This is a genomic window from Streptomyces flaveolus, from assembly GCF_044765825.1.
Classification (GTDB): Bacteria; Actinomycetota; Actinomycetes; order Streptomycetales; family Streptomycetaceae; genus Streptomyces; species Streptomyces flaveolus.
Genome location: NZ_JBIWKU010000012.1, coordinates 206788 through 254662, shown reverse-complemented (window position 1 = coordinate 254662; position 47875 = coordinate 206788). Strand labels below are relative to the sequence as shown.

Here is a 47875-nt window from a genome sequence, read left to right as displayed (position 1 = left end):
TCCGGGGGGGGGCCCGGGGCCCGCCCCCCCCCCCGCGGGGGGGGGGGCCCCCCCCCCCCCCCCCCGCGCGCCCCCCCACCCCTCGGGTCTTTCCCCCCGGGACACGGTGAGGATCCGGACAACCACGGAGCGCCATGCCACCACCCGAGCCCCGGCGGTGAGGGCACCGTGGACCAGCGGGGAACACGGAGAGCCGCCTGTGCCTTGAACCGGTAGGGTGCCCGCTGCACACGGCGGGCGGCTCGTCGCGTGGCGAGAACTGTGAGGTCGCGGCCACCGCACCGTGACATCGATGTGACGGCCGCATGAAACGGTTTGCCGAACATGCATAGGGTGCAGAGAACTCCTCAGGAGGACGGCGCCCCGGCACGGGACGGCGGTACGACGGCGACGGGCGAAGGAGGGAGCCGGAGCGATGGGCGACCACAAAGACCAGCACCTTCGGGTGGGCGCGGCCGTACGGCGACGGCGCCGCGCCCTGGAGCTCACGCTTGCCGTCGTCTCCCAGCGCAGCGGCCTGTCCGTGCCCTTCCTGAGCCAGATCGAGAACGACCGGGCCCGCCCCAGCCAGACCTCCCTGGAGAAGGTGGCCGACGCCCTGCGCACCACCGCCGTGGAACTGCTCGCCGCCGCCGACCCCGCGTGCAGCGTGGACGTGGTCCGGGCCGAGGACCCGGACCCCGAGCTCGCGCCCAAGGTGCGGTCCCTGGTGCGCGGACACCACCAGATGCACGCCTCGGAGTTCACCGGCGACCACGACGCGGGCCGGGAACTGCAGTACCGCAACGACCAGTTGATGTTCGTCGCCGAGGGTGCCGTGGAGATCGAGGCCGAGGGGCGCGCCTACCGGCTGGGACGCGGCGACACCCTGTACCTGACCGGCGGGGTGCGGCACCGCTGGCGGGCGACCGTGCCCGACACGCGGCTGATCGTCGTCGCCGTCGCCGAGCACATCGAGGCCGTACGGGACCGGCCGCGCCGGTGAGGGTCGTCTCCCTCGTACCGTCCCTGACGGAGTCCGTCGCGCACACCGTCCCCGGCGCCCTGATCGGCGCCACCGACTGGTGCACGCACCCGGCCGGTCTCGACGCCGCCCGGATCGGCGGCACGAAGAACCCGGACGTCGAGCGGATCCTCGCCCTCGCCCCCGACCTGGTGCTCGCCAACGAGGAGGAGAACCGGGCCCCCGACCTGGACGCCCTGCGCGCGGGCGGCGTCGAGGTCCTGGTCACCGAGGTGCGCACCGTCGCGCAGGCCTTCACCGAGCTCGACCGGGTGCTGACGGCCTGCGGCGCGCCGTCCCGGCCCCGGTGGCTGGACGCGGCCCAGGAGGCCTGGTCGGCGCTGCCCGTCCCGGAGCGCCGCGCCACGGCCGTCGTACCGGTGTGGCGCCGGCCCTGGATGGTGCTGGGCCGCGACACCTTCGCCGGCGATGTGCTCGCCCGCCTCGGCGTCGACCACCTGTATGCCGGTCACGCCGAGCGCTATCCGAAGGTCCCGGTCGAGGAACTGCGCGCGGCCCGCCCGGACGTCGTGGTGCTGCCGGACGAGCCGTACCGCTTCACCGCCGACGACGGGCCGGAGGCCTTCCCCGGCCTGCCCTGCGCCCTCGTCGACGGGCGGTGCCTCACGTGGTACGGGCCGTCGCTGGCCGAGGCGCCCCGGCGGCTGGGCGCGGCGCTGCGAGCAGCGCGCCGCTGACCAGGCCGCGCGCGGTGTGCACGGCGGCGACGGCCCAGGCGGTGACGAGCAGCGCGTACAGGGCGAGGGTGAGCACGTCGTAGGCGGCGAGACCGGTGTGCCGGGCCAGCGCCTCGCAGCCGGTGACACAGGTGCCCACCGGGAAGGTGAACGACCACCACGTCATCGAGAAGCGCATGCCACGGCGCCGGGCCCGCACGACGTGCGCGGCGGCGAGGGCCAGCCACATCAGTGCGAAGCCCATCACCGGAACGCCGTACAGGACGGCGAACACGGCGAACCCCTCGGCGTACGGGCCGGGCAGGACACCGGGAGCCAGGTCCGCGAACTTGCCCACGGCGGTCGTGGACTGCCCGAGCGGGCCCAGCACCAGGAACAGCGACGGGGTGAGCGCGAGCGGCAGCGGACCGGCCGTGAGCAGCCTGCCGAAGATCACCGGGAGTGTCACCAGGGTCGCGAGCAGACTCAGCCCGAACATCGCGACGCAGGCGAGCAGCAGCGTCTCGCGGGGCTGTCCCGGCGGCAGGTGCGGGACCAGCAGCGGACCGACGGCCGCGGACACCATCGGGGCGACGAGCGGCAGCAGCCATACGGGGCTGGCCTGGCCCGGCTCCGTCCGGTGCCGTACGGCCATCAGGTACGGGACGGCGACCGCCGCCGCCAGCCCGATCGCCGTACCGGCGGTGAACAGCACCGTGTCGAGGGCGACCGCGGCCGGCTCGCCGGTCCAGTCCCGGCCGACGGTCACGGCTCCGCCGCCGACCGCCAGCAGGGCCATGGACAGGCAGCCGTAGAAGGGGGCCGCGGCCGGGTCCAGCAGATGGGCGCGGGCCTGGTCGCGGTGGTGCCGCCAGTGCAGGGACCTGGCCACGAGCAAGGCCGCCAGCAGGGCGAGGGACAGCGCCCAGACGGCGGTGCAGACGGTGCGCAGACCGGGTACGTGCCACGGGAGCCCGGCGCCCGCGGTGCCGACGACGGCGGTGCCCATGACGCACGCGTACCAGTTCGGGCCGAGATGACGGACGGCCGGGACGCGCCGTACCGGGGCGGAGGCGGGGGACAGGGGCTGGGCTGCGGTGACCATGATCCTACGGTCTCGGCGCCCGAACTCCCTGACCAGGGACCATGCCCCTATGAGGGCATAAGCTGGGGTTATGAGCAGCAGGAGGGTCAGGGGCAACGGGGAGGACGGGCACGGCGAGCCGGGGCGGCACGTGGCGGGCTCGCTGTCGCACCGGGTGCCGGATCTCGGCGCCATGGAGCTGCTGCTGGCGGTGGCGCGGCTGGGCAGCCTCGGCGGGGCCGCGCGCGAGCTGGGCATCACCCAGCCGGCCGCCAGCAGCCGCATCCGCTCGATGGAGCGGCAGTTGGGGGTGGCGCTGGTGGACCGCTCGCCGCGCGGGTCCCGGCTCACCGACGCCGGTGCGCTGGTCACGGACTGGGCGCGGCGGATCGTGGAGGCGGCGGAGGCGTTCGACGCGGGTGCGCAGGCGTTGCGGGACCGGCGGGACTCGCGGCTGCGGGTGGCGGCGAGCATGACCATCGCCGAGTACCTGCTGCCGGGCTGGCTGGTCGCGCTGCGCGGCCAGCTGCCGGACACCGCGGTGTCGCTCCTCGCCGGGAACTCGGCGGCCGTGGCGGAGCGGCTGCTCGCCGACGAGGCGGATCTGGGGTTCGTGGAGGGCGTGAGCGTCCCGGCGGGTCTGGACTCCGCCGTCATCGCCCACGACCGGCTGATCGTCGTGGCGGCACCCACGCACCCGTGGGCCCGTCGGCGCCGCCCCCTGGCCGCGGAGGAGCTGGCGGCGACCCCGCTGATCCTGCGGGAGGAGGGCTCGGGCACCCGGCAGGTCCTGGACGCGGCCCTGGGCGGCCTGGCCCGTCCCCTGATCGAGCTGTCGTCGACCACCGCGGTGAAGGCCGCCGCCGTCGGCGGCGCCGGCCCGGCGGTCCTCAGCGAACTCGCCGTCGGCGAGGAACTCACGACGCGACGCCTGGTCAGCGTGCCGGTGGCGGACGTCGCCCTGGCACGCGACCTGCGCGCCGTATGGCCCACGGGCCACCGCCCGACGGGACCGGCACGTCAGTTGCTGTCGCTGACACGGGGGTGAGTCCGCTCGGCGGCGGTGGCGCGGGGCGGGGCTCGTGGGGCGGCCCGGGCGTGGAGCCGGGCGAGCGCCGGTCGGTCGACGCGCCGGCCCGTGCCGGCCGACGCCGTCGGCGGTACGGCTGGGACGCGGGTGATCGCGAGCGGGTGCGCGCCGGACAGGGGTGTCCGCACCGGCGCCGGTGCCGCGGGGTGGTTCGCGTCGGTGCCCGGCGGCGCGTGTGTCCGGCCGGCGTGCCGGTCCGCCCGGGCCGGCCGGGGCGGGGTGGCCCGCCTGCCGGTCCGCTCAGCCGATCGTGCGGGGCCGGTTCGCTCAGTCCGACCCGCTCGCCGCGTCGACCAGGGCCCGCATCACCCGGGTGTCCTCGCCCATCTCCGGGTGCCACTGGACGCCCAGGGCCCAGCCGTCGGCGGGGGGCAGTTCGACCGCCTCCACCGTTCCGTCCGCCGCGTGGGCCGAGGCGATCAGGCCGGCTCCGAGCCGCTCCACCGCCTGGTGGTGATACGTCGGTACGAACGTCTCCTCCGCCACGACACCGGCGTACCGCGTCCCCGGCACCGGCGTGACCGGGTGACCGCCGAACACGCCCACCACCTCCGCGTGGCCCTCGATGTGCTGCACGAGCGTGCCGCCCAGGGCGACGTTCAGCAGCTGCATGCCCCGGCAGATGCCCAGCAGCGGGACGCGGGCCGCGAGGGCCGCACCGATGAGCGCGAGCTCCCACGTGTCGCGGGCGCGCGCGGGCGGGCCGGTGCGGGGGCCGGGCTCGGCGCCGTAGCGCACCGGGTCCACGTCGGGGCCGCCCGCGATGACCAGGCCGTCGAGGCGGGCGACGGTGGCGGCGGCGTGCTCCGGCGCGTCCGGCGGGAGCATGGCGGCCAGCCCGCCCGCCCGCTGCACGAGCCGCGGATACCCGGCGGGCAGCAGCGCCGCCTCCAGCTCCCACACGCCCCAGCGCGCCGCGGACTCCAGATACGTGCTGACGCCGATCAGCGGCCTGTCGCCCATCCGACCTCCCGGTAATGGACCGTCTCCGTACCTTTGCAGACCCGACCGATCCCGCGACACCCCGCGGAGCGGACCCTCACGCCAGGAACCCGCGCAGCAGCGCGGCCGTCCCCGCGCAGTGCTCCCGCATGATCTCCCGCGCCCCGTCCGCGTCCCCGTCGAGCACCGCCTCCACCAGCGCGGTGTGCTGCCGCTGGGAGTGCTCCAGGTTGCGCACCAGCAGCGGGATGCAGTCCAGCAGACCGTTCACGCTCGCCCGGACGGCCGCGTACTGCGCGGTCAGCGTCGGCGAGCCGCACAGCTCCGCGAGGGCCAGGTGCAGCATCGTGTCCAGCCGCCGGTACTCCGCCAGCGGCGCCTCGTGCGTGGCGTCCAGCGCCGCCCGCAGCCGCGCCGCGCGCCCGTCCGTCAGCCCGTGCGCCGCGCACAGCCCGGCCGCCCCCACCTCCAGCACCTCCCGGAAGCGCAGCACGTCCTCCAGGTCGACCCCGGCGATCCGGCGCCGCAACTCGTCCTCGCCGCCGGCGTCCGGGCGGGGCAGCACGAACGTGCCGCCGTACCGTCCGCGCCGGGACTCCAGCAGCCCCTGGTCCTGGAGCACCTTCAGGACCTCGCGCAGCGTCACCCGGCTGACCCCCAGCCGCTCGGCCAGATCCCGCTCGGCCGGCAGCCGCCCGCCCTCCGGCACCAGGCCCAGCCGGACCACCTGGAGGATCTGCTCCAGCGCCTCCTCGAAGCCGTTGCCGGCCCGCACCGGGCGCAGCACCGGCGTGAGCCGGTCCGGCACGCTCCCCCCGTTCCCCTCCGGCATACGGCCGCGCCCCCTTCCCAACCAATGGTTCCCAGCAATACCTTATGGGTCCCGGTCGGAAGGAGGCCCCTCCGTGGCAGACCGCACACCCCCGCTCGGGGTCGAGGAACTGCACGCCCTGGTCGCGGGCGGCGAGATCGACACCGTCGTCCTGGCCTTCCCCGACATGCAGGGACGCCTGCAGGGCAAGCGGTTCGCCGCGCGGTTCTTCCTGGACGAGGTCCTCGACCACGGCACGGAGGGCTGCAACTACCTCCTCGCCGTCGACACCGACATGAACACCGTCGACGGATACGCGATGTCCTCCTGGGACCGCGGCTACGGCGACTTCGCCCTGCACCCCGACCTGAACACCCTGCGCCGCCTGCCCTGGAACGAGGGCACGGCCCTGGTCGTCGCCGACCTCGCCTGGGACGACGGCTCCCCGGTGCTCGCCGCGCCCCGCCAGATCCTGCGCCGCCAGCTGGACCGCCTGGCCGGACACGGCTGGACCGCCCGGGCCGGCACGGAGCTGGAGTTCATCGTCTTCCGCGACACCTACGAACAGGCCTGGGACGCGAACTACCGCGCACTGACCCCGGCCAACCAGTACAACATCGACTACTCGGTGCTCGGCACCGGCCGCATCGAGCCCCTGCTGCGCCGTATCCGCAACGAGATGGCCGGCGCCGGCCTCACCGTGGAGTCCGCCAAGGGCGAGTGCAACCCCGGCCAGCACGAGATCGCCTTCCGCTACGACGAGGCCCTCGTGACGTGCGACCAGCACGCCGTCTACAAGACCGGCGCGAAGGAGATCGCCGCCCAGGAGGGCATGTCGCTCACCTTCATGGCCAAGTACAACGAGCGCGAGGGCAACTCCTGCCACATCCACCTCTCCCTCGCGGACGCCGACGGGAACAGCGTCATGCCCGGCGACCGCGACGGCGGCATGTCCGAGGTCATGCGGCACTTCCTCGCCGGACAGCTCGCGGCGCTCCGGGAGTTCTCGCTCCTCTACGCCCCCAACATCAACAGCTACAAGCGCTTCCAGCCCGGCTCCTTCGCCCCGACCGCAGTCGCCTGGGGCCACGACAACCGCACCTGCGCCCTGCGCGTCGTCGGCCACGGCCGCTCCCTGCGCTTCGAGAACCGGCTCCCCGGCGGTGACGTCAACCCGTACCTCGCGGTGGCCGGCATGGTCGCGGCCGGTCTGCACGGCGTCGAACAGCGCCTGGAGCTGCCCGAGCCCTGCCCGGGCAACGCCTACGCCGCCGACTTCGCGCACGTCCCGACCACCCTGCGCGAGGCCGCCGAGCTGTGGGAGAACAGCGCCATCGCCCACGCCGCCTTCGGCGACGAGGTCGTCGCCCACTACCGCAACATGGCGCGCGTCGAACTGGACGCCTTCGACGCCGCGGTCACGGACTGGGAGCTGCGCCGCTCCTTCGAACGCCTGTGAGGTCCCCGTTGTCCGACGAGCTCCGCGTACTGAACCCCGCCACCGAAGAGGTCCTCGCGACCGTCCCCGCCGCCTCCGCCGCCGACGTGGACGCCGCCGTCGTACGGGCCGCCCGGGCCCAGACGGCCTGGGCCGCCCTCGCGCCGGGCGACCGGGCCCGGCTGCTGCGCCGCTTCGCCGCCGCCGTGGACGGCCGTCTGGAGGAGCTGGCCCGGCTGGAGGTCCGGGAGGCCGGGCACACCGTCGGCAACGCCCGCTGGGAGGCGGGCAACGTGCGCGACCTGCTCGACTACGCCGCCGGGGGAGTGGAGCGGCTCACCGGACGGCAGATCCCGGTCGCCGGGGGGCTCGACGTGACCCTCCTCGAACCGCTCGGCGTCGTCGGCGTCATCGCGCCCTGGAACTTCCCGATGCCGATCGCCGCCTGGGGCACGGCCCCCGCGCTCGCGGCCGGCAACGCTGTCCTCCTCAAGCCCGCCGAGACGACCCCGCTGACCGCTCTGCGCCTGGCCGAACTGGCCCTGGAGGCCGGACTGCCGGAGGGCCTGTTCCAGGTGCTGCCGGGCCACGGGCCCGTCGCGGGCGACGCGCTGGTCGAGCACCCGGGCGTGGCGAAGATCGTCTTCACCGGGTCGACGGCCGTGGGCCGTCAGGTGGCGGCCAAGGGCGCGGCACTCCTCAAGCCCGTCACCCTCGAACTCGGCGGAAAGAGCCCCAACATCGTCTTCGCCGACGCCGACCTGGAGGCCGCCGCGGCCGCCGCCCCCATGTCCTTCCTCGACAACGCGGGCCAGGACTGCTGCGCCCGCACCCGCATCCTCGTCCAACGCGGCGTCCTCGACCGCTTCCTCGGCCTGCTCGCCCCCGCGATCGAGTCCGTCCGCGTGGGCGACCCGGCCGACGAGAGCACCGACATGGGCCCGCTGATCTCCCGGGCCCAGCTGGACCGCGTCCGCTCCTGCGTCCCCGACGACGCGGACGGCATCCGCGGCAAGGCACCCGAGGGCGTCCCCGGCTTCTGGTTCCCGCCCACCGTCCTCACCGGCGTCGACCCGCACGCCCGCGTGGCCGTCGAGGAGGTCTTCGGGCCCGTCGCCGTCGTCCTGCCCTTCGACGACGAGGCCGACGCGATCCGCCTGGCCAACGCCACCGACTACGGCCTCTCCGGCTCGGTCTGGACCCGGGACGTCGGCCGCGCCCTGCGCGTGTCGGGCGCCGTGCGCGCCGGGAACCTGTCCGTCAACTCCCACTCCAGCGTCCGCTACTGGACGCCGTTCGGCGGGTTCAAACAGTCCGGACTGGGCCGCGAGCTGGGCCCGGACGCGCTGACCGCCTTCACCGAGACCAAGAACGTCTTCCTCAGCAACGTCCCGTCGAGCACGGAGGGCCCCGCACAGTGAGCGAAGCGACCGAGGAGATCATCTGCCGCCGCCTGGCCGGCCGTACCGCCGTCGTCACCGGAGCCGGCAGCGGCATCGGCCTCGCCTCCGCCCGCCGGCTCGCCTCCGAGGGCGCGCACGTCGTCTGCGGGGACGTGGACGAGACCCGGGGCAAGGCGGCGGCCGAGGAGAGCGGCGGCATCTTCGTCAAGGCCGACGTCACCGACCCCGAGCAGGTCGAGGCGCTGTTCAGGGCGGCCTACGACACCTACGGCAGCGTCGACGTCGCCTTCAACAACGCGGGCATCTCCCCGCCCGACGACGACTCCATCCTGGAGACCGGCCTGGAGGCCTGGAAGCGCGTCCAGGAGGTCAACCTCACCTCCGTCTACCTGTGCTGCAAGGCCGCCATCCCCTACATGCGGCGCCAGGGCAGGGGCTCGATCATCAACACCGCGTCCTTCGTCGCCCGGATGGGCGCCGCCACCAGCCAGATCTCGTACACGGCCTCCAAGGGCGGCGTCCTCGCCATGTCCCGGGAGCTGGGCGTGCAGTTCGCCCGGGAGGGCATCCGGGTCAACGCCCTGTGCCCCGGCCCGGTCAACACCCCGCTGCTCCAGGAGCTGTTCGCCAAGGACCCGGAGCGGGCCGCGCGCCGGCTCGTGCACATCCCGGTCGGGCGCTTCGCCGAGGCAGAGGAGATCGCCGCCGCCGTCGCGTTCCTGGCCAGCGACGACTCCTCCTTCGTCAACGCCACCGACTTCCTGGTGGACGGCGGGATCTCCGGGGCGTACGTCACACCGCTGTAGATCGCCGCACGCGGCGTCCTACAGTGCCGGGATGAGCATGACGCCTCCGCCCGGCTGGTACCGCGACCCGTCGGCCCCGCACCGGGAACGCTGGTGGGACGGCACGGCCTGGACCGAACACCGGCGCGCGCCCGAGGGCTTCGGAGCGCCCGTGCCGCAGCCCGCGGAGCCACCGACCGTGCCGCCGGCCACGGGCGGCCCGGGACAGCGGCGGCCGGGGAACCGGCGCGCGAAGGCCGCGGCCCTCACCGCCGCCGCGGCGGTCCTCGTCGCGGCGATCGCCACGGGCGTCGTCCTCCTCGGCGAGGACGACACCGGCACGGGGGCCCGGACCCTGCCGACCGCGGCGACCTCCACGGCCCCCGCACCGCGGACCGCGTCGCCGACCCCCTCACCCACCCCCTCCGAGCCCTCCCCGGACGACCCCGCCGTCGTCGAGGACCAGCTCAACGGCATCACCTTCCCGCTGCCGGACGGCTGGGTGCGCCCGCAGTACGTCCCCGAGGACGACGTCATGATGACCACGGACGGCACCTACGACTGCCCCGGCGACGGCGGCGTGTGCCGGCACGGCCTCGTCATCTCCCGTACGGTCACCGCGAACGCCGAGAGCTCCCCGAAGGTCCTCGCCGAACAGGACATCGAGGACGCGGCCGACGACGCCTACGACCGCGACACGGTCGGCGGCAAGCCGTTCGGGGGCGTCGAGTCCCACGAGGTCGTCGGATCCGGGCCGGTCGCCGTCGCCGGACGCGCCGGGTACTACGTGCGCTGGCGGGTGACGACGGCCAAGGGCCCCGGCGGCTACGTGCAGTCGCTGGTGTTCCCGTCCACCGTCGGCACCGAGTCCCCGATCCTCGTCCGCTACGTCTTCGACGCCGGCGAGGACGGGCCGCCGCTCGCCGACATGGACAGGATCACCGACGGCATCAGGCCCGTCGGCGACGCGGCCACGGGCGGCGGCGTGGGCAGCAGCATCGGCCCCTCGGCCTGACCTACAGGTAGGTGCGCCCCTCGCCCCGGTACGTCGGCACCGTCGCCGTCACCGCGTCCCCCTCCACCAGGTGCAGGGTGTCGAACCGCTCGCACAGCTCACCGGCCTTGGCGTGCCGGAACCACACCTTGTCGCCGATCAGCAGGTCGTCCGCGGGAGAGCCCAGCAGCGGCGTCTGCACCTCGCCGGCGCCCTCCTGGGGGTCGTAGCGCAGCCCCTCGGGCAGATACGGCACCGGGAGCCGGTCGGCGCCGGCCGCGCCGGAGGCCGGATAGCCGCCGCCGAGCACGGTCACCACCCCGACCCCGGGGCGCCGCACCACGGGCTGGGCGAACAGGGCCGCCGGACGCCCGCTGAACGACGTGTAGTTGTCGAACAGCCGCGGCACGTACAGCCCGGACCCGGCGGCGATCTCGGTGACCGCGTCCTCCGCGGCGGTGTGCTGCACGCTGCCCGTGCCCCCACCGTTGACGAACTCCAGGTCCGGCACCACGGCCCGCACCGCCCGCACCACCGCGGCGCGCCGCTCGGCGAGTTCGCGGCGGGCCGCGGCCTGCATCAGCCGTACCGCCCGGGACCGCAGCGGCCGTCCCGCCACCGCGTCCCCGACGCCGGCGACATGACCCTCGTACGCCATGACGCCGACGACCTGGAACCCCGGTCGCCGGGCCACCGCCCGTGCCAGGTCGGCGACTTGCGCGGGGGAGTGCAGCGGCGACCGCCGCGCCCCCACGCGCACCCGCCCGCCGAGCAGTCGCAGCGAGGTGTCCAACTCCAGACAGACCCGCACCACTTCGCGGCCGCCGTCCCGGGCCGCGTCGATGAACCCCAGCTGTGCCGGGTCGTCGACCATCACGGTCACGGCGGAGGCCAGCTTGGGGTCGGCGGTCAGCTCCGCGTACCCGGCGCGGTCCGCGGACGGATAGGCGAGCAGCACGTCCTCGAACCCGGAGCGTGCCAGCCACAGGGACTCGGCCAGCGTGAAGGACATGATCCCCGCGAAACCGTCCTTCGCCAGGACGCGTTCGAGCAGGGCACGGCAGCGGACGGACTTGCTGGCGACGCGGATCGGCTTCCCGCCGGCCCGGCGGACCAGATCGTCCGCGTTGGCGTCGAAAGCCTCCAGGTCCACGATCGCCACGGGGGCGTCCAGATGGGCGGTGGCCCGGTCGTAACGGGCCCGGTCGGCGGCGCGCGCAGTCATGAACGAAGCCTGCCAGACGGGATTACCGCAGGGTAGGGGGACGTTCCGGGCCAATGCCACGGGCCCGCGGACTGGTTCCCCTCCGGGCGGGGGCACGCCGTAGAGTGACGCGCACGCACGGTGGAACGGCCCGGGCGGCAGGACCCCGGGTCCGCGCCGGGATGGCGGTCCGCCCGTGCGGGTATGCGTGCCCGGGACGGCCAGTCCGCTCCGGGCCCGGGCAGGAGAACGCCGGCCCGCGCCGGACCACCGGCCCGGGCCCGAGGAAACGGGGGGTGCATGAGCACGGAAGCGCGCCGCGCCTCCCTCCCCCCACGTCCCTCGGCCCCACCCGCCGGCGACGCGACACCGCCCGAGGCCCCCCACCCCCTCCCTCCGCCCCGCCCCGCCACACCCCCGCCCGCCGGCCCTCCCCACCACCCGAGCGCACCGGCCCCCGAGGCCGCATCACCCCGCCCCGGCACCCCGCCGACCGGGGGCTCTCTTCGCCGTCCGGGCGCGCATGCTCCCGGAGGCGCATCACCCCGTCCCAGCACCCCGCCGGCCGCGGGCTCTCTTCGCCGTCCGAGCGCGCCGGCCTCCGAGGCCGCATCACCCCGCCCCGGCACCCCGCCGACCGGGGGCCCACTTCGCCGTCCGGGCGCGCCGGCGGCCCCCGACGCCACGTCGGCGGGCCCCGAGGCCCCGCGCCGCCCGGGGACGCCACCGCGCCCGGTCACCGTGCCGTCCGGCGGCGAGCCGACGCCCCCCGGCGCCCAGGACGACGCGGGCACGCCGGCCCGGCCCGTCGCGCCGCGGCGTCCGCCGCAGGCGCCGGGCGGTGCCGACCGGCGGTCCTCCACCCGGCCGGGGCCCGCCGGCCCGCCTGGTGCCGCCTCCACGCCTCCGCCGCCGCGTGCCACCGCCCGCTTCCCGGACGCCCCGCCGACCGTCGGGCGCGACGGTGCCGCCGCCGAAGCGCCGCGAGGGCGCGACGTACCGCCGGAACGCCGTCCCGCCGCCGCCCCCGCGGAAACCCCGTCGGAGACGACCACGCGCCTGCGTCCGATCCCGGCGCAGCCCGCACCGCGCTCCGCGCCCGAACCGCACGCCCCCGACCCGGCCCTGTCGTGGAGCGCCCCTTCCGTGCCCGGTGCCGGGCCGCGGCCCCGCGTGTCGTTCGCCGAGCCCGAGGGGTACGACGAGCTCGCCCGGCCGCGCCCGCTCGGCGGACGCCTGCGGCCCCAGGCCGTCGCCGCGGCCGTCTGCCTGGTGCTCGGGGCCGGCCTCGTCACCGGCGCCGTCACCGGCAGCTGGCTCGCCGGGGACTCCGGCGACGCCGACGCGCGCAGCGCCTTCACCGCGGCCGGGGACCTGTGGCACAGCGTCCCGGTCGACCAGCTCTTCCCGCCCACCGTGCAGGGGCAGGGCGCCGGTCCCGGCGGCGCCGACCGCACCTGGACCCGCGTCGCCGTGGCCCCGGACAGGGGCTGCGCGGGCGCCTTCGACCCGCTGCTGGGCAAGGCCCTCGCCCCGGCCGGCTGCGCACGCCTGCTGCGCGCCACCTACACCGACGCCACCCAGAGCTACGTCACCACCGTCGGCCTGCTCTTCACCAAGGCCGACGCCGCCGCCATGACCTCGCTGGCGAGCCGGTTCGAGAAAGAGGGCCTGGCCCGGCGCGCCGACCTCGTGCCGCTCCCGTACGCCGCCGAGGACACCGTCGCCGCCGGCTTCGGCGCGGACGGGCGCGCCTCGTGGACCGTCTCCGTCCTCACCGACGCCCCCGTCGTCGTCTACGCCGTCTCCGGCTGGGCCGACGGCCGCACCGTCGACCGGCCCGAGCCCGCGGAGGAGGCCATGGAGTCCGGCGCCACCTCCGCCCCGGCCCAGGCCGGCCTCGGTCACGAGGCACAGGGTCTCGCCGACCGCGTCGAACGCGCCCTGCGCAAGAACGTCGGCCCCGCCACGGAGCAGCCCTCGTGAAGACCGCCAGCATCCGCCGGACCGGCGGCGCCCTGAGCGTCCTGCTCGCCGCCGCGCTCGTCCTCGTCCCGGCGCCCGCCGCGCACGCCGACGGCATCCGCGCCAGGCAGTGGGCCCTCGACGCCATGCACACCGACGAGGCGTGGCGCACCACCAAGGGCGCGGGCGTCACCGTCGCCGTCCTGGACACCGGCGTCGAGGCCGACCACCCCGACCTGGCCGGCAACGTCCTCACCGGCACCGACCTGGTCGGCTTCGGCGCGAGCGAGGGCGACCGCGCCTGGGCCCGGCACGGCACCGCCATGGCCGGGATCATCGCCGGTCACGGCCACGGCCCCGGCGACACCGAGGGCGTCATGGGCATCGCGCCCGAGGCCAGGATCCTCCCCGTCCGCGTGATCCTCGAGGACGGCGACCCCTCCCGCGCCAAGGCCCGCGAGACCCGCGGCAACGCGCTCGCCGAGGGCATCCGCTGGGCCGCCGACCACGGCGCCGACATCATCAACCTCTCCCTCGGCGACGACTCAGCCTCCGCCCACCCCGAACCCGCCGAGGACGAGGCCATCCAGTACGCCCTGAAGAAGGGCGTGATCGTCGTCGCCTCGGCCGGCAACGGCGGCGAGAAGGGCGACCACATCTCCTACCCGGCCGCCTACCCGGGCGTCATCGCCGCGACCGCCGTCGACCGCTTCGGCACCCGCGCCTCCTTCTCCACCCGCCGCTGGTACGCCACGGTCAGCGCCCCCGGCGTCGACGTGATCATCGCCGACCCGGACCACCGCTACTACGAGGGCTGGGGCACCAGCGCCGCCTCCGCCTTCGTCTCCGGCGCCGCCGCGCTGGTCAAGTCGGCCCACCCGGACCTCACTCCGGCCCAGGTCAAGAAGCTCCTGGAGGACACGGCCCGCAACGCCCCCGCCGACGGGCGCGACGACTCCCGGGGCTTCGGCTTCATCGACCCCGCCGCCGCCATCGAGGCCGCCGGACGTCTGAAGCCGCGAGGGCCGGACCCGGCGGCCTACGGCGAGAAGTACTTCGGCTCGGGACCGGACGCCCCCGCCTCCCACGACGGCACCTCGGTCTGGGCGGCTCCGCTGGCCGGCAGCGCGGGCGGCGTCCTGATCGTCGCCTCCGTGGTCCTGTGGCGCGGGCGCCGCGAACGCTACGACGACTTCTGATCCCCGGCCGCGCCGTCCCCGCCCGCCGCCCGCCCGTCGTCGGCGCCGGCGAACACCGACACCGCCGCCCGCGCCACCGCCTCGGTGAGCGAGACCCCCGCCGCCTGGGTCGCGCTGCCTCGCGAGAGCACCGCCACCAGCCGGTCGTGGCCGCCGGACGTCACCCGCCCGATGCTGTTGACCACCCACAGCCCGGTGGTGCTGCGCCGCAGCCAGCCGTTCTTCAGCGCCCACGCACCGCTCGTGCCGTCGGCCGCCGCCGACACCCCCCACCGCTGGTCGTCGGCGATCCGCCCCATCAGCTCCCGCAGATACGCCCGGGAGGCCTCGCTCAGCGCGGAGCCCTCCGCCCCGAACACCTGCCCCAGCAGCGCGATCTGGTCGGCGGCCGTCGTCCGCGTCAGCCCCCACAGCGGCCCGTCGCCGCCCTCGGTGGCGCTGAGACCGAAGCGCTCGTTGGCGGCGTCGAGCCCCTGCGCCGCCCCGATCGCCTGCCACAGCGCCGTCGCCGCGTCGTTGTCGCTGTTCTCGATCATGTCGACGGCGTACGCCTTCTCCTCGGCGGTCAGGGTCCGTCCCGCGTCCTGCGCCCGCAGCAGCAGCGCCGCCAGGATGTCGACCTTGACGATGCTCGCGGTGTCGAAGACCCCCGCGCCGTACGTGGCGCCGGCCCCGGACTCCGGGTCGAGCACCGCCACCGACACCTCCGCGCCGTCCGCCACGGGGACCGCCTCCATCGCCGCCGCGAGCAGCGCGTCCCGGTCCACGGCCGCCTCCGTCGCGCTCTCCACCGGTGCCTCCCCGTCCGCGCTCGCCGAGGCCGCCGACGATACGGCGCCCGCGCCCGGGTGCGCCCGCGCCGTCACGTACACCGTCCCGGCGGCGGTGACGCCCGCCACGGCGATCGTGGCGAGGGCGGCGGACAACAGGGCACGGCGCCGGGGCGGGCGGGCGCGACGGCGCCGCCGGGCTCTGGGGGACTCCATGCCCGCGATGCTCGGGGCGGTGGCTGTGCGCACCGTGGGACGGAGGTGAAACGCGGCTCAGAGATCCGTGAGAGGCCGGTGAGGAGCGCCGTCCACCCCCCGATAGGGTCGGGGACCGTGGCGAACAAGAACATTCCCGACTCCGGCTTCTCCGACGACGACGGCTCCGCCGACCCCCGGCTGAGCGCGGCGCTCGCCGCCTGGGCCGAGGACCGCACCGCCCTGGCACCCGTGCTGGAGGCGCTCGAGGGCGCCCGGCTGCTCGTGCCCGTCGTGGCCGTTCTCGGCGAGGTGGAGGAGGACGAGAACGGGCTGCGCCGCGAGAAGACCAGCGACATGGCCGTACCGACCCTCAAGGCCGGCGACCGCACCGCCCTGCCCGCCTTCACCTCCACCGACTCGCTCGCCCGCTGGGACCCCGAGGCCCGACCCGTCGCCGTACCCCTGCATCAGGCCCTGCAGGCCGCCGCCCACGAGAAGGCGGACACGGTCGTGCTGGACATGGCAGGACCGGTGCCGTTCGAGCTGACCGGGGCGGCCCTGCTGGCGCTGGCCGAGGGGCGCACGACGACCGATCCGCTCGCCGACCCGGCGGTCGTGGAGGCCGTACGCGGCGCCGTGGCCGCCGAGCCCGCCGTACTCCGCGCCCACCTCGGGCCGGGGCAGGCCGACGGCACCCTGGTGCTCGTGCTGGACCCCGCCGCGGCCCCGGCCGAGGCCGCCCGCGCCGTCGCCGGGCGGCTGGCCGCCGACGAGACACTGAGGGCCCGCCTGGTGCGCGGCCTCGACCTGGCACTGCTGCCGGCCGGGGCGACGCCTCCGGGCGAGCCCTTGTACGTACGCGGATAGGTCAGCCGTAGACGGCGCCGGTGTACTTCTCGCCCGGACCCTGGCCCGGCTCGTCCGGCACCAGCGACGCCTCGCGGAACGCCAGCTGGAGCGACTTCAGCCCGTCGCGCAGCGGCGCCGCGTGGAACGAGCTGATCTCGGTCGTGCTCGCGTCCAGCAGACCGGCCAGCGCGTGCACCAGCTTGCGCGCCTCGTCCAGGTCCTTGTGGGCGTCGCCCTCCTCGGTCAGTCCGAGCTTCACGGCGGCGGCGCTCATCAGGTTGACGGCGACCGTCACGATCACCTCGACCGCGGGAACCTCCGCGATGTCGCGGGCCATGGCGTCGAAGTCGGGCGTCTCAGGAGGGGTCTCACTCATGCCGCTCACGATAGGCGCAGGAGCGGCCGGCGCCCCACTCGGTCTCGGTTAGCCCTTCCCCTGCCGAGCTGCTAACCTTGTGTAACGACCGGTCGGACAAGCACGCCTCACGGCAGCGGGCCCGGCCCACAAGTGGAGGCTTTCGAACTCCCACCTGACCGTCCCCCGGGACGGCGGGTCTCCGGTCAGGCGGTCCCGTCCTCGCGGCGGCGACCGGCCCGAAATCGCGCCCCGCGGTCATCGCGGCGGTGCTCCGGTAGCAGTTCGAGGAGCCCCGCCTGTGATCGTCCGGGGCATTTTTTGTGCGCCGGCTCGGTTAGGTCTAACGAACACAGACGTTACGCGGCTGTCCGCCAGACCGTCGCGTGGTGCTACCGAGGAGGATCCATCAGCGCCGAGCCCCGCATCAACGACCGGATTCGCGTTCCCGAGGTGCGACTTGTCGGTCCCAGCGGCGAGCAGGTCGGGATTGTCCCGCTTGCCAAGGCCCTGGAGCTTGCGCAGGAGTACGACCTCGATCTCGTCGAGGTCGCGGCGAACGCCCGTCCGCCCGTGTGCAAGCTCATGGACTACGGGAAGTTCAAGTACGAGTCGGCCATGAAGGCCCGTGAGGCGCGCAAGAACCAGGCGCACACGGTCATCAAGGAGATGAAGCTCCGGCCGAAGATCGACCCGCACGACTATGACACCAAGAAGGGTCACGTCGTCCGGTTCCTCAAGCAGGGCGACAAGGTCAAGATCACGATCATGTTCCGTGGTCGCGAGCAGTCCCGGCCGGAACTCGGCTACCGACTGCTGCAGCGTCTCGCGGAGGACGTCCAGGACCTCGGCTTCGTGGAGTCGAACCCGAAGCAGGACGGCCGAAACATGATCATGGTCCTCGGTCCGCACAAGAAGAAGACCGAGGCGATGGCCGAGGCTCGCCAGGCACAGGAAGCCCGCAAGGCCGAAGCGAAGGCCAATCCCGGCCGCTCGATGAACGCCGCGGACCCCGACGCCGCCAACGCCGAGGCCCCGTCCGAGGCTCCTGCCGAGGCTTCCGCCGAGGCGTGATCCCGGGGGACGCAAGTCCCCAGGACGTAACCGATACAAGAGCGACGCTCCACCGTGCCCGGTTTTCACGACCGGGCATCGGAGCGCCACCGACGAGGAGATAACGGCGCTATGCCGAAGAACAAGTCGCACAGCGGTGCCAGCAAGCGCTTCAAGATCACCGGCTCCGGCAAGGTGCTCCGTGAGCGCGCCGGCAAGCGCCACCTGCTCGAGCACAAGTCGTCCCGCGTGACGCGTCGCCTCACCGGCAACGCCGAGATGGCCCCGGGCGACGCCGCGAAGATCAAGAAGCTTCTCGGCAAGTGACGTACGGGCGCCGCTGAGCGCCGTACGTCAGGACCGGGACCCAATCGATACCGGGCCGCGTGAGGACCACCGCGGCCCCGCTACAAGGAGTTAACAAGTGGCACGCGTCAAGCGGGCAGTCAACGCCCACAAGAAGCGCCGGGCGATCCTCGAGCAGGCCTCCGGCTACCGCGGTCAGCGTTCGCGCCTGTACCGCAAGGCCAAGGAGCAGGTCACCCACTCGCTGGTCTACAACTACAACGACCGCAAGAAGCGCAAGGGTGACTTCCGCCAGCTGTGGATCCAGCGCATCAACGCCGCTGCCCGCGCCAACGGCATCACGTACAACCGCTTCATCCAGGGTCTGAAGGCCGCCAACGTCGAGGTGGACCGCAAGATCCTCGCCGAGCTGGCCGTCAACGACGCGGGCGCGTTCGCCGCGCTGGTCGAGGTCGCCCAGAAGGCGCTGCCGAGCGACGTCAACGCGCCGAAGGCCGCGTGACGCTGCGCCGGCTTTGAGCCGATCTCGAAGGACCCGCAGGCTTCGAGCCTGCGGGTCCTTCGATTGCCGGTCGTCCGGTCGGGTGCGGGTCCGTCGTGGCTGGTCGCGCCCACGTGGCGGAGCCGCATATTGACACCGCCCCGCGCCCCTGACGGGGCGCTGCAGCCCGCGTCGATGCAATGTGAAGGTGAGAAGAGTGCGCCCCGCCGCCCCTGAGTTGATCTCCCCCCGTTCCCCCCGTGTCGCCGCCGCCCGGCGGCTGGGCAAGCGGAACTTCCGGGGGAAGGAGCGGCTGTTCCTGGCCGAGGGGCCGCAGGCCGTGCGGGAGGCCGCCGGGTACGGGGACACCCTGACCGAGGTGTTCGCCACCGTCGAGGCCGCCGAGCGGTACGCCGACATCATCGGCGCCGCACGTGACGCCGGCGCCCGGGTCCACCTCGCCGCCGACGCGGTGATCGAGGACATCTCCACCACCGTCACCCCCCAGGGCCTGGTCGGGGTGTGCCGGTTCGTGGACACCCCCTTCGACGAGATCCTCGCCGCCCGCCCCAAGCTCGTCGCCGTCCTCGCGCACGTCCGGGACCCCGGCAACGCCGGCACCGTGCTGCGCTGCGCCGACGCCGCCGGCGCCGAGGCCGTCGTCCTCACCGACGCCTCCGTCGACCTGTACAACCCGAAGGCCGTACGCGCCTCCGTCGGTTCCCTGTTCCACCTGCCGGTCGCCGTCGGCGTCCCCGTGGAGCGGGCCGTGGCCGAGCTGCGCGACGCCGGCGTGCGGGTCCTGGCCGCCGACGGCGCGGGCGAGGACGACCTGGACGCCGAGCTGGACGCCGGCACCATGGGCGGGCCCACCGCCTGGGTCTTCGGCAACGAGGCCTGGGGACTGCCGGAGGAGACCCGCGCCCTCGCCGACGCCGTCGTCCGCGTCCCGATCCACGGGAAGGCCGAGAGTCTGAACCTCGCCACCGCCGCGGCCGTATGTCTCTACGCGTCCGCGCGTGCACAGCGCGCCGCCGGAGGGTGCCGCTCCGTCACCGCCACCTAGTAGGGTGACCAGCTCGGGGACCCCAGACCAGCCAGAGAGGTGGGGCACGGGGATGAGCGTCGGCACGAGCAGCGCACCGGGGGCACACCGGACGGGGCGCCCTCCCGCGCCGCGCCGGCCCGGGGACCTCACCGACCTCGGCATCGACCCCGACGAGCTGCCCGACGGCCTCGTCGTCGCGGACGAGCACGGGCGGGTGATCTGCTTCAACGCGGCCGCGGCCCGCATCACCGCCGTCCCCGCGGCACACGCCCTCGGACAGCGCCTCGACCAGGCCCTGCCCCTGGAGGACCTCGACGGGCGGCGCTGGTGGCAGCTGACCGATCCCTACGGCGGGCTCGCCATCCGCGTCGGCCAGCCGGAGCGCAACCTGCTGCTCCCCGGCGGCCGCGAGGTCCTCGTCTCCGCCCGCTACGTCCGCACCGAGCGCACCGGCCCCGTCCACCGCGTCGTCGTCACCCTGCGCGACACCGAGGCCCGCCGCCGCACCGAGCGCAGCCACGCCGAGCTGATCGCCACCGTCGCCCACGAACTGCGCTCCCCGCTCACCTCCGTCAAGGGCTTCACGGCGACGCTGCTGGCCAAGTGGGAGCGGTTCACCGACGACCAGAAGCGGCTGATGCTGGAGACCGTCGACGCCGACGCCGACCGCGTCACCCGGCTCATCGCCGAGCTGCTGGACATCTCCCGGATCGACTCCGGACGGCTCGAGGTCCGGCGCCAGCCCGTCGACATCGGTGCCGCCGTCGGCCGCCACATCCAGGCCTACGTCGCCGCCGGACAGCCCGCCGACCGCTTCCTGCTGCGCCTCGAGCAGCCGCTGCCCGATCTGTGGGCCGACCCCGACAAGATCGACCAGGTGCTCAGCAACCTCATCGAAAATGCCGTGCGGCACGGCGAGGGAACGGTCACCATTGACATCACGCCCGCGGCGTCCCCCCGTGAGGAGGAGGACGCCGGCACGTCGGTCACGGTGAGCGACGAGGGGCCCGGCATCCCGGAGGAGTCCATGAACCGCGTCTTCACCCGCTTCTGGCGGGGCAGCAAGCGCGGTGGCACCGGCCTCGGGCTCTACATCGTCAAGGGCATCGTCGAGGCCCACGGCGGCACCATCACGGTCGGCCGCGCCCCCGGCGGCGGCGCCGAGTTCCGATTTACGTTGCCCGTGTCGGCTCCCGCGTATCTCACCTGAGACGGTCCGGGACCCCCACGGGCGCATTCGCCTTTCTCCACCCCGTTAGACTCGGCCTTTGGCACCTTTGTGTCCCGCAGACGGAGACGCCCAGAACGAGACGCTTCGTCCACGAGCCGGTGACGGGGACCACCAGCCAGCCAATCGGAAGCACGGGAAGAGATGTCGGCACCGAATAAGTCGTACGACCCTGTCGAGGTCGAGGCGTTGAAACCGGAAGAGATCGAGCGCATGCGGGACGAGGCGCTCGCCGCCTTCGCCGCCGCGGACTCCCTCGACGCGCTCCAGGAGGCCAAGGTCGCCCACACCGGCGGCACCTCCCCGCTGTCGCTGGCCAACCGCGAGATCGGCGCCCTGCCCCCGCACGCCAAGGCCGAGGCCGGCAAGCGCGTCGGCATGGCCCGCGGCGCCGTGAACAAGGCCCTCGCCGCCCGCCAGACCGAGCTGGAGGCCGAGCGCGACGCCCGCGTGCTGGTCGAGGAGGCCGTGGACGTCACGCTGCCCTACGACCGCGTGCCGGCCGGCGCCCGCCACCCGCTCACCACGCTCTCCGAGCGCATCGAGGACGTCTTCGTGGCCATGGGCTACGAGGTCGCCGAGGGCCCCGAGGCCGAGACCGAGTGGTTCAACTTCGACGCCCTGAACATCGGCCCGGACCACCCGGCCCGCGGCGAGGCCGACACGTTCTTCGTCGAGGGCCCCGAGGGCGGCACCGAGTCCGGCGTCGTGCTGCGCACCCACACCTCGCCCGTGCAGATCCGCTCGGCGCTCTCCCGCGAGCTGCCGGTCTACGTGATCTGCCCCGGCCGCGTGTACCGCACCGACGAGCTGGACGCCACGCACACCCCCGTCTTCCACCAGGTCGAGCTGCTCGCCATCGACGAGGGCCTGACCATGGCGGACCTCAAGGGCACCCTGGACCACATGGTCCAGTCGCTGTTCGGCGCGGAGATGAAGACCCGGCTGCGGCCGAACTTCTTCCCCTTCACCGAGCCGTCCGCCGAGATGGACATGCTCTGCTACGTCTGCAAGGGCGCGTCCGTCGGCAACCCCGACCGGCCCTGCCGCACCTGCTCCAGCGAAGGCTGGATCGAGCTCGGCGGCTGCGGCATGGTCAACCCGCGGGTGCTCGTCGCCTGCGGCGTCGACCCGGAGAAGTACAGCGGCTTCGCCTTCGGGTTCGGCATCGAGCGGATGCTGATGTTCCGCCACAACGTCGAGGACATGCGAGACATGGTCGAGGGTGACGTCCGGTTCACCCGGCCGTTCGGGATGGAGATCTGATGCGGGTCCCGCTTTCTTGGCTGCGGGAGTACGTCGACCTGCCGGCCACCGAGACCGGCCGCGACGTGCAGGCCAAGCTGATTTCGGCCGGCCTCGAGGTCGAGACCGTCGAGCACCTGGGCGCCGACCTCAAGGGCCCCCTCGTCGTCGGCCGGGTGCTGACCATCGAGGAGCTGGAGGGCTTCAAGAAGCCGATCCGCTTCTGCACCGTCGACGTCGGCCAGGCCAACGGCACCGGTGAGCCCCAGGAGATCGTCTGCGGCGCCCGCAACTTCGCCGTCGGCGACAAGGTCGTCGTGGTCCTCCCCGGCGCCACCCTGCCGGGCGGCTTCTCGATCTCCGCGCGCAAGACGTACGGCAAGACGTCCCACGGCATGATCTGCTCCAGCGACGAGCTGGGCATGGGCGACGACGGCACGCACGGCATCATCGTGCTGCCGCCGGAGACCGAGGTCGGCAGGGACGCCATCGAGCTGCTGGAGCTGGTCGACGAGGTCCTGGACATCGCCGTCACCGCCAACCGCGGCGACTGCCTGTCCATCCGCGGCGTCGCCCGCGAGACCGCGATCGCCTACGGCCTGCCGCTGCGCGACCCGGCCCTGCTCGACGTGCCCGGTCCGAACGCCTACGGCTACCCCGTGAAGATCGCCGACCCCACGGGCTGCGACCGCTTCACCGCCCGCACGGTCACCGGCCTCAGCCCCGAGGCCCGCTCCCCGATCTGGCTCCAGCGGCGCCTGCAGAAGGTCGGCATGCGCCCGATCTCGCTCGCCGTCGACGTCACCAACTACGTGATGATGGAGCTCGGCCAGCCCCTGCACGCCTACGACCGCGGCCTGGTCCAGGGCACCATCGGCGTGCGCCGGGCCGAGGAGGGCGAGAAGATCGTCACCCTCGACGGCGTCGAGCGGAAGCTGCACGCCGAGGACCTGGTCATCACCGACGACCGCGGCCCGATCGGCCTCGCGGGCGTCATGGGCGGCGCCAACACGGAGATCGCCGACCACGGTGCCGCCGAGAACGGCGGCAACGCGACGAGTGACGTGGTCATCGAGGCCGCCCACTTCGACCAGGTGTCCGTCGCGCGCACCGCCCGCCGCCACAAGCTGTCCTCCGAGGCGTCCCGCCGCTTCGAGCGCGGCGTCGACCCGCAGGCCGCGGCCGCCGCCGCCCAGCGCACCGTCGACCTGCTCGTGCTCCTCGCGGGCGGCACCGCCGAGGCCGGCGTCACCGAGATCAGCGCCCCGTCCGCGCCGCACACCATCTCCATGCCGGCCGACCACCCGGACAAGGTGGCGGGCGTGACGTACGGCCGTGAGACCGTCGTACGCCGCCTCCAGGAGGTCGGCTGCGACGTGTACGGGCAGGACGAGCTGATCGTCACCGCGCCGTCCTGGCGGCCCGACCTCACCGACCCGAACGACCTGGCCGAAGAGGTCATCCGCCTGGAGGGCTACGAGAACCTGCCCTCCACGCTGCCCCGTCCCCCCGCGGGCCGTGGCCTGACCGCACGGCAGCGGCTGCACCGCCGCGTCGGCCGGGCGCTGGCCGGTGCCGGCTACGTCGAGGCGCTGAACTACCCGTTCGTCAGCGAGCAGGTCTTCGACCAGCTCGGCCTGGACGCCGACGACCCGGCCCGCCGGGTGGTCAAGCTGGTCAACCCGCTCAGCGACGAGGAGCCCGCGCTGCGGACCTCGCTGCTGCCGGGCCTGCTCGGCGCGCTGCGCCGCAACGACGGCCGGGGCAGCCACGACCTCGCCCTCTTCGAGACGGGCCTGGTCTTCCAGCCGCGCGACGAGCAGCGTGTCGCCGTCAACCTGCCCGTCGACCGGCGCCCCAGCGAGGAGGACCTCGCCGCGCTGGACGCCGCGCTGCCCGACCAGCCCCGCCATGTCGCCGTCGTCCTCGCGGGCGCCCGCGAGCAGGCCGGCTGGTGGGGCAAGGGCCGCCCGGCCGACTGGGCCGACGCGGTCGAGGCCGCCCGGACCGTCGCCCGCGAGGCCGGTGCCGAACTGGGCATCCGCAAGGGCCAGTACGGTCCCTGGCACCCGGGTCGCTGCGCCGAGCTGCTCGTCACCGTGGACGGCGAGGAGCGCGTCATCGGCCACGCCGGCGAGCTGCACCCGCGGGTCGTGAAGACCCTGGGTCTGCCGGCGCGTGCCTGCGCGATGGAGCTGGACCTCGACGCCCTGGAGCGGGTCGGCGACGACACCCCGCAGGCGCCGAGGATCTCCACGTTCCCGGTCGCCACGCAGGACGTCGCCCTGGTCGTCGACGCGTTCGTCCCGGCCAGTGAGGTCGAGGCCGCGCTGCGCGAGGGCGCGGGCGAACTGCTGGAGTCCATCCGGCTGTTCGACGTCTACGAGAACGCGGAGCAGCTGGGGGAGGGGCGCAAGTCCCTCGCCTACGCGCTGCGCTTCCGCGCGGGAGACCGGACGCTGACGGTCGACGAGGCGTCCGCGGCCCGCGACGCGGCGGTTGCCCTCGCGGGCGAGCGGGTCGGAGCGGTCCTGCGTAGTTAGTCGGCGGTGCGCCCGAGGGGGCGCGGGCTTCTGTCGTGTGGCGACTGCGGGTACGTCGTGGTCGCTCGCGCAGTTCCCCGCGCCCCTTCAGGCGTTCAGGGCAACGCCCCTCAAGGGGCGCGGGGAACCGCGCGACCAGCCGCAGCGCACCCGCGGTCGACAACGCACCCGCACCCTGCACGGCGCTCATTCGGACCGCTGGGCCGGCGGAGCCGTCCGCCCCGCCGCGGAGTGTCGGGCAGGCAGCCGGGCGGACGGCGTGAAACGGGCCGCCGCACTGTACGAGGGGGAGCCGGCGGCCCGGCCGGCCTCTTTCGAGGCAGTTCAGTCAACCGGCCCGGCACTCTCCGCGACAGCGCGCACACGGTGCGGATATGCGTACTCCGTTCACACCCCGTGTGAAGGGCGACACACTACGCTGTCGGCACCGAATCACCCGGGGGGCATCATGCAGCCCAACACTCTGCTCGACGCGGTCCTGGACGAGGCCGGGGTCTCGCACGCGGGACTGGCCGCACACGTCAACCAGGCGGGACGGGCGCGCGGGCTCTCGCTGCGGTACGAACACACCGCCGTCGCCCGGTGGCTGAAGGGACAGCGGCCGCGCGGCCAGGTGCCCGACCTGATCTGCGAGGTCCTCGCCGCCCGGCTGCACCGGCCCGTCACCCTCGACGACATCGGCCTCGGTGTGCCCGGTGAGCCGGCCGCGCCGCACACCGGCTCGCTGTCCGGGTTCGTGGAGCGGGCGACCGCCCTGTGGCGCTCCGACCAGCAGCAGCGCCCGCACATCCTGGGCGCGCCCGCGCTCACCGGGACGCCCGCCGTGATGCCGGTGTGGGAGTGGGAGAACCCGCCCGAGGACGTGGACGTCTCCCGCGGCGGCCGGCACCGGGTCACCACGGCCGACCTGGAGATGCTGCGCTCGGCCCGCGCCCACTACGAGCAGATGTACCGCAAGGCCGGCGGCGTCGCGACGCGCGCCAGGATCGTCGGCTTCCTCAACGCGGAGGCCGCCCCGCTGCTGCGCGGCGGCTACACCGACGCCACCGGCCGCCAGCTCCACCGGGCCACCGGCGGCCTGGTAGCGGTCGCCGGCATCTGCGCGTACGACTCCGACGCGCACGGCCTCGCCCAGCGCTACTTCCACCAGGCGCTCCGCCTGGCCAAGGCCAGCGGCGACCGGGGGCTCGGCGCGTACGTCATCGCGCTGCTGGTCAACCAGGCGCTGTTCATGCGGGAGTACCGCCAGGCCGTCGCCTTCGCCGAGGCCGCCCTGCGCACCGCCGGCCGGCACATCACCCCGGCGCTCGCCTCCGACCTGTACGCGATGCAGGCCAAGGCGTACGCCCACCTCGGCGACGGCACCGGCGCCCTGTCCTGCATCCGGCGGGCCGAGCAGGCAGCCGAACGCATCCGGCGCGGTTACGAGCCCGACGAGACCGGCTATGTCCAGCCCGGCCTGGTCAACGTCCAGGTGGCGGAGGCGCTGCTCAGCCTCGGTGAACTCACGGCGGCCGGGGAGCACGCCGCGCAGGCCGTCGACAACCCGGCGCACGACCGGGGGCGCGTGCACCGGCTCGCCATGCTCAGCACCATCGAACTGCGCCGGGGCAACGCCGACAAGGCGGTCGCCACCGCCGTGCAGATGGCGGAACAGGCCCGCGGAATGGAGTCCCAGCGCCTGCGCGACAGACTTCGCGCGGTGCGCGAACACCTGGTGCGCAGCGGCTGCGCAGGCACCGCCGAGGCCGCCGAACTCATCGACGGGGCACTGCGCGTACCGCTCTAGCCCGGCCGTCCTTCCGGGGACGCCGCGCCCACCACTGCGCCGTGAGCGGCCGTCGTGCGCCTGCTGTCGGGCCGCTCCGGCTGCGATATTGCCACCTACTCAAGAAAGGTGGCAGAACCGTGCAGTGGACGAAACGGAACGAACAAAATGTGTACGCAAATCGCTGGTTCAGCGTCAACCTCGCCGATGTCGAACTGCCGGACGGCCGGCATCTCGACCACTTCCTCATACGGATGCGCCCCGTGGCCGTCGCCACGGTGGTCAACGAGGCGAACGAGGTCCTCCTGCTGTGGCGGCACCGCTTCATCACCGACAGCTGGGGCTGGGAACTGGCGGCCGGTGTCGTCGAGGACGGCGAGGACATCGCGGTGGCGGCGGCCAGGGAACTGGAGGAGGAGACCGGCTGGCGGCCGGGACCGCTGCGCCACCTCATGAGCGTGGAGCCGTCCAACGGGCTCACCGACGCCCGGCACCACATCTACTGGGCCGACGAGGGCGAGTACGTCGGACACCCCGTGGACGACTTCGAGTCGGACCGCCGGGAATGGGTGCCCCTCAAACTCGTCCCCGACCTGGTCGCCCGCGGGGAGGTCCCGGCCGCCAACATGGCGGCCGCGTTACTCCTGCTGCACCACCTGCGGCTCGGACAGGACGCCATGCCGTGATCGCCGGCGCCGTCCGCGCCCACCACCGCGCCGCTCAGCGTCCGAACGCCTGCCAGAGGGCCACCACGAGCGCGCCCACGGCCGTGACCGCGGTGACCGCCGGCAGGGGCCAGCGGGCGTGCTCCAGGGTGACGAGCCGGGTGCTCAGCTCGTCCAGGTCCTTGGCGGTCTCCTCGGTGCGATGGCTGAGCAGTGCCAGTCCGCCCTCCACGCGGGCGTAGGCGACGTCGAGGCGGCGCCGTAACTCTGCGAGTTCTCCAGGGACGGCGGGATGCTCGGGATCGGCGGTCACGAATCCGCTCCTTTCGTGGTCGAACGGGGGTCGAATCACATCCCTTGCAATGCGCATGATGAGTCAACTCGCCTGGTGGGCGTGTGGGGAGAGTGTGCGGAGGGCATATGCGGGCCCGGTGCGCACACGGGGTGCGAACGCCGCGGGCCCGGCACCGCACCGGGTGCCGGGCCCGCGAAGCGGTCACTCAGCGTCAGCCGTAGGTGTAGAACCCGGAGCCGCTCTTGCGGCCGAGCCGGCCCGCGTCGACCATGCGCTGGAGCAGCGGGGGAGCGGCGTACAGCGGCTCCTTGTACTCCTCGTACATCGAGTAGGCGACCGAGGCGACCGTGTCCAGGCCGATCAGGTCCGACAGCTTCAGCGGGCCCATCGGGTGGGCGCAGCCCATCTCCATGCCGTTGTCGATGTCCTCGCGGCTGGCGATGCCCGACTCGAACATCCGGATCGCGGAGAGCAGGTACGGGATCAGCAGCGCGTTGACCACGAAGCCGGAGCGGTCCTGGGCGCGGATGGAGTGCTTGCCGAGCACCTTCTCCGTGAAGAGCTGCGCCCGGCTGAGCGTGCCCTCGGAGGTGGTGAGCGCCGGGATCAGCTCGACGAGCTGCTGCACCGGGGCCGGGTTGAAGAAGTGGATGCCGATGACGTGGTCCGGCCGCGAGGTGGCGACCGCCAGCTTCACCAGCGGGATGGAGGAGGTGTTGGAGGCCAGGATCGCGTCCGGCCGGGTCACCACCTGGTCGAGCACCTGGAAGATCTCGGTCTTGACCTGCTCGTTCTCGACGACGGCCTCGATGACGAGGTCACGGTCGGCGAACTCGCCCAGGTCGGTGGTGAAGCTCAGGCGCGCCTGGGTCCCCTCGAGCTCCTCCTCGGTGATCTTGCCACGCTCGGCGGCCTTGGTGAGGGAGTTGAACAGCCGGGTCCGGCCGATCTCCAGGGCCTCGCCGGTGGTCTCGGCGACCTTCACCTCCAGGCCGGAGCGGGCGCACACCTCGGCGATGCCCGCCCCCATCTGACCGCAGCCCACCACGCCGACGCGTGCGATATCTCCCGAGATGCCGGTCACATCGTCCCTTTCGCTGACTCCACGGCTGAGGCAGGTCCGCCGGGGTCCCCGGCGCCTGCTCCGATCGTGCACGTTACCCCCGAAGTGCCGCGGATCCGTCGCCCGGGTCGGGCATGCTGAGATCCCGTACACGATCCGTGACGGTGCGGATCCACAGCGTTCTGGAGGTCTTCCATGGGTCGTGTCTCGCGTCGGGCCTTCACGGTGGCCGCGTTGTCGGCGCTCACCCTGGCGCCCGCGCCCGCGTCCGCGGGGCCGGCGGCGCCCGCGCCACCGGCGCCGCCGAGGCGGCCCCGGAGCCGTCGCCGGGCCGTCACGGAGATGCGGGGCATGTGGCTGGCCACGGTGAACAACCGTGACTGGCCCACCCGGGCCGGCCTGCGGGCGTCCGAGCAGCGTGCCGAACTGATCGCGCTCCTCGACACGGCGGTCCGTCACCGCCTGAACACGGTGTTCTTCCAGGTGCGGCCCACAGCCGACGCGCTGTGGCCGTCGGCGTACGAGCCGTGGTCGCAGTACCTGTCCGGCAGCCAGGGCCGAGACCCGGGCTGGGACCCGCTGGGCACGGCCGTGCGGGAGGCCCACGCCCGCGGTCTGGAGCTGCACGCCTGGTTCAACCCGTACCGCGTGTCCCTGAGCGACGACCCGTCCCACCTCGTGCCCGCGCATCCCGCCCGCCGGAACCCGGACTGGGTGGTGCCGTACGGCGGGAAGCTCTACTACAACCCGGGGCTGCCCGAGGTCCGCGCCTTCGTGCAGGACGCGATGATCGACGCGGTGGAGAAGTACGCCGTGGACGGCGTCCACTTCGACGACTACTTCTACCCGTACCCGGTGGCGGGGCAGGCCTTCGACGACGGCGGGACGTACCGCACCCACGGCAGTGGCTTCTCCACCAAGGCCGACTGGCGGCGGGACAACATCGACCGGCTGGTGCGCGAGACGGCGGCCCGCGTCAAGAAGGTTCGGCCCACCGCCCGCTTCGGCGTCAGCCCCTTCGGGGTGTGGCGCAACGCGGCCACCGACGAGCGCGGCTCGCGGACGACCGCGGGCGTCCAGACGTACGACGACCTGTACGCGGACACCCGCACGTGGGTGCGCGAGGGCTGGATCGACTACATCGTCCCGCAGCTGTACTGGAACATCGGTCTGCCCGCCGCCGACTACGCGAAGCTGCTGCCGTGGTGGGCGGAGGTGGCCCGGGGCAGCCGGACCCAGCTCTACGTGGGGGAGGCGCTGTACAAGGCGGGTGACCCGGCGCAGCCCGCCGCGTGGCAGGACCGGGACGAACTCTCCCGGCACCTCGCCCTGGCCGCGGACCACCCGGAGGTGCGCGGACACGTCTTCTTCGCCGCGAAGGACGTGGCGGAGGACCGGCTCGGCGCGATGGCGCGGGTGGCCGCCGACCACTACCGGCAGCCCGCGGACACCCCGCGCTGAGCTAGATCCGCATCTCCTTGCGCCGGATCTCGGTGTCGGGGCCGGGCGAGCACACGCCTTCGTGCCCGTCCTCGAACCGGACCCGGTACGGCGGAGTGCCTTCCTTGCCCATCACTTCGACTATCTCGCCGACCTTGTCGTGCTCACCGACCACCCGGCCGTGCTGCACCAGCTGGTCGCCCTTCATCGCGTGCATCTGTGAGGCCTCCTCACGTGTGTGCCGCACGTTCCGCCGCTCAGCCCCGTGACCGCTGCGTGACCGCGATGCACACCAGCACCGCAGCCGCCGTCAGCGGGGCGGCCACCGTCAGGTGCTCGCCCAGGAGAAGTACCGACCACACCAGTGTGAGCAGCGGCTGGGCCAGCTGCAACTGGCTGGCCTTCGGTACGCCGATGGCGGCCATGCCCCGGTACCAGACGACCAGGCCGAGGAACTGCGAGCCCGCCGCCACCCACAGCAGTCCGGCCACGCTGTGCGCGGTCAGGTGCACGGGTTCGTGGGCGAGGGCCAGCGCGGTGGCGGGCACGGTGAGCGGCAGACACAGCACCAGCGCCCAGCCGATGACCTGCCAGCCCGGCATCACCCGGGCCAGCCGGCCGCCCTCGGTGTATCCGGCCGCGCACACCAGCAGCGCCGCGAAGAGGTAGGCGTCGGCCGTGGTCAGCGCGCCACCGCTCTGCTGCACGGTGAACGCCACCACGGCCGCCGCGCCCGCCAGCGCCGCGATCCAGAAGGTGCGCGAGGGGCGCGTGCCGATGCGCAGCGCGGACAGCAGCGCGGTGGTCAGCGGGAGCAGGCCGACCACGACGGCCGCGTGCGCGGTCGTCGAGGTCTGCAGCGCGAGCGTGGTCAGCAGGGGAAAGCCGAGGACCACTCCCGCGGCGACCACGGCGAGGCCGAACCAGTGCCGCCGCTCGGGCAGCGGCACGCGCAGGCCGAGCAGACAGCCCCCGGCGATCAGCGCGGCGAGGACGCTGCGCACGGCGACCAGGGACCAGGGCCCGAAGCCCTCCAGGCCCCAGGAGGTGGCGGGGAAGGTGAGCGAGAACGCGACGACGCCGAGCGCGGCCAGCAGGGTGCCGGAGGACTTACCGCCGGATGCCGTGGCCGGGCCGCTGACCGCTATCCTCGTCGGGGTGGTAGCGCTACTCTGTACTGTCATGCAAGAGCGTAGCAGTGTCGCTGAACTGGCGAACCAGTTGCGACGGGAACTCGACCGCTACTCACCTGGTGGAAAGCTCCCGTCCAGCCGTGCCCTCGTCGACCGCTTCCGGGTGAGTCCGGTGACCGTCTCCCGTGCCCTGGCGCAACTGGCCGCCGAGGGCCTGGTGGTCACCCGGCCCGGCGCGGGGGCCTTCCGGGCGGCCGCGCGGACCGGTGCCGCCCCGGCCGGGGACACCTCCTGGCAGGAGGTCGCGCTCAGTGCCGACGGCGCCGCCGACCTGGTACCGCGCTCGGTGGACGCCTCCGGTGTCCTGGTCTCCCTGGCCGCGCCGCCGCCCGGCGTCGTCGAGTTCAACGGCGGCTATCTGCACACCTCGCTCCAGCCGGAACGGGCCATGGCGGCGGCACTGTCCCGGGCGGGACGCCGCCCCGGCGCGTGGGGCCGGCCGCCGATGGAGGGACTGCCGGAGCTGCGGGAGTGGTTCGCGCGCAGCATCGGCGGCGCGGTCACGGCCGCCGAGGTGCTCGTCACCTCGGGCGGACAGTCGGCGCTGACCACCGCCCTGCGCGCCCTCGCGCCGCCGGGCGCGCCCGTCCTCGTGGAGTCGCCGACGTACCCCGGCATGCTCGCCATCGCACGGGCCGCCGGTCTGCGCCCGGTGCCGGTCCCCGTCGACGCCGACGGCGTGAAGCCGGCCCTGCTCGCCGATGCCTTCCGGGCGACCGGCGCCCGCGTCTTCGTCTGCCAGCCCCTCTTCCAGAACCCGACCGGTGCCGTGCTCGCCCCCGAGCGGCGCGGCGAGGTGCTGCGCATCGCCCGCGAGGCCGGGGCCTTCGTCGTCGAGGACGACTTCGTGCGGCGGCTCGTGCACGAGGACGCGGGGCCCCTGCCGCGTCCGCTGGCAGCCGACGACGCGGACGGCGTCGTCGTGCACGTCTGCTCGCTGACCAAGGCGACCTCGCCGAGCTTCCGGGTGAGCGCCCTGGCCGCGCGCGGTCCCGTGCTGGAGCGGCTGCGGGCCATCCAGGTCGTCGACACCTTCTTCGTGCCCCGCCCCCTCCAGGAGGCGGCGCTCGAACTCGTCGGGTCGCCCGCCTGGCCACGCCATCTGCGCGCCGTGTCCGCCGAGTTGAGGGCCCGTCGCGACGCGATGACGTCCGCGCTGCGCCTGCACCTGCCCGAGTTCGTCCTGGCCCACATCCCGTCCGGCGGCTACCACCTGTGGCCACGCCTGCCCGACGGCACGGCCGAGGCGGCCCTGACCGCGGCCGCCCTGCGCGCGGGAGTCGCGATCACACCGGGCCGCCCCTACTTCAGCGCCGAACCCCCGGCCGCCCACCTGCGGCTGAGCTTCGCCGCGGTGGCCGGGACGGGCGAGATCGCGGAGGGGGTGCGGCGACTGAGCACGGCCTGGGCCGAGGTGCGCGAGCAGGCCGGGGCGCGCGGATAACGGGTCGACGCCGTCCGGCCGCCGCTGCGACCATCGCGGCATGACCGACACGCCGCGCCTGCCCGAGGGCTACGAGATCTCCACCGACCCCGGCCGGATCGACGCCGGACGCGTGCACCGGTGGCTGTCCACCGACGCGTACTGGGCGCTCGGCCGGACCCGCGAGAAGCAGGACCGGGCGATCGCCGGCTCGCTCAACTTCGGGGTGTACGAGGCGGTGACGGGGGAGCAGGTGGCGTACGCCCGCGTCATCACCGACCGGGCGACCTTCGCCTGGCTGTGCGACGTGTACGTCGACCCCTCGGTGCGCGGCAAGGCCCTCGGCACCGCCCTGGTCGGTGCCGTGCGCGAGCACCTGAGGCCGTACGGGCTGCGTCGCATCCTGCTCGCCACCCACGACGCGCACGGCGTCTACGAGAAGCTCGGCTTCACCCCGCTGGACCGCCCCGACCAGTGGATGGCCCTCGCCTTCGGCCGGTGAGCCGTGGCGCACCCTGGGTAGCCCACTGGTAACACCTCTTGACCAGCCCACTTCCGCGGCCCACCATCACCGCATGGCGCTTCGGGTCACGTTCGTCGCGGCTGCGCGCAGCTTGCCCCTGCTCGCGGAGCGCTTCGGGGACGACCGGCCGCTGGACCAGGCCGGCTGGGACGAGGTGCTGCGCGCCGCGCCCGGCCTGCTGCCGCTCGCGGCGGCCGAGCTGCGCTACTGCTCGCCCACGCCCCGCAGCCGCGCCACCGGCGACGCCCTCGGCTACGCCCCGCTGGCCCAACTCGCCCTGCGCGAGTGCGACATGGGACGCTGGGGCGGGCTGACGCTCGGTGAGGCGATGGCCCGGGAGCCGGCGGCGGTGGACACCTGGCTCGCCGACCCGCGCTCCGCCCCGCACGGCGGGGAGTCGCTGCTCGCCCTCATCGGTCGCGTCGGCGGCTGGCTCGACACCCGGCCCGGCGAGGACGGCGACCGCATCGTCGCGGTAGCCGAGCCCTCCGTGATCCGGGCGGCCCTGGTCCACGCGCTGAAGGCGCCGCCCGCGACGTACTGGAACCTCGACGTGCGCCCACTGTCGACGACCACCCTCACGGGCCGCGCGGGCCGCTGGACCCTCCGCTTCGACGGCGGGGCCTGACGCCCCGCGGCGGACCCTAGCCCTCGCGCGTGTAGTCGGTGGTCAGCAGCAGGTCCTTGGCCGGGCCGCCCACGCGCCACACCGTCCGCCAGTGGTCCCGGTCCCGGACGGTGAACTCGCCGCGGTAGAGGTCGGCCGCGCAGGGGTGGTCGGCCACATGACGACCCGACGTCAGGTCCAGGTCGTGGAAGGGCCGGCCGTCCGCGAAGCGCACGTGGGCCGTGCCCGGTGCGCCGCCCGTCTCGTAGCGCAGCGTCCGCTCGGCGGGGCGGGCCACGCCCCGCCAGGTGAAGGCGCCGGACTCGTGGCCGCGCAGACCGCCGTCCTCGCACGTCTCGAAGGCGGTCGTTCCCTCGAAGCGGCCGACGTCGCCGCTCGCGAGGTCCCGCACCGACCGCTCCGTGCGCCATCGCCCCGCCAGGTACGCCAGTACGTCCGGTACTGGCCAGAACTCGCCCATCCCGTGCCGCTCTCCGTCCCACGCATTGCTGCGCGACCCATTGACGCGCATCCGCCCCCTCCCTATGTTGCCGTTCGAAGTGCTGACCATCGTCCGATATTTCGAACGACCCCTAGTGAGAGCCGCGGAGTATCCATGTCACGCACCCGCCTGAGACTCGGTCTCGGCGCCACCGCCCTCCTGACCGCCACGGCCCTGCTGCCGTCCCCGGCCCATGCCGAAGCCGCCGCCGACTACACGATCACCGTCGACCCGGCCGCCACCGGCGCCGCGATCGACGACACGATGTACGGCGTCTTCTACGAGGACATCAACCGCGCCGCCGACGGAGGGCTGTACGCCGAGCTGGTCCAGAACCGCTCCTTCGAGTACTCCACCGCCGACAACGGCTCGTACACGCCGCTCACGGCCTGGACGGCCGACGGCACGGCCGAGGTGCTGAACGACGACGGCAGGCTGAACGAGCGCAACCGCAACTACCTCTCCCTGGCCGCCGGTTCCTCGGTCACCAACGCCGGATACAACACCGGCATCCGCGTCGAGGCGGGCAAGGAGTACGACTTCTCGGTGTGGGCCCGCGCCGAGAACGGCACCACCCTCACCGTCTCCCTCCGGGACAGCGCGGGCACGCTCGCGAAGGTGCGGCAGGTGGCCGCCCGGGGCGCGTGGCGCAAGTACACCGCCGCCTTCACCGCGACCCGCACCAGCAACCGCGGCCGGCTCGCCGTCGCCACCACCGCACCCGCCGCCCTCGACATGGTGTCCCTCTTCCCCCGCGACACCTACAAGGGGCAGTCCAACGGCCTGCGCAAGGACCTCGCCGAGAAGATCGAGGCCCTGCACCCGGGCTTCCTGCGCTTCCCCGGCGGCTGCCTGGTCAACACCGGCTCCATGGAGGACTACAGCGCCGCCTCCGGCTGGCAGCGCAAGCGCTCCTACCAGTGGAAGGACACCATCGGCCCGGTCGAGGAGCGCGCCACCAACGCCAACTTCTGGGGCTACAACCAGAGCTACGGCCTCGGCTACTACGAGTACTTCCGCTTCGCCGAGGACATCGGCGCCATGCCGCTGCCCGTCGTGCCCGCCCTGGTCACCGGCTGCGGCCAGAACCGGGCCGTCGACGACGACGCGCTGCTGAAGCGGCACATCCAGGACACCCTGGACCTCATCGAGTTCGCCAACGGGCCCGTGACCTCCCCCTGGGGCAAGAAGCGCGCCGCGATGGGCCACCCGAAGCCGTTCCACCTCACCCACCTCGAGGTCGGCAACGAGGAGAACCTCCCGGTCCAGTTCTTCGCCCGCTTCGAGAAGTTCCGCGCGGCCATCGAGGCGAAGTACCCGGACGTCACCGTCGTCTCCAACTCCGGCCCCGACGACTCCGGCGCCATCTTCGACACCGCCTGGCAGCTCAACCGGGACGCGGGCGTCGACATGGTCGACGAGCACTACTACAACAGCCCCCAGTGGTTCCTGCAGAACAACGACCGCTACGACTCCTACGACCGCGGCGGCCCGAAGGTCTTCCTCGGCGAGTACGCCTCCCAGGGCAACGCCTGGAAGAACGCCCTGGCCGAAGCCGCCTTCATGACCGGCCTGGAGCGCAACGCCGACGTCGTCAAGCTCGCCTCCTACGCGCCGCTGCTCGCCAACGAGGACTACGTGCAGTGGCGTCCGGACCTGATCTGGTTCAACAACCGCGCCTCCTGGAACTCGGCCAACTACGAGGTCCAGAAGCTGTTCATGAACAACACCGGCGACCGTGTCGTCCCCTCCACGGCCACCGGCACACCGGCCGTCAGCGGCCCCATCACCGGCGCCGTCGGCCTGTCGACCTGGGCGACCAGCGCGGCCTACGACGACGTGAAGGTGACCTCGGCCGACGGGAAGACCCTGCTCTCCGACGACTTCTCCGGTGACGCCTCGCGGTGGACGCACAGCGGCGCCGGGGCCTGGACCGTCCAGGACGGCCAGTACGTGCAGACCGACGCCGCAGCCGAGAACACCCTGGTCACGGCGGGCGACCCGGCCTGGCAGAACTACGACCTGCACGTGAAGGCCACCAAGAGGTCCGGCAAGGAGGGCTTCCTCGTCGCCTTCGGCGTCAAGGACACCGGCAACTACTACTGGTGGAACCTGGGCGGCTGGAACAACACCCAGTCCGCCGTCGAACAGGCCTCGGACGGCGGCAAGTCGACGCTGCTGACCAAGGCCGGGTCGATCGAGACGGGCCGCGCCTACGACATCGACATCAAGGTCCGGGGCCGTCAGGTCACCCTCTACCTCGACGGCGAGGAGTGGGGCGGCTTCACCGACGACAAGCCGGCCGAGCCGTTCCGTCAGATCGTCACGAAGGACGCGCGGACCGGCGAGCTGATCGTCAAGGTCGTCAACGCCCAGGACACGGCGGCCCGCACGGCCGTCGACCTCGGCGGCGCCAAGGTCGCCCCCAAGGCGCGGGTCACCACGCTGGCGGCCGACCAGGACGCGGTGAACACCGAGACGGACGCACCGGTGACGCCGGTGACGTCGACCTTCTCGGGGGTGGCGGGGAAGTTCACGTACACCTTCCCGGCCAACTCGGTGACGTTCCTGCGGATCAAGCAGCGGTAACGGGGGCCCGCTGCGGCGGCTCGGACCAGGGTGAGCGGGTGGCCGGGGGAGTGCGCGTCCCGCGACGCGTCGTCGGCCAGGGGTACGGAAGCCCGCCGGTCACCCCGGGGGCGCAGGGGTGGGGCCGGAAGCAGTCGGCCGGCTCCACCCGCGCCGTCACCGCCGCCTCCCGTGTCCCGCTCGCCGCCCCCTCCGCCGCCTGCACCTCGAACAGCCGCGGCAGCTCCTCGCCGCCCCCTCCGCCGCCTGCCGCTCGACCGTCGCCCACAGGTCCTCACCCGACTCGCTCCGCTCTGCCCGCTCGGCGGCAGCATCGTGCCGGGCGGCCCTTTCACGGCGTTGCATAAACGTGCGGAGAAACGTATAGTCATGCCATCCAGGAGGAGGGTTTTCCATGGCGGTACGTGCGGCGGTGGCCGGAGCGAGTGGGTACGCGGGCGGAGAGCTGCTGCGTCTGCTCCTCGCGCACCCCGAGATCGAGATCGGCGCCCTGACCGGCAACTCCAACGCCGGACAGAGGCTCGGCGCGCTGCAGCCGCACCTGCTGCCGCTGGCCGACCGCGTCCTGGAGGCGACGACGCCCGAGGCGCTCGCCGGGCACGACGTCGTGTTCCTCGCGCTGCCGCACGGCCAGTCCGCCGCCGTCGCCGAGCAGCTCGGGCCGGACGTGCTGGTCGTGGACATGGGCGCCGACTTCCGGCTGAAGGACGCCGGTGCCTGGGAGAAGTTCTACGGCTCCCCGCACGCCGGCACCTGGCCCTACGGCCTCCCCGAACTGCCGGGTTGCCGCGCCGCGCTGGAGGGGTCCAAGCGCATCGCGGTGCCCGGTTGCTACCCGACCGCCGTGTCGCTGGCGCTCTTCCCGGCCTACGCCGCCGGCCTCGCCGAGCCCGAGGCCGTGATCGTCGCCGCCTCCGGCACCTCCGGCGCGGGCAAGGCGGCCAAGCCCCACCTGCTGGGCAGCGAGGTCATGGGCTCCATGTCGCCCTACGGCGTCGGCGGCGGCCACCGGCACACCCCCGAGATGATCCAGAACCTCGGCGCGGTCGCCGGCGAGCCGGTCTCCGTCTCCTTCACGCCGACCCTCGCGCCCATGCCCCGCGGCATCCTCGCCACGTGCAGCGCGAAGGCGAAGGACGGGGTGAGCGCCGAATCCGTCCGCGCGGCCTACGAGAAGGCCTTCGCCGACGAGCCGTTCGTGCACCTGCTGCCCGAGGGGCAGTGGCCCGCGACCGCCTCCGTGTACGGCTCGAACGCCGTCCAGGTGCAGGTCGCGTACGACGCCGCGGCGGGCCGCGTCATCGCCATCAGCGCCATCGACAACCTGGCCAAGGGCACCGCGGGCGGTGCCGTCCAGAGCATGAACATCGCCCTGGGTCTCGACGAGACCACCGGACTGACGACGATCGGAGTTGCGCCGTGAGTGTGACGGCAGCAAAGGGATTCACGGCGGCGGGCATCGCCGCCGGGATCAAGGAGAACGGCAACCCCGACCTGGCCCTCGTGGTCAACACCGGCCCCCGACGCTCCGCCGCGGGCGTCTTCACCGCCAACCGCGTCAAGGCCGCGCCGGTCCTGTGGTCCGAGCAGGTCCTCAAGAGCGGTGAGCTGACCGCCGTCGTCCTCAACTCCGGCGGCGCGAACGCCTGCACCGGTCCCAAGGGCTTCCAGGACACCCACGCCACCGCGGAGAAGGCGGCCGAGGCGCTCGGCACGGGCGCGGGTGAGGTCGCCGTCTGCTCGACGGGCCTCATCGGCGTCCTGCTGCCCATGGACAAGCTGCTCCCCGGCATCGAGACCGCCGCCGGTCAGCTCTCCGAGCACGGCGGCGAGAAGGCCGCCATCGCCATCAAGACCACCGACACCGTGCACAAGACGTCCGTGGTGACCAAGGACGGCTGGACCGTCGGCGGCATGGCCAAGGGCGCCGGCATGCTCGCCCCGGGCCTCGCCACCATGCTCGTCGTGATCACCACCGACGCCGACCTGGAGACCGAGGTCCTCGACCGCGCCCTGCGCGCCGCCACCAGGGTCACCTTCGACCGGGTCGACTCCGACGGCTGCATGTCCACCAACGACACCGTGCTGCTGCTCGCCTCCGGTGCCTCCGGCGTCACCCCCGAGTACGCCGAGTTCGCCGAGGCCGTCCGCACCGTCTGCGACGACCTCGGCCAGCAGCTCATCCGGGACGCCGAGGGCGCCAGCAAGGACATCAAGGTCGAGGTCGTGAGCGCCGCGACCGAGGAGGACGCCGTCCAGGTGGGCCGCACCATCGCCCGCAACAACCTCCTCAAGTGCGCCGTCCACGGCGAGGACCCCAACTGGGGCCGTGTGCTCGCCGCGATCGGCACCACCGACGCCGCCTTCGAGCCCGATCGGCTGAACGTCGCCATCAACGGCGTCTGGGTCTGCAAGAACGGCGGTGTCGGCGAGGACCGCGAGCTGGTCGACATGCGCTACCGCGAGGTCCACATCGTCGCCGACCTCGCCGCCGGCGACGCCACCGCGACCATCTGGACCAACGACCTCACCGCCGACTACGTCCACGAGAACAGCGCGTACTCCTCATGAGCACCACCCGGAAACACACCGCCCTCCCGAAGGCCCAGATCCTCATCGAGGCGCTGCCGTGGCTGGTCCGGCACAACGGCAAGACCGTCGTCATCAAGTTCGGCGGCAACGCCATGGTCGACGAGGACCTGAAGGCCGCGTTCGCCCAGGACGTCGTCTTCCTGCACCACGCCGGCCTCAAGCCCGTAGTCGTGCACGGCGGCGGCCCCCAGATCAGCGCCGCCCTCGACAAGCACGGCATCGTCAGCGAGTTCAAGGCCGGCCTGCGCGTCACCACCGAGGACGCCATGGACGTCGTACGGATGGTGCTGGCCGGGCAGGTGCAGCGCGAACTGGTCGGGCTGCTCAACCAGCACGGCCCGCTCGCCGTCGGCCTGACCGGCGAGGACGCGCACACCATCACCGCCACCAAGCACCAGCCGGAGATCGACGGCGAGCCGGTCGACATCGGCCGGGTCGGGGAGATCACCCAGATCGACACCGGCGCCATCGAGGCCCTGCTCGCCGACGGCCGCATCCCGGTCGTCTCCTCGATCGCCCGATCCCAGGACGACGGACATGTCTACAACGTCAATGCTGATACGGCGGCTGCGGCACTCGCTGCGGCGCTCGGCGCCGAGACTCTCATGGTCCTCACCGACGTCGAGGGCCTCTACGAGGACTGGCCGAACTCCGACGAGGTGATCAGCCGCCTCACCGCGTCCCAGCTCGAGAAACTGCTGCCCGAGCTGTCCAGCGGCATGGTGCCGAAGATGGAGGGCTGTCTGCACGCCGTACGCAACGGCGTCACCACCGCCCGCGTCATCGACGGCCGGGTCCAGCACTCGATCCTGCTGGAGATCTTCACCGACGAGGGCATCGGCACGATGGTCGTGCCGGACGAACAGGGGGAGTCGTGAGCAACGAGGAACTGACCGCCCGGTGGCAGGGCGCGCTCATGAACAACTACGGCACGCCCCGCCTGCCCCTGGTGCGCGGCGAGGGCTCCCGGCTCTGGGACGCCGACGGCACGGAGTACCTGGACTTCGTCGGCGGCATCGCGGTCAACGCCCTCGGCCACGCCCATCCGGCGGTCGTCGACGCCGTGAGCCGGCAGATCGCCTCCCTCGGCCACGTCTCCAACCTCTTCGTCGCCGAGCCGCCCGTCGCGCTCGCCGAACGGCTGCTCCAGCACTTCGGCCGCGACGGCAAGGTCTACTTCTGCAACTCCGGCGCCGAGGCCAACGAGGGCGCCTTCAAGATCGGCCGACTCACGGGACGGCCGCACATGGTCGCGACCGAGGGCGGCTTCCACGGCCGCACCATGGGCGCCCTGGCGCTGACCGGGCAGCCCGGCAAGCAGGAGCCGTTCCTGCCGCTGCCCGGCGACGTCACGCACGTGCCGTACGGCGACGCCCAGGCGCTGGCCGCCGCGGTCACCGAGGACACCGCCCTCGTGATCATCGAGCCGGTCCAGGGGGAGAACGGCGTCGTCGTCCCGCCGCCCGGCTACCTGAAGGCGGCGCGTGCCATCACCGCGGCCACCGGCGCCCTGCTGGTGCTGGACGAGGTGCAGACCGGCATCGGCCGGACCGGGCACTGGTTCGAGTACCAGGCCCACGAGGGCGTCCTGCCGGACGTCGTCACGCTCGCCAAGGGCCTCGGCGGCGGACTGCCGCTGGGCGCGACGGTCGCCTTCGGACGCGCCGCCGAGCTCCTCCAGCCCGGCCAGCACGGCACGACCTTCGGCGGCAACCCCGTCGCCTGTGCCGCCGGTCTCGCCGTCCTCGACACCATCGCGGGCGAGGGGCTGCTGGACAACGTCAAGCGGCAGAGCGAGAAACTGCGCGGCGCCGTCGAGGCCCTCGGCCACCCGCTGGTCGCCCACGTCCGGGGCGCCGGACTGCTCCTGGGTATCGTGCTCACCGAGCCGCTCGCGCCCACGGTGCAGCAGGCGGCTCAGGACGCCGGGATCCTCGTGAACGCGCCCGCACCCGATGTCGTACGGCTGATGCCCGCGCTGAATCTCGGCGACGACGTAGTGGACGCGTTCCTCGGGGCGCTGCCCGGCATCCTTGACCAGGCCCACGAGGCCCACGGGGACGGACGATCCGGAGAATGAGACGACGATGAGCCAGGCGCAGGAGCACGAGCAGACCAACGGGCCTGCCGTACCGCAGACCCGCACCGCACGCCACCGCCGGATCGTGGACATCCTCAACCGGCAGGCGGTGCGCTCGCAGAGCCAGCTGGCGAAGCTGCTCGCCGACGACGGGCTGACCGTCACGCAGGCGACGCTCTCCCGGGATCTGGACGAGCTGAACGCGGTGAAGATCCGCAACACCGAGGGCGACCTGATCTACGCGGTGCCCAGCGAGGGCGGTTTCCGCACCCCGCGGGCGCCGCTCGGGGAGTCGGCGAAGGAGGAGCGGATGCGGCGGCTCTCCGCGGAGCTGCTGATCTCCGCGGAGGCGTCGGCGAACCTCGTGGTCCTGCGGACCCCTCCGGGGGCGGCGCAGTTCCTCGCCTCGGCGATCGACCAGGCGGAGCTGCACGACATCCTGGGGACGATCGCGGGTGACGACACGCTGCTGCTGATCAGCCGGGAGCCGACGGGTGGGCAGGCGCTGGCGGACCATCTGCTGCGGTTGGCGCAGAACGGGCATTGACGGCAGAACGGCCACTGAGGGGGGTGGTGCGGTGGCCTGCCGACTGCGGACCGTGCCTGGCTGGTCGCGCAGTTCCCCGCGCCCCCGAGGGCGCTGCGGTCACGCCTCTGAGAAGCTCACCCCAGCCACCCCGCCAACCCCCTCGTGCACCGCACCTCGTCCCCCGCGGTCATCAACAGCCCCTCCACCCCGTCGAGCGACTCCAGCCACCGCAACCCCTCCCGCGACCCCATCGCGAACGCCGCCGTGGCCCAGCAGTCCGCCCACGTCAGCCGCGCCGCCACCACCGTCACCGCCACCAGGTCCGTCACCGCGGAGCGCCCGGTGCGCGGATCGACGATGTGCGCCCCCCGCTCCGCCGTCCCGGACGTGGCGACGGCCAGCTCCCTCGCCCCGGCGGCGGAGACGACGGCCGCGAGCCCGCCCGGCCGCAGCGGATCCGCCACCCCCACCCGCCACGGCCGCCCCGCCCCCGGCGTCCCGAGCATCTGCACGTCCCCGCCCCCGTTGACGCTGACGCCGCTCGCCCCCGCCCCCGAGACCAGCCGGGCCGCGCGCTCCACCGCCCAGCCCTTGACGATCCCCGTCGGGTCGAGCCGCCCCCGGTACGACGGACTGAACCAGCCGCCGCTCACCCGCTCCGCCTCCGCCGCCAGCTCCAGCACCTCGGCGACCTCGGGCGCGCACTGCGCGACGGTCAGCTCGCCGCACGCCAGCCGGGAGACCTGGCTGTCCTCCCGATAGGTGCTGAACACCTCGTCCACCCGGCGCAGCCCGGCGACCGCCTCGTCCAGCGCCGTCCGTACGGCCGCCGGTTCCCCGCCGCGGACGTCGAAGGAGAAGACGGTCCCCATCGTCTCCACCACCCGACGCACCGCGGCGGGAGCCTGTGCGGGTTCTGGTTCGGCCACCGTGTCAGTCACCGGCCCGGTCCAGCGCCGACTGCAGGGACCGCCGGTACCCGGCGCTGGTGTAGGTCGCCCCGGAGACGGCGTCGATGTCGGCGTCGCCGGCCCTGATCGCCGCCTGGTTGAGCCGGGGCACGGCGTCGGCGGTGATCTGGTCGCTGCGCCCGCCCCTGGGCGCCTGGACGGCCTCGGCCGCGGTGATCCTGCCGCCGCTGACGGTGACCCGTACCTGCACCGGCCCGTACTGGGTGTCGGCCACGTCGCCGGTGACCGTACCCGTCCCCGCGCCCCGCCCGCCCTGCGGCGACTGCGCGGCCACCGGCGGCGCGGCGCCGCCCGCCGCCGAGGCGGACGCCGGGTCGGACGCCGGCTTCAGCGACAGCAGCAGCACGATCCCGGACACGGTCGCCGCACCGGCGAGCACGGCACGCCGTACGGGGTGGCTCTTCCTCATCTGCGCTGAGCTCCTGACGTCCGTCGCTCACATCGCGAACGACTCGTGGTGGATACGACGGGCGGGGACTCCCGCGCCGCGCAGTGCCTCGTACACCGACTGGGCGAAACCGGGCGGCCCGCACAGGAAGACGTCGTGGCGGTCGACGTCCGGGATCTTGCGGCTCAGGCTCTCCGCGGAGATGTCCGGCCGTTCTCCGTCCGGGCTGTTGACCGCGTACATCAGCCGGGCCCCGCGCTCGTCGGCGATCCTGGCGAGCTCGTCCCACAGCGCGAGCTCCTGGGTGCTGTTGGCCCGGTACAGCAGTGTGAGGTCACCGGACGCGCCGGGCAGCGTCTCGAACAGCGCCCGCATCGGCGTGATCCCGACCCCGCCCGCGACCAGCAGCACCTTGCCGCGGCTGCGGCGCTGGGCGGTCAGGGCGCCGTACGGGCCCTCCGCCCACACCCGGGTGCCGGGGGTCAGCTCGCGCAGCCGGGCGCTGTGGTCGCCGATCGCCTTCACGGTGATCCTCAGCATGTCCGGGCGCGGCGCCGCCGACAGCGAGTACGGGTGGGAGCTGAACCGCATGCCCGGTGCCAGGAACCGCCAGCGGAAGAACTGCCCGGCCTCCGCGCCCATCCGGTGCAGCCGGCGCCCGCCGATCAGCACCGACACGATCCCGGGCGTCTCCTCGATCACCGCCTCGACGCGCAGCCGGTGCCGCAGGTTGAGGCGCAGCGGGGTCAGGACGCGGTACCAGAGCACGAGCGCGGTCACCGTCCCGTACAGCGCGTACCAGACGGTCCCGGCGACCGGCTCGACGGCGAAGTCGTTGCCGGTGGCGAGCTGGTGCCAGAAGGTCAGGAACACCGCCGCGTAGGTGAGCAGGTGCACGTGGTACCAGACGTCGTACGGGATCCGGCGGCGCACCGGGCCGATGGAGAGCAGCCCGATGAGCACGAACAGCGCGGTGCCGACGGCCGCCTTGCCCATGTCCGGCAACCGGGTGACCGAGTCGACCGTCTGCTGGACGATGCCGCCGAGGCCCAGGCCGGCCTGCGCCGCGTAGCCCCACATGATCAGGACGATGTGCGCGAGGACCAGGCAGAGCGTGTAGCGCCCGGTCATGGCGTGCCAGCGGGCCACCCGGTCGGAGCCCACCCGCCGCTCCAGCGCGGGCACCCGGGCCATCTGGAGGACCACCAGCGCCATGAGGTACCCGGCGAGCAGTCCGGTGATCCGGCCCGCGTTGAGGATCTTCCCGGTGTCGTCGGTGATGGCGGGCGTGTTGCGCCACCACAGCCACAACACGCCCGCCGCGCCCGCCCACACGGCGAGCAGCAGGGGGACGGCCGGGGAACGGCGCGGGCGGATGCGCCGCATCGTCTGGCGGCGGGCGGCACGGCCGCCGGCGAGCGTGGTGGTCACGGTTCCTCCGTGGGGGCTTGACCCTTGGTCCACAGATACGCACCGCCGCGCCCGGATGTTCAGCCCGCGCGGGTACTCAGTAGCGGGTCACCGCGGTCGCCCCGCCCGACGTGCCGATCGCGAGGTGCGGCCGGGCCCCCGGGTCGGCCCACCGCAGGATCCGGCGCATCGCGTCCGCCGGCACCGACACGCAGCCGGCCGTCGCCCCGCGCCCGTTCACGTGCAGGAAGATGCCCGCGCCGCGCCCGGGCACCGGACGGTCGTAGTTGAAGCCGACGACCAGGGCGTGCGCGTACTGCGCCGAGTAGGTGATCAGGTGCTCGGCCTCGGTGGCGCGGCAGTCGGCGGGCAGCGGCTCGGTCCAGCGGTTGTAGGCGCGGGAGACGGTGTCCTGGCACCACCAGGAGTCCTCCCGCACCGGACGGTAGGGGTACACCGTCCCGAGCGGCGGGGCCTGGATGCCGAAGGCGTACGGCAGGTCGTACAGGCCGGTCGGGGTGGTGTTCGTGCTCTGGGTGCGCGTTGCCCCGTCCGCCAGCCCCTTCGCCCCGAAACGGGCGGGCGCCGAACCGGTCTGCGTCCAGCGGCCGCCCCTGCGGTCCCACCAGCTGACGGTGCCCGTGGTCGAGTCGGTGTCCGGGGCGACCGCGGTGATCAGCTGGGTACCGCCCCCGGTGTCCGCCATCCGGGCCGGCAGCGGCCGGGGCGCCGGCCCGGGCGCGGGCGCGGCTCCCAGGGCGAGGGCGGACAGGGCGATGAGGGCGGCAAGGGCACCGGAGCGCATGGCTCAGACCGTAGACGGGGGCAGCGGCAACGGCAGCCCGGGAAGGCCGTCCATGCTCGTCGCGATGTGCTCCTTCTTGGTGAAGTACGCGCTGAGCGACGCGTCGTCCTCCCGCGCGAACCGCTTCGCGTGCAGATCCCGGTCGCTCTCGTACGCCATGAAGGGGACGGCGTATCCGCAGGTGTCGCGGATGAGGTCGGCGGTCACGACGATGACGGCGCGCAGTCCGTGCGCGCTCGGGTCGATGCCGGGGAAGCGGGCCAGCAGTTCCGGGAAGCGCGGGTCGTCGCGGAAGACCGGCTCCCCGCGGCCGTGCACCCGGACGATGTTGGGCGGTCCCTGGAAGGCGCACCACATGAGGGTGATCCGGCCGTTCTCCCGCAGGTGGGCGATGGTCTCGGCGTTGGACCCGGCGAAATCGAGGTAGGCCACGGTGAGTTCGTCGAGCACGGCGAAGGAGCCCGTGAGTCCCTTGGGGGAGAGGTTGACCGTCCCGTCGCCGCTCAGCGGCGCGGTGGCGGTGAAGAAGAGGGGCTGCGCCTCGATGAAGGTGCGGAGGCGGCCGTCTATGCGTTCATAAGTCTTTCCCATGTCTAACGATTATGGGTCGTGGGGCCCGGCGTGTCCCGGGTACCTGCGAGATTGACGAATCATGCAGAGTTCTGCATACTCATGCAAGCCAGTGATTGCACGGTGAGGAGCGACACAAGTGAGCAGCAACAACGGTGACGTACGGCTCTGGGGCGGCCGTTTCGCCGACGGTCCCGCCGAGGCCCTGGCGAAGCTGTCCGCGTCCGTCCACTTCGACTGGCGGCTCGCCCCCTACGACATCGCCGGCTCACGTGCCCACGCGCGCGTGCTGCACCAGGCGGGTCTCCTCACCGAGGATGAGCTGACCCGGATGATCGCCGGACTCGACCGGCTCGAGGCGGACGTCGCCGACGGCTCCTTCACCGGCACCATCGCCGACGAGGACGTCCACACGGCCCTGGAGCGCGGCCTGCTGGAGCGCCTCGGCCCCGACCTCGGCGGCAAGCTGCGCGCCGGGCGGTCCCGCAACGACCAGGTCGCCACCCTCTTCCGGATGTACCTGCGCGACCACGCCCGCGTCGTCGGCGGTCTGGTCGCCGACCTCCAGGACGCCCTGATCGGCCTCGCCGAGGCGCACCCGGACGTGGCGATGCCCGGCCGCACCCACCTCCAGCACGCCCAGCCCGTGCTCTTCGCCCACCACGTCCTCGCCCACGTCCAGGCGCTGTCCCGGGACGCGGAGCGACTGCGCCAGTGGGACGAGCGGACGGCCGTCTCGCCGTACGGCTCGGGAGCGCTCGCGGGCAGCAGCCTCGGCCTCGACCCGGAGGCGGTCGCCCGCGACCTCGGCTTCGAGCACGGCAGCGCCGGCAACTCCATCGACGGCACGGCCTCCCGGGACTTCGTCGCCGAGTTCGCCTTCATCACCGCGATGATCGGCGTGAACGTCTCCCGCATCGCCGAGGAGATCATCATCTGGAACACGAAGGAGTTCTCCTTCGTGACCCTGCACGACGCCTTCTCCACCGGCTCGTCGATCATGCCGCAGAAGAAGAACCCGGACATCGCCGAGCTGGCCCGCGGCAAGTCCGGCCGCCTCATCGGCAACCTGACCGGCCTGATGGCCACCCTCAAGGCCCTCCCGCTCGCGTACAACCGCGACCTCCAGGAGGACAAGGAGCCGGTCTTCGACTCCATCGACCAGCTGGAGGTCCTGCTGCCGGCCTTCACCGGCATGATGGCCACCCTCACCGTGCACCGCGAGCGGATGGAGGAGCTGGCCCCGGCCGGGTTCTCGCTCGCCACCGACATCGCCGAATGGCTGGTCAAGCAGGGCGTGCCGTTCCGGGTCGCGCACGAGGTGGCCGGCGAGTGCGTGAAGGTCGCCGAGGCCGAGGGCAAGGAGCTGGACGAGCTCACGGACGAGCAGTTCGCGAAGATCTCCGCGCATCTGACCCCCGAGGTCCGCTCGGTGCTCAACGTCCCCGGCGCCCTCGCCTCCCGCAGCGGCCGCGGCGGTACGGCGCCCAGCGCGGTCGCCGTGCAGCTCGCCGAGGTGAAGGCGGACGTGGCCGGCCAGCACGAGTGGGCGAACGCCAAGAAGTAGCAGCCGGTGTGCCCGAGGGGCATCGCGGTTACGTTGGTCGGCAGCAGTACGAGCCGACCGAACGGAGCCCGCGATGCCCTTCGCCCGTCTCGCCGCCGTGACGACACCCACCAGCCACATCGGCCTGGGCCTCGCCGCCGTCGGCCGCCCCGGCTACATCAACCTCGGCAGAGAGCACGACCTCGGCGAGGACCGCAGCGTGGAGGCGCTGCGCGAGCGGACCC

The 47875-nt window shown here is 73.5% G+C and carries 46 protein-coding genes and 1 pseudogene (1 of these 47 cut by a window edge); 31 read left to right on the top strand and 16 right to left on the bottom strand.

Annotation, left to right across the window (positions count from 1 at the left end; all coding sequences use genetic code 11):
* Nucleotides 1–415 precede the first annotated feature (415 nt).
* Nucleotides 416–985, top strand: a complete 570-nt coding sequence (locus tag ACIRG6_RS31145; protein WP_364676801.1) for a helix-turn-helix domain-containing protein — start codon at nucleotides 416–418, stop codon at nucleotides 983–985.
* On the top strand, nucleotides 982–1701 hold the full coding sequence (locus ACIRG6_RS31140) for a helical backbone metal receptor (RefSeq protein WP_364676799.1): 720 nt from the start codon (nucleotides 982–984) through the stop codon (nucleotides 1699–1701). Before ACIRG6_RS31145 ends, ACIRG6_RS31140 begins: the two co-directional genes overlap by 4 nt.
* Here the strand turns inward: ACIRG6_RS31140 and ACIRG6_RS31135 are convergent.
* Complete coding sequence (locus ACIRG6_RS31135) at nucleotides 1628–2785, bottom strand: TDT family transporter (RefSeq protein WP_364676798.1); 1158 nt, start codon at nucleotides 2783–2785, stop codon at nucleotides 1628–1630. The two genes, ACIRG6_RS31140 and ACIRG6_RS31135, sit on opposite strands and share 74 nt — an antisense overlap.
* A gap of 70 nt (nucleotides 2786–2855) precedes the next feature.
* On the opposite strand from ACIRG6_RS31135, the gene ACIRG6_RS31130 reads away from it, so the two are divergent.
* On the top strand, nucleotides 2856–3812 hold the full coding sequence (locus ACIRG6_RS31130) for a LysR family transcriptional regulator (protein WP_403325103.1): 957 nt from the start codon (nucleotides 2856–2858) through the stop codon (nucleotides 3810–3812).
* Nucleotides 3813–4121: 309 nt separating this feature from the next.
* Here ACIRG6_RS31130 and ACIRG6_RS31125 read toward each other — a convergent pair whose 3' ends face one another.
* On the bottom strand, nucleotides 4122–4817 hold the full coding sequence (locus ACIRG6_RS31125) for a gamma-glutamyl-gamma-aminobutyrate hydrolase family protein (RefSeq protein ID WP_364676796.1): 696 nt from the start codon (nucleotides 4815–4817) through the stop codon (nucleotides 4122–4124).
* Between the two features lie 76 nt (nucleotides 4818–4893).
* A complete protein-coding gene (locus ACIRG6_RS31120) occupies nucleotides 4894–5628 on the bottom strand; it encodes a FadR/GntR family transcriptional regulator (RefSeq protein WP_350719071.1) in 735 nt (244 codons plus the stop codon).
* Between the two features lie 73 nt (nucleotides 5629–5701).
* On the opposite strand from ACIRG6_RS31120, the gene ACIRG6_RS31115 reads away from it, so the two are divergent.
* The 4 genes from ACIRG6_RS31115 to ACIRG6_RS31100 are packed head-to-tail and all read left to right on the top strand — an operon-like array spanning nucleotide 5702 to nucleotide 10248.
* Complete coding sequence (locus ACIRG6_RS31115; protein ID WP_381689540.1) at nucleotides 5702–7066, top strand: glutamine synthetase family protein; 1365 nt, start codon at nucleotides 5702–5704, stop codon at nucleotides 7064–7066.
* 8 nt (nucleotides 7067–7074) lie between these two features.
* A complete protein-coding gene (locus tag ACIRG6_RS31110) occupies nucleotides 7075–8466 on the top strand; it encodes an aldehyde dehydrogenase family protein (RefSeq protein ID WP_403325102.1) in 1392 nt (463 codons plus the stop codon).
* Nucleotides 8463–9254 carry a 3-oxoacyl-ACP reductase gene (locus ACIRG6_RS31105; protein ID WP_318217825.1) on the top strand — a complete coding sequence of 264 codons (792 nt, stop codon included), beginning with the start codon at nucleotides 8463–8465 and terminating at the stop codon, nucleotides 9252–9254. Before ACIRG6_RS31110 ends, ACIRG6_RS31105 begins: the two co-directional genes overlap by 4 nt.
* 37 nt (nucleotides 9255–9291) lie before the next feature.
* Nucleotides 9292–10248 (top strand): DUF2510 domain-containing protein, encoded by a 957-nt coding sequence (locus tag ACIRG6_RS31100; RefSeq protein ID WP_403325108.1) that lies wholly within the window; start codon nucleotides 9292–9294, stop codon nucleotides 10246–10248.
* 1 nt (nucleotide 10249) lies between these two features.
* Here ACIRG6_RS31100 and ACIRG6_RS31095 read toward each other — a convergent pair whose 3' ends face one another.
* Nucleotides 10250–11452 (bottom strand): amino acid deaminase/aldolase, encoded by a 1203-nt coding sequence (locus tag ACIRG6_RS31095; RefSeq protein WP_364676790.1) that lies wholly within the window; start codon nucleotides 11450–11452, stop codon nucleotides 10250–10252.
* A 1152-nt stretch (nucleotides 11453–12604) separates the two neighbouring features.
* Between ACIRG6_RS31095 and ACIRG6_RS31090 the strand changes: the two genes are divergently transcribed.
* Both ACIRG6_RS31090 and mycP read left to right on the top strand, forming a co-directional pair.
* On the top strand, nucleotides 12605–13417 hold the full coding sequence (locus tag ACIRG6_RS31090) for a hypothetical protein (protein ID WP_403325107.1): 813 nt from the start codon (nucleotides 12605–12607) through the stop codon (nucleotides 13415–13417).
* Complete coding sequence (gene mycP / locus ACIRG6_RS31085; RefSeq protein WP_403325101.1) at nucleotides 13414–14595, top strand: type VII secretion-associated serine protease mycosin; 1182 nt, start codon at nucleotides 13414–13416, stop codon at nucleotides 14593–14595. The genes ACIRG6_RS31090 and mycP overlap by 4 nt, the downstream gene beginning before the upstream one ends.
* Here mycP and ACIRG6_RS31080 read toward each other — a convergent pair.
* Nucleotides 14580–15581, bottom strand: a complete 1002-nt coding sequence (locus ACIRG6_RS31080; RefSeq protein WP_364819838.1) for a serine hydrolase — start codon at nucleotides 15579–15581, stop codon at nucleotides 14580–14582. The genes mycP and ACIRG6_RS31080 overlap by 16 nt on opposite strands.
* Nucleotides 15582–15698: 117 nt before the next feature.
* Here ACIRG6_RS31080 and ACIRG6_RS31075 point away from each other — a divergent pair, with 117 nt between their 5' ends.
* Entirely contained in the window at nucleotides 15699–16430 is a 732-nt protein-coding gene (locus ACIRG6_RS31075) for an SseB family protein (RefSeq protein ID WP_318217820.1), read from the top strand.
* 1 nt (nucleotide 16431) lies between these two features.
* On the opposite strand, the gene ACIRG6_RS31070 is transcribed toward ACIRG6_RS31075, so the two are convergent.
* Nucleotides 16432–16788 carry a DUF1844 domain-containing protein gene (locus ACIRG6_RS31070; RefSeq protein WP_077800719.1) on the bottom strand — a complete coding sequence of 119 codons (357 nt, stop codon included), beginning with the start codon at nucleotides 16786–16788 and terminating at the stop codon, nucleotides 16432–16434.
* 387 nt (nucleotides 16789–17175) lie between these two features.
* Between ACIRG6_RS31070 and infC the strand changes: the two genes are divergently transcribed.
* From infC to ACIRG6_RS31025, 9 genes are all read left to right on the top strand, one after another.
* A complete protein-coding gene (gene infC / locus ACIRG6_RS31065) occupies nucleotides 17176–17841 on the top strand; it encodes a translation initiation factor IF-3 (protein ID WP_225638851.1) in 666 nt (221 codons plus the stop codon).
* A 111-nt stretch (nucleotides 17842–17952) separates the two neighbouring features.
* Nucleotides 17953–18147 (top strand): 50S ribosomal protein L35, encoded by a 195-nt coding sequence (rpmI, locus tag ACIRG6_RS31060; RefSeq protein ID WP_003977225.1) that lies wholly within the window; start codon nucleotides 17953–17955, stop codon nucleotides 18145–18147.
* A 97-nt stretch (nucleotides 18148–18244) separates the two neighbouring features.
* Nucleotides 18245–18628 carry a 50S ribosomal protein L20 gene (gene rplT, locus ACIRG6_RS31055; protein ID WP_004002577.1) on the top strand — a complete coding sequence of 128 codons (384 nt, stop codon included), beginning with the start codon at nucleotides 18245–18247 and terminating at the stop codon, nucleotides 18626–18628.
* Between the two features lie 196 nt (nucleotides 18629–18824).
* Nucleotides 18825–19673: a TrmH family RNA methyltransferase gene (locus ACIRG6_RS31050; RefSeq protein ID WP_364676783.1), complete on the top strand. Its 849-nt coding sequence runs from the start codon at nucleotides 18825–18827 to the stop codon at nucleotides 19671–19673.
* A 52-nt stretch (nucleotides 19674–19725) separates the two neighbouring features.
* A complete protein-coding gene (locus ACIRG6_RS31045; protein ID WP_364676781.1) occupies nucleotides 19726–20865 on the top strand; it encodes a sensor histidine kinase in 1140 nt (379 codons plus the stop codon).
* 162 nt (nucleotides 20866–21027) lie between these two features.
* Nucleotides 21028–22149: a phenylalanine--tRNA ligase subunit alpha gene (pheS, locus tag ACIRG6_RS31040; RefSeq protein ID WP_364676779.1), complete on the top strand. Its 1122-nt coding sequence runs from the start codon at nucleotides 21028–21030 to the stop codon at nucleotides 22147–22149.
* A complete protein-coding gene (pheT, locus tag ACIRG6_RS31035) occupies nucleotides 22149–24671 on the top strand; it encodes a phenylalanine--tRNA ligase subunit beta (RefSeq protein WP_403325100.1) in 2523 nt (840 codons plus the stop codon). Before pheS ends, pheT begins: the two co-directional genes overlap by 1 nt.
* A gap of 448 nt (nucleotides 24672–25119) precedes the next feature.
* Nucleotides 25120–26460 carry a transcriptional regulator gene (locus ACIRG6_RS31030; RefSeq protein WP_364676777.1) on the top strand — a complete coding sequence of 447 codons (1341 nt, stop codon included), beginning with the start codon at nucleotides 25120–25122 and terminating at the stop codon, nucleotides 26458–26460.
* A gap of 119 nt (nucleotides 26461–26579) precedes the next feature.
* Nucleotides 26580–27125 (top strand): NUDIX hydrolase, encoded by a 546-nt coding sequence (locus ACIRG6_RS31025; protein ID WP_364676776.1) that lies wholly within the window; start codon nucleotides 26580–26582, stop codon nucleotides 27123–27125.
* 34 nt (nucleotides 27126–27159) lie between these two features.
* Here ACIRG6_RS31025 and ACIRG6_RS31020 read toward each other — a convergent pair whose 3' ends face one another.
* On the bottom strand, nucleotides 27160–27417 hold the full coding sequence (locus ACIRG6_RS31020) for a hypothetical protein (RefSeq protein WP_189230550.1): 258 nt from the start codon (nucleotides 27415–27417) through the stop codon (nucleotides 27160–27162).
* 193 nt (nucleotides 27418–27610) lie between these two features.
* On the bottom strand, nucleotides 27611–28483 hold the full coding sequence (locus tag ACIRG6_RS31015) for a 3-hydroxybutyryl-CoA dehydrogenase (protein ID WP_308299289.1): 873 nt from the start codon (nucleotides 28481–28483) through the stop codon (nucleotides 27611–27613).
* 174 nt (nucleotides 28484–28657) lie between these two features.
* Between ACIRG6_RS31015 and ACIRG6_RS31010 the strand changes: the two genes are divergently transcribed.
* Entirely contained in the window at nucleotides 28658–29923 is a 1266-nt protein-coding gene (locus ACIRG6_RS31010) for a glycoside hydrolase family 10 protein (RefSeq protein ID WP_365022377.1), read from the top strand.
* A 1-nt stretch (nucleotide 29924) separates the two neighbouring features.
* Here ACIRG6_RS31010 and ACIRG6_RS31005 read toward each other — a convergent pair whose 3' ends face one another.
* On the bottom strand, nucleotides 29925–30119 hold the full coding sequence (locus ACIRG6_RS31005; protein ID WP_364819847.1) for a DUF1918 domain-containing protein: 195 nt from the start codon (nucleotides 30117–30119) through the stop codon (nucleotides 29925–29927).
* Nucleotides 30120–30159: 40 nt separating this feature from the next.
* Complete coding sequence (locus tag ACIRG6_RS31000; protein ID WP_351138512.1) at nucleotides 30160–31086, bottom strand: DMT family transporter; 927 nt, start codon at nucleotides 31084–31086, stop codon at nucleotides 30160–30162.
* On the opposite strand from ACIRG6_RS31000, the gene ACIRG6_RS30995 reads away from it, so the two are divergent.
* From ACIRG6_RS30995 to ACIRG6_RS30985, 3 genes are all read left to right on the top strand, one after another.
* Nucleotides 31085–32539, top strand: a complete 1455-nt coding sequence (locus ACIRG6_RS30995) for an aminotransferase-like domain-containing protein (protein ID WP_403325099.1) — start codon at nucleotides 31085–31087, stop codon at nucleotides 32537–32539. The genes ACIRG6_RS31000 and ACIRG6_RS30995 overlap by 2 nt on opposite strands.
* A 40-nt stretch (nucleotides 32540–32579) precedes the next feature.
* Entirely contained in the window at nucleotides 32580–33020 is a 441-nt protein-coding gene (locus ACIRG6_RS30990) for a GNAT family N-acetyltransferase (RefSeq protein ID WP_364676770.1), read from the top strand.
* 73 nt (nucleotides 33021–33093) lie between these two features.
* On the top strand, nucleotides 33094–33669 hold the full coding sequence (locus ACIRG6_RS30985; protein ID WP_364819853.1) for a histidine phosphatase family protein: 576 nt from the start codon (nucleotides 33094–33096) through the stop codon (nucleotides 33667–33669).
* Between the two features lie 16 nt (nucleotides 33670–33685).
* Here the strand turns inward: ACIRG6_RS30985 and ACIRG6_RS30980 are convergent, their stop codons facing one another.
* A complete protein-coding gene (locus ACIRG6_RS30980; RefSeq protein ID WP_364676951.1) occupies nucleotides 33686–34129 on the bottom strand; it encodes a DUF6314 family protein in 444 nt (147 codons plus the stop codon).
* 135 nt (nucleotides 34130–34264) lie between these two features.
* Between ACIRG6_RS30980 and ACIRG6_RS30975 the strand changes: the two genes are divergently transcribed.
* The 6 genes from ACIRG6_RS30975 to ACIRG6_RS30950 all read left to right on the top strand — a co-directional run bounded on the left by ACIRG6_RS30975 (nucleotide 34265) and on the right by ACIRG6_RS30950 (nucleotide 41958).
* On the top strand, nucleotides 34265–36739 hold the full coding sequence (locus ACIRG6_RS30975; protein WP_364819856.1) for an alpha-L-arabinofuranosidase C-terminal domain-containing protein: 2475 nt from the start codon (nucleotides 34265–34267) through the stop codon (nucleotides 36737–36739).
* A gap of 394 nt (nucleotides 36740–37133) precedes the next feature.
* Nucleotides 37134–38162 (top strand): N-acetyl-gamma-glutamyl-phosphate reductase, encoded by a 1029-nt coding sequence (gene argC, locus ACIRG6_RS30970; RefSeq protein WP_403325098.1) that lies wholly within the window; start codon nucleotides 37134–37136, stop codon nucleotides 38160–38162.
* Nucleotides 38159–39310: a bifunctional glutamate N-acetyltransferase/amino-acid acetyltransferase ArgJ gene (gene argJ, locus ACIRG6_RS30965; RefSeq protein WP_403325097.1), complete on the top strand. Its 1152-nt coding sequence runs from the start codon at nucleotides 38159–38161 to the stop codon at nucleotides 39308–39310. The genes argC and argJ overlap by 4 nt, the downstream gene beginning before the upstream one ends.
* The gene (gene argB / locus ACIRG6_RS30960) at nucleotides 39307–40209 is read left to right on the top strand and encodes an acetylglutamate kinase (protein ID WP_239769998.1); all 903 of its coding nucleotides are present in this window, start codon (nucleotides 39307–39309) and stop codon (nucleotides 40207–40209) included. The genes argJ and argB overlap by 4 nt, the downstream gene beginning before the upstream one ends.
* The gene (locus ACIRG6_RS30955; RefSeq protein ID WP_364676762.1) at nucleotides 40206–41411 is read left to right on the top strand and encodes an acetylornithine transaminase; all 1206 of its coding nucleotides are present in this window, start codon (nucleotides 40206–40208) and stop codon (nucleotides 41409–41411) included. Before argB ends, ACIRG6_RS30955 begins: the two co-directional genes overlap by 4 nt.
* A gap of 7 nt (nucleotides 41412–41418) precedes the next feature.
* Nucleotides 41419–41958, top strand: coding sequence for an arginine repressor (locus tag ACIRG6_RS30950; protein ID WP_318217806.1), 540 nt, complete (start codon nucleotides 41419–41421; stop codon nucleotides 41956–41958).
* Nucleotides 41959–42074: 116 nt separating this feature from the next.
* Here ACIRG6_RS30950 and ACIRG6_RS30945 read toward each other — a convergent pair whose 3' ends face one another.
* The 5 genes and pseudogenes from ACIRG6_RS30945 to ACIRG6_RS30925 form a co-directional block, all read right to left on the bottom strand.
* Nucleotides 42075–42812, bottom strand: coding sequence for an FAD:protein FMN transferase (locus tag ACIRG6_RS30945; protein WP_364819929.1), 738 nt, complete (start codon nucleotides 42810–42812; stop codon nucleotides 42075–42077).
* A gap of 70 nt (nucleotides 42813–42882) precedes the next feature.
* A pseudogene (locus ACIRG6_RS30940) lies at nucleotides 42883–43320 on the bottom strand (FMN-binding protein); the annotation flags it as partial.
* Nucleotides 43321–43347: 27 nt separating this feature from the next.
* On the bottom strand, nucleotides 43348–44730 hold the full coding sequence (locus tag ACIRG6_RS30935; protein WP_364676760.1) for a ferredoxin reductase family protein: 1383 nt from the start codon (nucleotides 44728–44730) through the stop codon (nucleotides 43348–43350).
* A 76-nt stretch (nucleotides 44731–44806) separates the two neighbouring features.
* Nucleotides 44807–45514: a L,D-transpeptidase family protein gene (locus ACIRG6_RS30930; protein WP_364676759.1), complete on the bottom strand. Its 708-nt coding sequence runs from the start codon at nucleotides 45512–45514 to the stop codon at nucleotides 44807–44809.
* A gap of 3 nt (nucleotides 45515–45517) precedes the next feature.
* Nucleotides 45518–46105: a pyridoxamine 5'-phosphate oxidase family protein gene (locus tag ACIRG6_RS30925; protein WP_318217802.1), complete on the bottom strand. Its 588-nt coding sequence runs from the start codon at nucleotides 46103–46105 to the stop codon at nucleotides 45518–45520.
* 118 nt (nucleotides 46106–46223) lie between these two features.
* Here ACIRG6_RS30925 and argH point away from each other — a divergent pair, with 118 nt between their 5' ends.
* Nucleotides 46224–47651 (top strand): argininosuccinate lyase, encoded by a 1428-nt coding sequence (argH, locus tag ACIRG6_RS30920; RefSeq protein WP_364676757.1) that lies wholly within the window; start codon nucleotides 46224–46226, stop codon nucleotides 47649–47651.
* Nucleotides 47652–47724: 73 nt separating this feature from the next.
* Nucleotides 47725–47875: the 5' end (the start) of an aldo/keto reductase gene (locus tag ACIRG6_RS30915; RefSeq protein ID WP_364676755.1), read on the top strand. It continues 821 nt past the right edge of the window; the window shows 151 of its 972 coding nt (coding positions 1–151); its start codon is at nucleotides 47725–47727; the stop codon falls past the right edge of the window.

Excerpts from the sequence above, each read along its gene's own strand:
- ACIRG6_RS31135 (WP_364676798.1), bottom strand. The coding sequence starts at position 2,785 with ATGGTCACCGCAGCCCAGCCCCTGTCCCCCGCCTCCGCCCCGGTACGG.
- ACIRG6_RS30925 (WP_318217802.1), bottom strand. The coding sequence starts at position 46,105 with ATGGGAAAGACTTATGAACGCATAGACGGCCGCCTCCGCACCTTCATC.
- ACIRG6_RS31125 (WP_364676796.1), bottom strand. The coding sequence starts at position 4,817 with ATGGGCGACAGGCCGCTGATCGGCGTCAGCACGTATCTGGAGTCCGCG.
- ACIRG6_RS31120 (WP_350719071.1), bottom strand. The coding sequence starts at position 5,628 with ATGCCGGAGGGGAACGGGGGGAGCGTGCCGGACCGGCTCACGCCGGTG.
- ACIRG6_RS31145 (WP_364676801.1), top strand. The coding sequence starts at position 416 with ATGGGCGACCACAAAGACCAGCACCTTCGGGTGGGCGCGGCCGTACGG.
- ACIRG6_RS31130 (WP_403325103.1), top strand. The coding sequence starts at position 2,856 with ATGAGCAGCAGGAGGGTCAGGGGCAACGGGGAGGACGGGCACGGCGAG.
- ACIRG6_RS30930 (WP_364676759.1), bottom strand. The coding sequence starts at position 45,514 with ATGCGCTCCGGTGCCCTTGCCGCCCTCATCGCCCTGTCCGCCCTCGCC.
- ACIRG6_RS31010 (WP_365022377.1), top strand. The coding sequence starts at position 28,658 with ATGGGTCGTGTCTCGCGTCGGGCCTTCACGGTGGCCGCGTTGTCGGCG.
- ACIRG6_RS31045 (WP_364676781.1), top strand. The coding sequence starts at position 19,726 with ATGAGCGTCGGCACGAGCAGCGCACCGGGGGCACACCGGACGGGGCGC.
- pheS (WP_364676779.1), top strand. The coding sequence starts at position 21,028 with ATGTCGGCACCGAATAAGTCGTACGACCCTGTCGAGGTCGAGGCGTTG.
- ACIRG6_RS31000 (WP_351138512.1), bottom strand. The coding sequence starts at position 31,086 with ATGACAGTACAGAGTAGCGCTACCACCCCGACGAGGATAGCGGTCAGC.
- ACIRG6_RS30980 (WP_364676951.1), bottom strand. The coding sequence starts at position 34,129 with ATGGGCGAGTTCTGGCCAGTACCGGACGTACTGGCGTACCTGGCGGGG.
- pheT (WP_403325100.1), top strand. The coding sequence starts at position 22,149 with ATGCGGGTCCCGCTTTCTTGGCTGCGGGAGTACGTCGACCTGCCGGCC.
- ACIRG6_RS30975 (WP_364819856.1), top strand. The coding sequence starts at position 34,265 with ATGTCACGCACCCGCCTGAGACTCGGTCTCGGCGCCACCGCCCTCCTG.
- ACIRG6_RS31005 (WP_364819847.1), bottom strand. The coding sequence starts at position 30,119 with ATGCACGCGATGAAGGGCGACCAGCTGGTGCAGCACGGCCGGGTGGTC.
- ACIRG6_RS31095 (WP_364676790.1), bottom strand. The coding sequence starts at position 11,452 with ATGACTGCGCGCGCCGCCGACCGGGCCCGTTACGACCGGGCCACCGCC.
- ACIRG6_RS30990 (WP_364676770.1), top strand. The coding sequence starts at position 32,580 with ATGACCGACACGCCGCGCCTGCCCGAGGGCTACGAGATCTCCACCGAC.
- ACIRG6_RS31080 (WP_364819838.1), bottom strand. The coding sequence starts at position 15,581 with ATGGAGTCCCCCAGAGCCCGGCGGCGCCGTCGCGCCCGCCCGCCCCGG.
- ACIRG6_RS30985 (WP_364819853.1), top strand. The coding sequence starts at position 33,094 with ATGGCGCTTCGGGTCACGTTCGTCGCGGCTGCGCGCAGCTTGCCCCTG.
- ACIRG6_RS31030 (WP_364676777.1), top strand. The coding sequence starts at position 25,120 with ATGCAGCCCAACACTCTGCTCGACGCGGTCCTGGACGAGGCCGGGGTC.
- ACIRG6_RS30995 (WP_403325099.1), top strand. The coding sequence starts at position 31,085 with ATGCAAGAGCGTAGCAGTGTCGCTGAACTGGCGAACCAGTTGCGACGG.
- argB (WP_239769998.1), top strand. The coding sequence starts at position 39,307 with ATGAGCACCACCCGGAAACACACCGCCCTCCCGAAGGCCCAGATCCTC.
- rpmI (WP_003977225.1), top strand. The coding sequence starts at position 17,953 with ATGCCGAAGAACAAGTCGCACAGCGGTGCCAGCAAGCGCTTCAAGATC.
- ACIRG6_RS30945 (WP_364819929.1), bottom strand. The coding sequence starts at position 42,812 with ATGGGGACCGTCTTCTCCTTCGACGTCCGCGGCGGGGAACCGGCGGCC.
- ACIRG6_RS31070 (WP_077800719.1), bottom strand. The coding sequence starts at position 16,788 with ATGAGTGAGACCCCTCCTGAGACGCCCGACTTCGACGCCATGGCCCGC.
- argC (WP_403325098.1), top strand. The coding sequence starts at position 37,134 with ATGGCGGTACGTGCGGCGGTGGCCGGAGCGAGTGGGTACGCGGGCGGA.
- ACIRG6_RS31100 (WP_403325108.1), top strand. The coding sequence starts at position 9,292 with ATGACGCCTCCGCCCGGCTGGTACCGCGACCCGTCGGCCCCGCACCGG.
- ACIRG6_RS30950 (WP_318217806.1), top strand. The coding sequence starts at position 41,419 with ATGAGCCAGGCGCAGGAGCACGAGCAGACCAACGGGCCTGCCGTACCG.